General features: G+C 45.0%; 49 protein-coding genes and 1 tRNA gene. 15 read left to right on the top strand and 35 right to left on the bottom strand.

The window, feature by feature from the left end:
- Positions 1–8: 8 nt before the first annotated feature.
- From IQ270_RS07600 to IQ270_RS07505, 21 genes are all read right to left on the bottom strand, one after another.
- Positions 9–950, bottom strand: a complete 942-nt coding sequence (locus tag IQ270_RS07600) for a Fic family protein (RefSeq protein ID WP_193972626.1) — start codon at positions 948–950, stop codon at positions 9–11.
- A 23-nt stretch (positions 951–973) separates the two neighbouring features.
- Entirely contained in the window at positions 974–1,225 is a 252-nt protein-coding gene (locus tag IQ270_RS07595) for a type II toxin-antitoxin system Phd/YefM family antitoxin (RefSeq protein ID WP_193972629.1), read from the bottom strand.
- 318 nt (positions 1,226–1,543) lie between these two features.
- Positions 1,544–1,759, bottom strand: a complete 216-nt coding sequence (locus IQ270_RS07590) for a YgiT-type zinc finger protein (protein ID WP_193972625.1) — start codon at positions 1,757–1,759, stop codon at positions 1,544–1,546.
- A 2-nt stretch (positions 1,760–1,761) separates the two neighbouring features.
- Entirely contained in the window at positions 1,762–2,028 is a 267-nt protein-coding gene (locus IQ270_RS07585) for a DUF4258 domain-containing protein (protein ID WP_228056146.1), read from the bottom strand.
- Between the two features lie 108 nt (positions 2,029–2,136).
- Positions 2,137–2,391, bottom strand: a complete 255-nt coding sequence (locus IQ270_RS07580) for a hypothetical protein (RefSeq protein WP_193972623.1) — start codon at positions 2,389–2,391, stop codon at positions 2,137–2,139.
- A gap of 152 nt (positions 2,392–2,543) precedes the next feature.
- Positions 2,544–2,786 carry a hypothetical protein gene (locus IQ270_RS07575; protein WP_193972622.1) on the bottom strand — a complete coding sequence of 81 codons (243 nt, stop codon included), beginning with the start codon at positions 2,784–2,786 and terminating at the stop codon, positions 2,544–2,546.
- 47 nt (positions 2,787–2,833) lie between these two features.
- Positions 2,834–2,962: a hypothetical protein gene (locus IQ270_RS31835; protein ID WP_255532384.1), complete on the bottom strand. Its 129-nt coding sequence runs from the start codon at positions 2,960–2,962 to the stop codon at positions 2,834–2,836.
- 274 nt (positions 2,963–3,236) lie between these two features.
- On the bottom strand, positions 3,237–3,992 hold the full coding sequence (locus tag IQ270_RS07570; RefSeq protein ID WP_193972621.1) for an SDR family oxidoreductase: 756 nt from the start codon (positions 3,990–3,992) through the stop codon (positions 3,237–3,239).
- A 426-nt stretch (positions 3,993–4,418) separates the two neighbouring features.
- Positions 4,419–5,969, bottom strand: a complete 1,551-nt coding sequence (locus IQ270_RS07565) for an ATP-binding protein (protein WP_193972620.1) — start codon at positions 5,967–5,969, stop codon at positions 4,419–4,421.
- Between the two features lie 331 nt (positions 5,970–6,300).
- On the bottom strand, positions 6,301–6,621 hold the full coding sequence (locus tag IQ270_RS07560) for a hypothetical protein (RefSeq protein ID WP_193972619.1): 321 nt from the start codon (positions 6,619–6,621) through the stop codon (positions 6,301–6,303).
- 308 nt (positions 6,622–6,929) lie between these two features.
- Positions 6,930–7,262, bottom strand: coding sequence for a DUF5615 family PIN-like protein (locus tag IQ270_RS07555; protein ID WP_193972618.1), 333 nt, complete (start codon positions 7,260–7,262; stop codon positions 6,930–6,932).
- Entirely contained in the window at positions 7,259–7,489 is a 231-nt protein-coding gene (locus IQ270_RS07550; protein ID WP_006634608.1) for a DUF433 domain-containing protein, read from the bottom strand. Before IQ270_RS07550 ends, IQ270_RS07555 begins: the two co-directional genes overlap by 4 nt.
- On the bottom strand, positions 7,486–7,827 hold the full coding sequence (locus IQ270_RS07545; protein WP_193972617.1) for a type II toxin-antitoxin system VapB family antitoxin: 342 nt from the start codon (positions 7,825–7,827) through the stop codon (positions 7,486–7,488). Before IQ270_RS07545 ends, IQ270_RS07550 begins: the two co-directional genes overlap by 4 nt.
- Before the next feature lie 59 nt (positions 7,828–7,886).
- Positions 7,887–8,258 (bottom strand): type II toxin-antitoxin system HigA family antitoxin, encoded by a 372-nt coding sequence (locus tag IQ270_RS07540; protein ID WP_193972616.1) that lies wholly within the window; start codon positions 8,256–8,258, stop codon positions 7,887–7,889.
- A 21-nt stretch (positions 8,259–8,279) separates the two neighbouring features.
- Positions 8,280–8,657 carry a hypothetical protein gene (locus IQ270_RS07535; RefSeq protein ID WP_193972615.1) on the bottom strand — a complete coding sequence of 126 codons (378 nt, stop codon included), beginning with the start codon at positions 8,655–8,657 and terminating at the stop codon, positions 8,280–8,282.
- Positions 8,650–9,480, bottom strand: a complete 831-nt coding sequence (locus IQ270_RS07530; protein ID WP_228056143.1) for a hypothetical protein — start codon at positions 9,478–9,480, stop codon at positions 8,650–8,652. The genes IQ270_RS07535 and IQ270_RS07530 overlap by 8 nt, the downstream gene beginning before the upstream one ends.
- A 92-nt stretch (positions 9,481–9,572) precedes the next feature.
- Positions 9,573–10,034: a deaminase domain-containing protein gene (locus IQ270_RS07525; RefSeq protein ID WP_096829654.1), complete on the bottom strand. Its 462-nt coding sequence runs from the start codon at positions 10,032–10,034 to the stop codon at positions 9,573–9,575.
- Between the two features lie 202 nt (positions 10,035–10,236).
- Entirely contained in the window at positions 10,237–10,824 is a 588-nt protein-coding gene (locus IQ270_RS07520) for a Uma2 family endonuclease (RefSeq protein WP_193972614.1), read from the bottom strand.
- Positions 10,825–11,232: 408 nt separating this feature from the next.
- Entirely contained in the window at positions 11,233–11,463 is a 231-nt protein-coding gene (locus tag IQ270_RS07515) for a DUF433 domain-containing protein (protein ID WP_193972628.1), read from the bottom strand.
- A gap of 724 nt (positions 11,464–12,187) precedes the next feature.
- Complete coding sequence (locus tag IQ270_RS07510) at positions 12,188–13,456, bottom strand: pitrilysin family protein (RefSeq protein WP_193972627.1); 1,269 nt, start codon at positions 13,454–13,456, stop codon at positions 12,188–12,190.
- A 426-nt stretch (positions 13,457–13,882) separates the two neighbouring features.
- Positions 13,883–15,157, bottom strand: a complete 1,275-nt coding sequence (locus IQ270_RS07505; protein ID WP_193972613.1) for a pitrilysin family protein — start codon at positions 15,155–15,157, stop codon at positions 13,883–13,885.
- Between the two features lie 306 nt (positions 15,158–15,463).
- Here IQ270_RS07505 and IQ270_RS07500 point away from each other — a divergent pair, with 306 nt between their 5' ends.
- Positions 15,464–16,492 (top strand): hemerythrin domain-containing protein, encoded by a 1,029-nt coding sequence (locus tag IQ270_RS07500; protein WP_193972612.1) that lies wholly within the window; start codon positions 15,464–15,466, stop codon positions 16,490–16,492.
- A gap of 616 nt (positions 16,493–17,108) precedes the next feature.
- On the top strand, positions 17,109–17,939 hold the full coding sequence (locus tag IQ270_RS07495) for a class I SAM-dependent methyltransferase (RefSeq protein ID WP_193972611.1): 831 nt from the start codon (positions 17,109–17,111) through the stop codon (positions 17,937–17,939).
- 167 nt (positions 17,940–18,106) lie between these two features.
- Here the strand turns inward: IQ270_RS07495 and IQ270_RS07490 are convergent, their stop codons facing one another.
- The 7 genes from IQ270_RS07490 to ndhC form a co-directional block, all read right to left on the bottom strand.
- On the bottom strand, positions 18,107–18,646 hold the full coding sequence (locus IQ270_RS07490; RefSeq protein ID WP_339384375.1) for a Uma2 family endonuclease: 540 nt from the start codon (positions 18,644–18,646) through the stop codon (positions 18,107–18,109).
- A 50-nt stretch (positions 18,647–18,696) separates the two neighbouring features.
- Positions 18,697–20,163: a class I SAM-dependent methyltransferase gene (locus IQ270_RS07485; RefSeq protein WP_193972610.1), complete on the bottom strand. Its 1,467-nt coding sequence runs from the start codon at positions 20,161–20,163 to the stop codon at positions 18,697–18,699.
- Positions 20,164–20,186: 23 nt separating this feature from the next.
- On the bottom strand, positions 20,187–20,957 hold the full coding sequence (locus IQ270_RS07480) for a hypothetical protein (RefSeq protein ID WP_193972609.1): 771 nt from the start codon (positions 20,955–20,957) through the stop codon (positions 20,187–20,189).
- 138 nt (positions 20,958–21,095) lie between these two features.
- Positions 21,096–21,650, bottom strand: coding sequence for a hypothetical protein (locus IQ270_RS07475; RefSeq protein WP_193972608.1), 555 nt, complete (start codon positions 21,648–21,650; stop codon positions 21,096–21,098).
- A gap of 57 nt (positions 21,651–21,707) precedes the next feature.
- Positions 21,708–22,211 carry an NAD(P)H-quinone oxidoreductase subunit J gene (locus IQ270_RS07470; RefSeq protein ID WP_193972607.1) on the bottom strand — a complete coding sequence of 168 codons (504 nt, stop codon included), beginning with the start codon at positions 22,209–22,211 and terminating at the stop codon, positions 21,708–21,710.
- Positions 22,204–22,929 carry a photosynthetic/respiratory NAD(P)H-quinone oxidoreductase subunit K gene (gene ndhK, locus IQ270_RS07465; protein ID WP_193972606.1) on the bottom strand — a complete coding sequence of 242 codons (726 nt, stop codon included), beginning with the start codon at positions 22,927–22,929 and terminating at the stop codon, positions 22,204–22,206. The genes IQ270_RS07470 and ndhK overlap by 8 nt, the downstream gene beginning before the upstream one ends.
- The gene (gene ndhC, locus IQ270_RS07460; protein WP_006635500.1) at positions 22,920–23,282 is read right to left on the bottom strand and encodes a photosynthetic/respiratory NAD(P)H-quinone oxidoreductase subunit C; all 363 of its coding nucleotides are present in this window, start codon (positions 23,280–23,282) and stop codon (positions 22,920–22,922) included. The genes ndhK and ndhC overlap by 10 nt, the downstream gene beginning before the upstream one ends.
- Positions 23,283–23,443: 161 nt before the next feature.
- Here ndhC and IQ270_RS07455 point away from each other — a divergent pair, with 161 nt between their 5' ends.
- From IQ270_RS07455 to IQ270_RS07420, 8 genes are all read left to right on the top strand, one after another.
- Positions 23,444–23,779, top strand: coding sequence for a rubredoxin (locus IQ270_RS07455; protein ID WP_193972605.1), 336 nt, complete (start codon positions 23,444–23,446; stop codon positions 23,777–23,779).
- Positions 23,766–24,779, top strand: a complete 1,014-nt coding sequence (locus tag IQ270_RS07450; protein WP_193972604.1) for a photosynthesis system II assembly factor Ycf48 — start codon at positions 23,766–23,768, stop codon at positions 24,777–24,779. The genes IQ270_RS07455 and IQ270_RS07450 overlap by 14 nt, the downstream gene beginning before the upstream one ends.
- A 59-nt stretch (positions 24,780–24,838) precedes the next feature.
- A complete protein-coding gene (gene psbE / locus IQ270_RS07445) occupies positions 24,839–25,087 on the top strand; it encodes a cytochrome b559 subunit alpha (protein ID WP_193972603.1) in 249 nt (82 codons plus the stop codon).
- A 22-nt stretch (positions 25,088–25,109) separates the two neighbouring features.
- On the top strand, positions 25,110–25,247 hold the full coding sequence (psbF, locus tag IQ270_RS07440) for a cytochrome b559 subunit beta (protein ID WP_006635504.1): 138 nt from the start codon (positions 25,110–25,112) through the stop codon (positions 25,245–25,247).
- A 9-nt stretch (positions 25,248–25,256) separates the two neighbouring features.
- A complete protein-coding gene (locus IQ270_RS07435) occupies positions 25,257–25,379 on the top strand; it encodes a photosystem II reaction center protein L (protein WP_106146846.1) in 123 nt (40 codons plus the stop codon).
- A gap of 69 nt (positions 25,380–25,448) precedes the next feature.
- Positions 25,449–25,571 (top strand): photosystem II reaction center protein J, encoded by a 123-nt coding sequence (locus IQ270_RS07430; RefSeq protein WP_006635506.1) that lies wholly within the window; start codon positions 25,449–25,451, stop codon positions 25,569–25,571.
- Between the two features lie 288 nt (positions 25,572–25,859).
- The gene (locus tag IQ270_RS07425) at positions 25,860–26,099 is read left to right on the top strand and encodes a hypothetical protein (protein ID WP_193972602.1); all 240 of its coding nucleotides are present in this window, start codon (positions 25,860–25,862) and stop codon (positions 26,097–26,099) included.
- Positions 26,100–26,209: 110 nt separating this feature from the next.
- Entirely contained in the window at positions 26,210–28,462 is a 2,253-nt protein-coding gene (locus IQ270_RS07420; protein WP_193972601.1) for a transglycosylase domain-containing protein, read from the top strand.
- Between the two features lie 464 nt (positions 28,463–28,926).
- Here IQ270_RS07420 and IQ270_RS07415 read toward each other — a convergent pair whose 3' ends face one another.
- From IQ270_RS07415 to IQ270_RS07395, 5 genes are all read right to left on the bottom strand, one after another.
- Complete coding sequence (locus tag IQ270_RS07415) at positions 28,927–29,517, bottom strand: cytochrome b (protein WP_193972600.1); 591 nt, start codon at positions 29,515–29,517, stop codon at positions 28,927–28,929.
- 98 nt (positions 29,518–29,615) lie between these two features.
- Entirely contained in the window at positions 29,616–30,440 is an 825-nt protein-coding gene (gene cobA, locus IQ270_RS07410; RefSeq protein WP_193972599.1) for a uroporphyrinogen-III C-methyltransferase, read from the bottom strand.
- Positions 30,437–31,168: a sirohydrochlorin chelatase gene (locus IQ270_RS07405; RefSeq protein WP_228056142.1), complete on the bottom strand. Its 732-nt coding sequence runs from the start codon at positions 31,166–31,168 to the stop codon at positions 30,437–30,439. The genes cobA and IQ270_RS07405 overlap by 4 nt, the downstream gene beginning before the upstream one ends.
- Before the next feature lie 143 nt (positions 31,169–31,311).
- On the bottom strand, positions 31,312–31,995 hold the full coding sequence (locus IQ270_RS07400) for a manganese catalase family protein (RefSeq protein WP_193972597.1): 684 nt from the start codon (positions 31,993–31,995) through the stop codon (positions 31,312–31,314).
- Positions 31,996–32,188: 193 nt separating this feature from the next.
- On the bottom strand, positions 32,189–33,724 hold the full coding sequence (locus tag IQ270_RS07395) for a serine/threonine-protein kinase (RefSeq protein ID WP_193972596.1): 1,536 nt from the start codon (positions 33,722–33,724) through the stop codon (positions 32,189–32,191).
- Positions 33,725–34,211: 487 nt separating this feature from the next.
- Here IQ270_RS07395 and IQ270_RS07390 point away from each other — a divergent pair.
- The 3 genes from IQ270_RS07390 to IQ270_RS07380 all read left to right on the top strand — a co-directional run bounded on the left by IQ270_RS07390 (position 34,212) and on the right by IQ270_RS07380 (position 39,849).
- A tRNA-His gene (locus IQ270_RS07390) sits at positions 34,212–34,284 on the top strand.
- A gap of 347 nt (positions 34,285–34,631) precedes the next feature.
- Entirely contained in the window at positions 34,632–38,936 is a 4,305-nt protein-coding gene (locus IQ270_RS07385; RefSeq protein ID WP_193972595.1) for an AAA domain-containing protein, read from the top strand.
- Positions 38,914–39,849, top strand: coding sequence for a hypothetical protein (locus tag IQ270_RS07380; RefSeq protein ID WP_193972594.1), 936 nt, complete (start codon positions 38,914–38,916; stop codon positions 39,847–39,849). The genes IQ270_RS07385 and IQ270_RS07380 overlap by 23 nt, the downstream gene beginning before the upstream one ends.
- On the opposite strand, the gene IQ270_RS07375 is transcribed toward IQ270_RS07380, so the two are convergent.
- Both IQ270_RS07375 and IQ270_RS07370 read right to left on the bottom strand, forming a co-directional pair.
- Positions 39,757–41,064, bottom strand: coding sequence for a DUF3747 domain-containing protein (locus IQ270_RS07375; protein WP_193972593.1), 1,308 nt, complete (start codon positions 41,062–41,064; stop codon positions 39,757–39,759). The two genes, IQ270_RS07380 and IQ270_RS07375, sit on opposite strands and share 93 nt — an antisense overlap.
- A 582-nt stretch (positions 41,065–41,646) precedes the next feature.
- Positions 41,647–42,639, bottom strand: coding sequence for a ribose-phosphate pyrophosphokinase (locus IQ270_RS07370; RefSeq protein ID WP_193972592.1), 993 nt, complete (start codon positions 42,637–42,639; stop codon positions 41,647–41,649).
- 486 nt (positions 42,640–43,125) lie between these two features.
- Here IQ270_RS07370 and IQ270_RS07365 point away from each other — a divergent pair, with 486 nt between their 5' ends.
- Positions 43,126–43,584 carry a GatB/YqeY domain-containing protein gene (locus IQ270_RS07365; RefSeq protein WP_193972591.1) on the top strand — a complete coding sequence of 153 codons (459 nt, stop codon included), beginning with the start codon at positions 43,126–43,128 and terminating at the stop codon, positions 43,582–43,584.
- Between the two features lie 393 nt (positions 43,585–43,977).
- Positions 43,978–45,189 (top strand): serine/threonine-protein kinase (locus tag IQ270_RS07360; RefSeq protein ID WP_193972590.1); only part of this gene is annotated, 1,212 nt, incomplete at its 3' end.

Raw genomic sequence — 45,189 nt, 5'->3', positions numbered from 1 at the left:
CCCATTACCTATGCCCCATCCCCTAAACCACCACTGCGATCGAGAAAATCAGTAATCTCCTGATAAAAAGCCTGTCCCTTTCCCCTGCTGCTACTTGCAGTCACCAATAATCTTAAAACTTCCACAAGCGAACTAATCGTAGCATCAAAAATCAATGTAAACAACTGGCTTAAATCATCTTGGTTTTGTTGCCCGTAGGCTAAAGCATTAATATAATCATTGCGGATTTGGTTGTCAATCACCACAATCGGATAGCCTGCACGGATTAAGAGTAAATTCATTAATAATCTGGCGGTGCGACCATTCCCATCCCGAAAAGGATGAATCGAAACAAACCGATAATGAGCGATACTTACATATTCAACTGGATGGAGCCTTAAAGCAGATTCCGAGTTGAGCCAGATCGCAAAATCCCCCATTAATTGAGATAGTAAATAATGGGGAGGATAACGATAGTTAGTTCCTGCCGCCATCACATCCAGAGTGCGATAACTACCCGCTTCCTCCGGGTTAATTTTGCGGAGAATAAGATTGTGAATTTGCTTAATTTCCCATTCATTAATCTCCGTATCTTTTTGGGCTAAATTTTCAATATAATCGATCGCCTCCTTATGTCCAATAACTTCTAAATGTTCGTCAAGGGTTTTGCCCCCCACAGTAATCCCCTTCGTTAAAACTAATTCTGTTTCACTTTGGGTTAAAGTATTACCCTCAATGGCATTTGAGTTATAAGTAAAGCGAACATCATAGAGCTTTTTGAGTTCGGCGACAAGCGTGGAATCGAACGGTCTAAACCCATCTAGCCAAGCTTTTAGTTTATCGATTCGTTCTAATTTAAGCCGATAATTCATGATTAAATAGTTGTCGATCGAAGAGGTTAATGAAAATTCCTTTTGTTTACCTAAAATAATTACTTTTTGAATAAATTTCTCGTATAGTTGAGTCTCCATCTTTGAAAATACTCCCCCATTCCCTAAACTTGATGAATAGAAACCCCTTCGCCTCGATCGAATTCCCCTAAGCTTTGACGAATACCTGCAAGAGTTTCAAGAAGTTCTAACCGATTAAGTAGTTTTTCATAACTTTCCGCATCCTGAAGCACAGCAACCGCTTTACCATTAATGGTAATTACGATTGGTGTTTTATCTGTTTCAAACTGATGAAGCAACTCAGGAGCTTCCTGTTGAAATTGGTTCAGGGGGCGGCTACGGGAGAGGTTAAGCATGGTTTTCACTTTTTTTGAGTGTTGTTAACAATTTAGCAAAAATTATTTTTTATTGCCTAACTTATAAAAGCACCTCAATCCCCAACTCCTCACAAAATCGCCGAATCACTCGATCGCTCTCCGACCTTGTGCGATCGCAGCGTATCTATTGATTCTACCAATTTTCTGATTTGTCAAACTCGCGATCGAGCTTCCGAACCATCTCCAAGGTGAGACAGCGTTTGCGAGATAACGTTCGCGATCGCCGGACGTAGATAACCTTTGCTACTAACCGACCATATTAGAACGTTCCGGTGCAGCGCGATTGTTATATAGCTACTACGATAACTGACCAACTAACGTCGCAGTCTCTCGATCTAAACCGACTAAGGCTTCCTGGATCAAATCAACTTCGCGGGCTTCAAATAGAACCTCGCCACATTGATTGCAAACCCACGCTGGAATGTTGTCCCATGACACACGATAACCATTTCGATCGATCGTGAATGGGGCGGTTCCGCGTCGCATTTTATTTCTACAGCACAAGCATTCCATTCTTACAGTCTCCCTCTAAAATCCGGTGTCCATTGGCTGGGATCGGGCAGATATGCCGTAATGATAGCTAAATATTCGTCTTTCGGGGCACACACCACATGAATTGCTCGGTCATCTCGCCCAAGCCCTAACATGAGACAACTATGCCCCCTTGCATCCTCTGGGTAATCTTCGATCGCTTCGCCTGTCCTAACCACCGCTTCAACCTCAGTAGTTGCAATCATTCGATCTGGGTGGGACATTTGCCGGATCGTATGAGGTAGAAACAATAAGCGCTTACTTGCCGCTTCTCGTACCTGCTCTAAGATGTCATCAGCCAATTTCTATCTACCCAATTATTTAGAATTGATTTAGTTATTCATACCAATTTAGCTCAGTTACAAGCTCTCAGTAATCTCCTGATAAAAAGCCTGTCCCTTCTGTTCTTGTTGTTTTGTTGCCAGAAGATTCATTAAAACATTGGCAGCCTCAGAGCAATTGTAAGGCGACCAGACCGGATACTCTCGATCGGCAACAAAAAAGTTTGTTGCATCTTCTTCTTTGACCAGTTCTGTTGCCAGAAACTGCATCAACCGCAGCTTGTCAATTTTTGAAAGTTCCTGTATTTTGGACTTGAGTTCAGTCAATGGCATTTGAAAATCTCCTCGTTTGAGGTTTGGCGAAAAGATTGGATCTACTAGCTTGTTGCATGGGTGCGATCGCAGCGTATCTATTGATTCTACCAATTTTCTGATTTGTCAAGCTCTCGATCGAGCTTCCGAATCATCTCCAATCCAAGGTGACTCTATTCCGTCCGTTCCACTGTGTTGTTAGCTGGCTGGCTACTAGGCGATGTTTCTAATTTCTGCCGAATTGCTGCCTGAATTTTTGCGTCAAAATCGGGATCGCTTGGGCTTGCAATGATTGATTTCGGACGCTGACTGAACCTGTCTAAATATGCCTGACAAGCAGCTCGATCTTGGCGATTTTCCAGAAAGTACCGTCTCAATTCGGCATCGCTCATAGCCTCAAAATTCACTTGGCTCATCAGAATACCTCCCCATTCGGTACTATTTCAAACTCAAGGTCTTCACCCTATCCAGCTAGAACGTATACATTTCGAGTACGACGATCGATACAAACCAGATGAATCGGTTGCAACATGATGAACGTCAACTGATAGGTGACGCGATATAAACTCTCTAACTGAGCAGTAGTTGGCATTTCGGTCACTCACTCCACCTACTGCCTATTTTAACTGTTCCGAGTTCAAATGAACTCATCAGTTTACTTTACTGTTGTTGGAATGGCGTTCTATTGTGGTTAAGCGGGGGTTTGTGCTACTCATAAGGCCCAAAGGAGAATCTTCGCCGGAATCCTTAATTCTCGATCGAGCTTCCGAATCATCTCCAAAGTCAGGTAGCGTTTGCGAGATAACGACCCCATTTTAGCTTGGGGAATTGTCTTAAGCAGCCTAAAAAACCTCATGTTCTCAAGGTTACTGAAGACCACCATTACTATAAATCAGTTGTCTGTTGATCCATCCGCCTTCTTTGGAACACAGAAATCTGACTAGATTAGCGCAATCCTGTGGCATACCGACACGATCCAACAGAGTGATGGATTGCATATCAGTTTTGAGTGCTTCGGACATCCAGCCAGTATCAGTCGCACCTGGATTTATCACGTTCGCAGTGATTCCCAGCGACCTAAATTCCTGTGCCGAAGCGAGTACAATCCGATCCATAGCACCCTTGCTGGCACCATAGGGGAGATTTCCTGCCGTATGGTCACTGGTGATCGCAACAATACGACCAGATCCAGTTTCCCCTCGAAATCTCTCACCAAACTCTTTGATCAATAGCCAAGTAGCACGGGCATTGACCGCAAAGTGTAAGTCAAAGCTCTCAACTGATGTGGATAGAATATCACTATCAACTGAATGGCAATGAGCAATAACCATTACCGTAACGTTTCCCAGGTCATGCTCAACAATATCGAATATGCGCGAAGCAGAATCAGTCAAGGATAAATCAACCTCGATCGCTGTCGATCGCACACCGAATTGCTCAAGTTTGTTGCAAAGTGACTGAACCTCTTTCGGATTGCTGCCCCAAGGCATTGATGTATCGTATGGCTGCCAATAGGTTAGAGCGACATCCCAGCCTGATTTTGCTAATTCTTTGGCAATTGATGATCCGATGCCAATAGTCCGACTTGCACCAGTTATAAGAACTATTGGTCGCTGGGTCATACATTTCTCCACAAGTAAGAATGTTGACACTCCTCGACTATCAGGTACGAGGATTCTTGGGCTGAATCGTGCCTCTACCAACAATGTCAGTTTTGGTCTTACAGTTTCATGTCTAGTCCGACTACACCTTTTACAGCAAGCACTCTTACGGACTACTCCCCAAGCGTAAATTCGCGTGTGTCCCACGCTATTTGATTTTTATTTGCTCTTACCGTGTGGATTTGGTTTTTACCATTGACGGTTAAAGATTTTGAGATCACGGAGTAGGACGTTCAACCTGTTTCCTCACGTTCTCACGGTCAGCAACCTGCTAATACTATAGCAGAAAGCCGTCAAGCTTATGACGAGGTTGTAAACCCAATTTTTTGATAAGTCGATCGCACATCCTACGCGATCGCCAAAATCGAAACACTCATCAGAACTTCCTCACGCACGAATCACCGTAATCGTTCTTCCCATTGGACTAACCTGAATTTCAGTTTTCAACCGTTCTTCCAACTCCAGTGCATTCTCACGGCGATCGAATATCACCAACCACCCAGAATCTTGTCCCAATCGAGCCAAATACCCATCCAACTGTGACAACCCTTTACTCAAAGGATCGACTTTCCGAGTCCGCCAAACTTTCAGTTCAATGCCTAATGTGACTTCACCATAACGCAAACATAAATCCATCCTGTCTCGTCCGATCGCATATTCCCTCTCCAACGTTCCCCCACCATTAATCACCCGATGTAGAAACGCCATCAGTACCAAATGCGGCGCAATTTCGGGATAAGACGCACTTTTGAGTAAGGGTTCGCCATGTTGCAGCCAAAAGCCGAGAAACGCTTGCAGGAGTGCTTCGGTCATCAGTTCACCGCGAGGATTCAACCAACTCGGACTGATCGTCGGTAAACTATCTTGCGGGCCTTGCGCCAAAACTCGTGGCAACACTTCTCGATAAATCGGATTGGCGATGACTAAACCCCCGGCTGGATCGCGTTTGAGCAAGCCCAAATCGACGAGGTATTGGCGATCGTCATTAGAAGATTCTGGCAATTCTTGTCCGGCTAGTATCGGCTCGATAATTGCTTTGACTCGGTTTTCTCTGAGTCGTTCAGCCAAGCTATCTAAATGCGTATCTTGCCGTTTGATGATAATTTCTTTAGCTTCTAAAATATGTTCTGGTGTAATTTCTATAGATTCATCTGTTACTAATTCTTCGACGATTTCTTTGGCTAAAGCATTCAGTAACCAAGGTTGTCCTTGTGTTAATTCAAAAGCTAACGCTACGGCTTCAGGTGTAAAAACTTGTCCGGTATCTTGGGTATGTTGCCCGTAGAGTTCTGCGACTTCTGAGGCATTAAAATTTCTGAGCGTAATCGATCGCACTTTAATATTAAACGGACTGGATGTATTCAGGCGATCGCTGCCACCCGCAGCCACTTTGTAATCGCGAACATCCCGCAAACCGATTAAGCCCACCGATTGCGGAAACGCACGAGGACGAGAGGGATAACCATTGCGTAGCTGACGCAAAACCGATAGCAATACTTCATTTTGGAGCGAATCAATTTCATCGATGAAGATTGCTAAAGGGCGAGGTGAAGTTTGTGCCCATTGCCGCAAGGTTTCTTCAATTCCTTGTCCCACCTCCATTTCTTGTTTTGGTGGTGGCTGGAGCTCCGGTGGCAAATAGACTCGCGCCTCACTGCGCCAAGAACTTAAGATTGCTGCTTGGGCTTGTTGTGGATTGTCATTAAAGGGCGAACCTAACTCTACTGAAACAACGATCGCAGTGTACTGTCCGCTGTCAGTGAGTTGCTTGGCTAAAGCCAGCATGGCGGTAGTTTTTCCTACTTGTCGGGGTGCGTGGATGACAAAATAGCTTTGCTGAGCAATCAGTCGCTCTAAATTCGGGAGGCGTCGGGTTGCCGGCAACATATAGTGAATGTCATCGCGGCAAGGGCCTGCGGTGTTGAACCAACGTGGCATAGGTCAACTGGGGCGAATGGGGGGTGCTCTCAGTTTACTTTACTGTTGTTGGAATGAGGTTCTATTGTTGTTAAGCGGGGTTTGTACCGACTCATCGGGTGGAAATGAGAATCTTAGGCGGAATTATTAATTATCGATCGAGCTTCCGAATCATCTCCAAAATCAGGCAGCGTTTGCGAGATAACGTTCCGCTTCACCCGCCACTATTAAACTTAAACATTAACAGATAACCTTTCGGTGGTCGGGTGGAACAGGCTTGTTAGACCTCGCCGAGACTCTAGAAATTCTTCAATGGTCAATTCAATGTTGCTAGCTTATTATTATTGCTTGATTATTCAACTTTGAGTTTTGCCAAGATTTTTAAACTTTCAAGATAATTTTTCATATGTTCAGCACTCTGTGTGGGAACACAGCCATCATTGTACAAATAAATTCTATCTGTATTTGGATCGCCCTCGAAAGAAAGCTTCGCCGCTGTTACTGAACCTATACCTTTCAATTCAACACAAATAGGATAGTCTTCATACTTGATATTTTCTCTTGTTTTGAAGCCAATCGGCTTGTATTCTCTGTTAAGCACTACGTATCGTCCGTCAGATTGCTTGTCTAAACAGTAAGGAAGAAATACTGCCCTGAAGTCGTTGAGTGCCATAAGCAATTCCCTGATTTTGAAGTCCCTACGGATAACCTTGAAGCAACTTTTCTATGCCCGATGACAGAGGTCTAACTTATAATTATGTCGCACTTGCGGTACAATACTGAATATAATCGCATAATACCGCAGCTCAAGGATGTATGTCAACCCCTTCTTACTCCCCATCGGAATCTTTTTTCCTCGATCGAGTTCGCCGCACAATTCAACTTAAACACTTAAGCCATCACACAGAAAAAAGCTATTTTTATTATATTTGAGATTAGAGAGCATTTAGAATCGATCGCACACTTTCGGCGATCGGCGCATTATGATAAAGCAAGCAGCGATAAAGTCTCATCTTCATAAAATAACTCGATCGCGTTGAACTCCCGACGCAGCAAATTTTCAACTTGCAATGTCGAACAGTTTCCAAGGCGAAGCCAAATAACTTTCGGTGGATTCCCAAATACCAAACTCAGATCGTGCATATCCGCGTCTTTCGAGACAATCATCAAATTATTATCTTTTGCATAATCCCAAACTATTGGGTCGATCGTTGCTTTCATGCCCACATCTCTAACGTGAAGCGAATTAGGGAAAACATCGCTCAAACGATTCGGCAACTTGGGCGACAAGTTTTCATCAAAAAGTAATTTCATGCGGATAAGGTAGCGGTCATAAACCGACGCTCGCGGTCAGCAGCATAAGCTATACAAGCTTTTAAATCTTCTCGTGTCAAATCGGGAAAATCGTCGAGAATTTCTGCTTCGGTCATCTCGGAAGCCAGGTACTCAAGCACTTCATAAACCGTAATTCGCAAGCCGCGTACACAAGGCTTACCACCGCGTTTATTTGCTTCGATCGTGATGTGGTTTCGGTAGTTCATAAGAAACACTCGGTAATACTATTTTTCTGTGAAGCTACATAGAATGTATCCTTACCCCATGCGTCTTTGCGAATGTCGTCTAGGGTGATATTTTTTTCTTCCCAGATTCCGGCTACCTCAAAAAAGAATTGTTCTCGATCGGAGTCATCATCCGTTCTCATGCGATCGAGGTCGCCGTCCCAGGCGGGTTTACCCCGTAGCGCCCGGAGGTTCTGTTGGTTTTTCATTTGGATCAACAGGTTCAGAGCCAGTTCGACAACTTCTTGTTGTGCTGTGAGTCCAGTCGCCTGGAGCGCATTAGTGAGGAGGGAGTTATCGATTTCGATCGTGGTTTTCATAGGTGTTTTTGGGGTGAGTCTTATCGATCGCGCTTTCATCCAATTATAATCGTTGCAAGCTAATATGCCAATGCGTAAGGTTGAATGAGAACTTGTGCTGAAATACCTAACTTTTGATTTAACTGCCGGATTATTTCAAGGGTGAGTGGAGCTTTACGATTGAGAATTTCGATCGCTCGATCGTGACTACCGATTACGGCTTCTAGATGCTGTTGAGTTAGACCTCGACTTTCTAGATAATAAAGAATTGCTTCGATCGGGTCAGGCATCACGATCGGCTCATGTTTGTTTTCGTAGGCTTCAACTAAGGTGACTAATATTTCTAATCGATCGAATTCTGGAGTTCCTTGAGGAGCTTCAAACAAATGCTCTATTTCTTTCAGCGATGCTTTGTAATCTTCTTGGCTTCTAATGGGTTGTAGGCTGTACATAATTACCAATGACTTATTAGATTAGTAAGACTCAAATCTGCTGCTATCGTAGTAAAAAACTAGAAAAGTACCTCGATCGGACATAACTCCAAGAACAATGTCTAATTTCTCTAAAAAATAAGGACTGCCCGATTCGTCATCACTACTAACTATGGGTTCCTCCAATAACCTCACCACAATAGCTGGCTGATTTTGATGTGGGAGCTTTCTATTGTTTAAGTTTTTCTTCCACTTTACAATTTGCCCTACTTCAAAACTTTCCTTTTTCAAGAAGTTTTCACACGCATCCCTAAGCTGAGCAAGATGCTCTTCTCCATAGCTTTTTTCTTCTTCATTTGCAGAGCTTTTGTCACGTAAGCTATTAACAAGTTCAGCTATGATATCTTGCTGATTACTCATACTTTATAACCTCAGAATCAATGTTTTTATTTTCGCTTAAAAGCAACTGATTATTAATTTGAACTTCCTCCTCATCACAGGACGTAAAGGGCTTGCTGTTAAATAACGTACCAATTGTAGGATGCGTTTTTTGAATAGCAGCCCCAATTAAAGACCATACTAAAGAACTTGTCTCCTCCAATCTGCTTAAAGGAGAACTCTTGTCATCAATCTCCACATTATTTAGTGAGTATACAGACACTGGAGGAAGTAAGTACCAGCATGATGGGACAACATCTAATAACCACCAATCGAAGAGTTCACGTCTTCCATAAGAGCCTGGGAAAATAGCATAGCCCTCTAAGCAGTCATCTAAAATATTCAGCAGAGCTTGCAGAGAACGATCTGGCTCAAGTGTTTCAATCGCATTTCTGTAGACATCTAAAGCTTCTGATAGAACTTGAAAACTAGATACATTCTGCGCGGACAGGAAAGAGTTAAAGTCTTCTAATATAACATTCTCTATGTTTTGAATACCACTGCTAAGTTGCCTGTTCGGATTAAAAATTTCTGTGAGAGTCTTAAGTAGCCAATGTGTTAAACGCTTGATGGCTGCTTCTGGTATGGGACTATCAGGCTGGTAGTATTTAACAGTAGGTTCTACAACAACAGCTAAAGTCAAAGCCATCCAAACATAACGCAATTGACTTAGAAGACGATTACTACCTTGAAATGAGTCCAAAATCTCGCCTAAAGCATCTTCAAGCAGCACAGATCCATCTGGCTCTGATTGATAAAGCTCTTCATAACGATGATGCGACACCGAAACTATAGCCTTCTGCAATGACGTAGGCATATTGTACAGTAAAGACTGCCGATTTCTAGTTACTTGCTTGTATATAGAACCGCTCCCTTGAAAGATCATGATTTAACTGGTTAGGACTCTCGTGGATATGGATAATCCCAAAAAACATCAATGTTTATGTTGGGAAACTTTTCTTTGAACTGTTTCAGGACATTGTTGCAGCTTTCACAGGGCTGCAACTCACTATAGAGATAGAGATTACCCTTTACCCCTCGATCGTAGGACAATTCAAGCCTATCTGCAATCGCTGAAAGAACTTTGTACTCAGCGTCTGTATCCATAGAGCGACCAGTCCGCGAATCTACTGACGGTTCAAACTGCCCTCCTTCAGATTTGGGTAGCGGTCGAGGAATTGGACTTTTGCTTCCCCCTTTAGAAGTTGCTCCAACACAGAAAGCTATATTGTTAGACAGATATACATCCGCAATAGCAACATTACTTGTACCTATCGGTCTTTTGAGGTATTTCGACCGAATATCAGCAGCTCTAGCTTGTAAGTCCTCCTTTTTAGCTTGTAAGTCCTCCTTGTTCAAGATATCAAATCCTGTGGGGTATCTCTATTCTAAATGTATCAAGACATCAGATAATTAGACCTACTTCCTCCATATATCCTCATAATTTTACCAGATAGACGGACAACTGGCAAGTGATTTTCCTATTTTCCGTCGATATATGGACACTTTCCGTCTATTTCATCATGGAACCCAAACCTAAAAAATTGCTAGACTATCATCACTAAACCGCATCAGGCGATCGCTCGAAAACAATTTCTTCATAGAATTGCTCGATCGCCAAACTCAATCCAATACTTTGAAGCTCGACGCGATCCCCCGCTCGATAGCTCAGAATCAACCAATCCCCCGCATCATTTTTATGATAAATATCGATCGCCATCTCATCAGAACTCACCAGCACATAATCAATTAAATTCGGATTGCGGCGATATTTGTCAAACTTCTTGCCGCGATCGTAAGCCTCGGTACTATCCGATAAAACCTCAACAATCAAACAGGGATAGGTAATATATTGAGGGCTAGAATTGTCTCGCGGATCGCAAGTAACACTGAGATCGGGATAGGTATAGTTGCGAGTATTGAGGATATTAACCTTTAAATCCGAATTAAAAACTCTACATTGATTTCCTCGCAAGTGAGATTTAATCAATAATAAGAAATTGATAGCGATCGCACTATGATTTTGCGTCCCCCCACTCATCGCATATACGCGACCATCGATTAGCTCGTGCTTTTCTAATTGTTGCTCCTCCCAAGCAAAATACTCTTCAGGCGTAAAGTACCGCTCCTGCTCTCTAGATGCAATCATAACAATCTCCTAATTTAAAAGTAGTAATACCAACACGCTTACCGGACGTAAATCACCTTGGCTTAATGATGTATGTCAACCCCTTCTTACTCCCCATCGGCATCTCCTTTCCTCGATCGAATTCGCCACACGATTCGATTCAAACACTTATGCCGTCGCACTGAAACAAGCTATCTTTATTATATTTGAGATTAGAGCCGATCGCACACCCTCGGCGATCGCCAAAATCGAGAGACTCATTATAACTTCATCACGCACGAATAACTGTAACGGTTTGCCCCATTGGAGTAAAATGAATTTCAGTATTTAACCGTTCTTCCAACTCCAGTGCATTGTCACGCCGATTTTGGAAAATATCGCTCAAACGATTCGGCAACTTGGGCGAAAAATTTTAATCAAAAAGTAATTTCATGCAGATAAGGGATCGGTCATAAACCGACGCTCGCGGTCAGCAGCATAAGCAATACAGGCTTTTAAATCTTCTCGCCTCAGATCGGGAAAATCATCAAGAATTTCTGCTTCCGTCATCTCCGAAGCCAGGTACTCAAGCACTTCATAAACCGTAATTCGCAAGCCGCGTACACAAGGCTTACCACCGCGTTTATTTGCTTCGATCGTGATGTGGTTTCGGTAGTTCATAGTTGGAATTATCGTCATTATACTTCTTGAAAAATAATTTTATGCTTAGTGAATCGGTGGAAAAAAACATAACTATATGAATCAAAATAAATGAGGGTAAAACCCGAATCTCTCCTGCATTCTGTCTCCTGAGTCCTGCCCGATCCCAACTACAAATATTTACGCCTTTCTACTTAGGGCTTGCTGATTTAACCAAAAACCTAGATAACTCAATGGATGGAGAGGGAACACAAGTGAAGGAGGTGCAAAAAATGGGGAGCATCTCTGTCGGAAAGCAGCCCAGCTAGAAATTGAAGGCCCGAGACTGCGAGACAGGAGGAAAGAGGAAGAAAGAAGGAGTCAAAAGAAGTGTTTTTACTCTGATGAGATGCTCTCAAAAAATCAGCTTTTACACCATCAAAAGTTAATCACTTTCAAAAATTACTGACTATTCTTACCTCCTCTAATTCTGACTTCTGACTCCTGACCCTGCGAATTTCTCCTGTGGTACAAGCCCGCGGATTTATCCGTGGAATCAATCGGGAGCATGGAAAATCTCAAATCCTCAAGCCCCCGAATTTATCCGTGGGGTCAATCTCAAATCTCAAATCTCAAATCGAATGACTCCTGAATCAAGGCATTAATGAAAAGACTTTTTCAACAAGCCCTACTATAGTGATGGCTCTAAAACTAATGCCGCTGTTGAACGAACGAAATGAAAGAAAAGTTCGATCGCCCAAGTTTCTCAACAAACAGCCGGGACACCCAATTCTGTAATCGCTGCTTCCGGGCCCACCAGAGAAACATACGGTTCGATGAAGTATTTCTTAGCAGCTTCCTGAGCTTCAGAACTTGTCACTTGTGCAATTTTTTCTTGAAATTCCTGGTCAAATTTAATTCCCAATCCCAAAATTTCGTACCAGCCGACAACTTGAGCAATTTGGGAATTAGTTTGTTTTCCTAAAGCATATTGACCGAGCATTTTATTCTTGCAAGCTTGCAATTCTTCCTCGCTGAGTTCGATGTTGGCGAGTCGATCGACCTCAGTACGTAATCCTTCAAAAGCCGTTACCGTATTTTCCGGCGCTGTACCCATGTACGCGACAAACTGAGCCATGTCCAGGCGCGTCGCGTAAAGGGCGGAAACATCGTAAGCCAAGCCCCGCTTTTCCCGCAATTCTACAAACAACCGGCTCGACAAACCGTTACCCAAATAAGTATTCAGCAATTTAATCGCTGCGTAGTCGGGATTTTTCACAGAGGGTGCGAGGTAGCCCAGCATAATCACTGACTGCTGTGTTTCTTGGGTCTTAAGAACAGATTGAGGCGAGGGTGACAGGGGGGGGAAGCTTAAAGTTGGTATGGGCGTTAAAGGCGCTTTCCAGTCTTTAAAAGTGCGATCGATCAGGGCGATCGCATCTTCTGTCGATATTCTGCCGGCTACAGAAATAACTACATTGTCGGGACGAAAATAAGTTTTGTGGAACTGTTCGAGATCGTTTCTGGTAAGGTTTGACATCGTAGCTTCCGTGCCCAAGGTAGAGAAAGCATAGGGATGTTCCTTGTACATCGCGTGTCGCAATTGCTTAAAGGCGATCGCAAAAGGCTGTTCTTGCTGCGATCGAATTGCTGATATGGCAATGCGGCGTTCTAGTTCGACTTCAGCTTCCGGGAAAGTTGGCGATCGCATCAATTCCGCAGCCAACTCCAAAATATTCTGAAAATCCGCAGCAACCGTCTTCAAACTTACTAAAAAATAATCGGTAGTCGAGTCGGTACTCAACCTCGCTCCGACAGATTCTACACGTTCGGCAATTTCCAGCGAAGACAGGCGATCGGTGCCTTTAGTCATTACCGCCGACAGCAAGTGACACAATCCTGCTTTTTCCGGCTGTACGCAGCGGCTACCGGCGCGCAGGAATATTCTAGCTGCAATAATATCTGCTGCTGGATTTTCTGCTGCTAAGACAACGATACCGTTGTCTAAAATCGTGCGCTGGACTTCATTTTTCATCATTAATTTAGTTGATAATTGGGAATTGGGAATGGGGAATTGGCAATGGGTAACTGATAAATACTCGCTCGCCTTTTTTATATTTTCCCTTGGTATTTTGTATGCTGTCAGACCGAGTAGAGCTTGACGCACGATATCTCAATGTAACAAAATTTATCGGCTCCGGGTGCGGGCCAGTCGCGGAGAGGTCTAATACACACAACATCTAAATATAACAACATCTATCCTCTCCGGGTGTGTCGCAAGCACCGAAAATTCCCGACCAACACCGACTATCTATCCGGTAGAAAAAATATTTTTTTGATTTATTTAAGCGTCACTCAACCCGTGCGGTGTGCTGCACCCTGCAAACTCACTCTTGTGGGGTGGCTTTGAGTCGCGCCCGAATGTGCAATGTTTATTTACCCCAACCGCTGATTCACTCGCTTAAAGCGATCCGACTGGTTTGAGTACCACTACCGCATAGCGCCCGGGAGAGAGATATTGTTGAGCTAGGCGCTGGAGGTCTACTGGCTTAAATGCTTTAATCCTGGTGGGATAGCTGAGCGCTAATTCGGCAGTGGCGATCGTACTGTAATATCCGTAAAGACCCGCTAGCTGTCCCGGCGTTTCGATCGAAAAAGCAAAGTCATTGCACAGCAAACGCTTACAGCGCATCAGTTCTGCTTCCGAAACCAGCTCAGATTGCAATTCCCAAAGCCGATCGCAAATCCGAGATTCCACCTGTTCGACATCATCGGCTTCCAAGACTGCACTAATAGTAAACAAACTCGATTCCCGCTGCAGCGAGAAAGAGCTTTCGATCCCCTGTACTAACTGTAATTCTTCCCGCAGTTCCCTGACCAAACGCGAACTCCGCCCGTCTGCGAGCAACACCGAGAGCAAATCCAAGCCGCAAGCACTTTGCAACTGTTCAACTCCCGGCCCTGTCCAGGCCATCATCAGCCGCGCTTGTTCCAATCGGGGGAGACGGAGTTCCTGACGGCGAATTTCTACTAGTGGCGGTTCCGCCTCTGCTACCAATTTGGGACAATCCCACCTGTCAGAAAACCGATCGAATGCTTTACCCGTAATATCTCTAGCTTCTTCTTCATCAATTCCCCCGATTATAGCCACAGTCATATTTTCCGGCTGATAGTGCGATCTGTGGAAACAGCGCATTTCGTGGGGAGTTCGCGACATCAGCAACTCTTCGGTTCCTAGTACCGATCGTCTGTAGGGATGCCGCTGGTAAACTGTTTCCATCATTGCTTGGAAACCCAGCCAATCGGGATTGTCTTGAGCTTGGCGGATTTCTTCTAGTACCACATCTCGCTCGCGATCGAATTCCCCATCGGGAATCGAAGCCCGCAACAGCAATTCTGCCAGCGGTTGTGCAGTTTCTGCTAAAGAATCAGCCGCAGCGTTGACAAAAAAATGCGCGTAGTCGTGACTTGTAGCTGCATTGGCGACACCGCCGCGATTTTCGATTACCCGGTCAAATTCTCCAGGGGCGATCGAATCAGTCCCTTTAAATATCATGTGTTCTAAAAAATGAGCCATTCCCGACCAAGAATCCGGCTCCAGCGTAGCGCCAGCCTTCACCCACACGTCTAGTGCAACCACCGGTGTGGCCTCCAGGCGCTGGTGAATGACTGTTAACCCATTGTGCAGCTTCCAGACAGTGGCTGGGAACTCTAAAGCAGCGAGCAGTTGAGACAAGCTAGTTATTCTTAAACTTTAGTTAACTTCGGCTGCAACCATCGTAGCGCTTAATAGCTGTGCGATCGGGATTAATTGATACAAAACTCAGTTTTCACTTGTCAGTTGTCAGTCAGCGGTTGTGATTTAGGAAATAATCTTTGCTTTTTTTCAAGCAGCCTCAAATACATACCATTTTTTTGCTCAAAAGTCAATAGGTTGCGCGGGATATTAACGAATCAGTCGCGAGAAAGAGGAAGCATTCGGAATATTTCAATAAATTAAAAGATGTAAGAACACTAAAGACATTGAGAGGAGACACGAGAGATGGTAGCTACCTTAGAAGATACCAAGCGCCAAGCGATCGCGATGAAATTAGCAGACATGAAAGCCCTGCAAAATCTGCTGATAGCCAACGAACAATTGTTCATCAATTCCTGCAACGACTCCGAACTGTGCGATCGCTTCCGGGATATGCTGGAGGACGATCGCAAAAACTTGGGCGTATTGGAAACCACGATCGTCCAATACGGCATTCAAACTGAACCGAGAGAAACCACCACAAAAATGATCGAAGAAGTTCAGAAACTCATGGAAGGTTCCGAACTCACAATGTTTGAAAAAGTCGGCCAGCACGAACTGCTCAAACACCAACAAACAATGGCCGGTATGTTAATTCACAAAGCCGCTCAAGTAGTCGGAGCCGACATCGAAGCCGCCATTACTCCCCTCAACACAGTTAACTTTGAAAACCGCGCTCACCAAGAACAGCTCAAAGGAGTGCTCGAAATTTTAGGCGTGCGCGAACTCACCGGAAAAGACCCCGACCAAGGCGTTTGGGCTCGCGTACAAGATGCCGTCGCTGCGATGAGCGGCATCATCGGCGGTGCAGTTACCCGCACCAAAGATGAGATGAACATCACCGAAATCATCACAATGGATCACCGCAAAGTCGATACCCTATTTATGGAAATCGAAAAAACAGAAGAGCCACAAAAACTGCAAGAATTCTTCGGTCAATTGTACAAAGACTTAAGCGTTCACGCAGAAGCCGAAGAACAAATTGTTTATCCCGCAGTTCGCAGCTACTACACCGATACCCAAGAACTGTACAACGAGCAAGCAGAAATGAAGCAAATGCTCGCCAAAATCAAGGCAATGAGCCCCAGTTCTTCCGATTTCAAAGCCCAAATCAAACAGCTAAAAACAGCAGTTCAGGATCACGTCAAGCAAGAAGAAAGCGATATGTTCTCTCAAATTCGCAGCAACCTGAGCGAAGCACAAATGGAACAAATGGCAACTCAATTCAAAGCTGCCAAAAGCACCCTCCAGCAAGAAATGGCTAAAATGAGTTAATTTAGCAGCCCGCTAATTTCTACTCTAGCAAAACTAGAGAATAGCTAAACTGCAACCTATCAATCCCGCTACCAAGGTGGCGGGATTACTGTCTTATGTGAACTTATAAATATGACGAAATGAAAAGTATTTTTACTCAAGCCCATTCCACTCAAAAAAACAGTTGGGAGTCAACTAAACGAGTCATACCAAATCCGGGTTTTAATCTCCTTTGTGAACCAGTAGGCCTCCGGCAGACATCGTTTGACTTTTTGGCAGTTTCAACCGCAGAATCGTAAAGCGGGTATGTTACCCGGATTTGCTATGAGTATAAATGAGATACAGCATATTCCAGGTTTATCAAGTACAGTAGCAGCCTTAATTGTCTGGTGTGAATCCGTAAAGTGCCACGCTGGCTATTCTTGAATAGAACTTGCTTCTTTACGGGTGGAGACGCACCTGAAACGGGATCTCCCCCGCAATTGTATGTACCACATATACATGGAATCTGCTGTAAGTATGCGCCAACAAAAAAGAAGTTTAGTAACTGTTATTAGTGACATTAAAGGGGGAAATTTGTCAGAAACTGGTGTAATGTAGTACAAACATCTCGCCTGCGAATTTCTACGGAAAAAATATGAACAACCAACCTAAGCTAGACAAATACAAGCAAGAAATTGCAGATTTGTACACCCGCAGAAGTCAAAGTTATGACAATAGCGACTGGCATTTACAAATTGCTCAGCGTCTGGTAGAATACGGGCGAGTGAGTTTGGGCCACCAGGTTTTAGACATTGCAACGGGAACAGGCCATGTGGCGATCGCAGCAGCTCAAATTGTCGGTGCCCAAGGCCGAGTTATTGGTGTAGATATTTCGCCTGGAATGCTCGATGTAGCTCGAAACAAAGCTCTCGAATTAAATCTCAACAATACAGAATTTTTGCTAGCGGATGCCGAAAATCTCGACTTTCCAGCTAATAGTTGCGGTCGCATTTTTTGCTCCTCAGCCTTCATTTGGATGTCCGACTTGCACGCAGCCCTCACCCACTGGCACACATTTCTCAAACCAGGGGGAATCATCGGCATTCATGCCTTCGCCGACACCGCTTTTGTAGGCGGAGTTGTCACCCAGAAAGTAGCCGAAAAATACGGCATTTCCATCAATATGAGCAAACCCACAGGCACCGTTGAAAAATGCCGCAGTTTACTCGAAAAAGCAGGCTTTAAAAATGTAGAAATTAAAATCGAGCAAGACGGCAGCTATATCAGCTTAGAAAAAGCAAAATCAATGTGGCTCGGAAATTCCCATCCCGCCCCCGGACAATATCCGCCGCCCTTATCAACACTTTCAACCGAACAATTAGCCCAAGCAAAGACTGAATTCGAGGCAGAACTAGAAGCATTACAAACCGAACAAGGAATTTGGAACGACGTCACCATTTTTTACGTATTCGGTCATAAAGAGTAGCCTAAACTATTAATTTTTCTCCTCTCTAACTCTGCGCTCTCTGCGCTCTCTGTGGTTAAAACTCCCCAATCTACAACTTATTCAGCTTACACTAAACCAGCTTAAAAAATCTGGTTAACAGTCAAGTTCAGAGCGGGAAAAGTTTTCGACACAATCCGATCGCCCTCTCAAAAATTGACGATTTGATATTCACCATCAACCAAGTTACACACAGAAATAGTCGGTTGTTTGGGATTGCCAATAAAATTACGTCCGCCTAACGCAGCATAATCCACAATCCAATATTCAGCAATACCCATCTCCTCATAATCAGCATATTTCAAATAGTAATCATCGCGCCAATTTGTTGACACAACCTCGATCGCCAACGGTATCGATGCACCCAAACTGAGGATAGACTGTTTTTTCCACAATGTTTCGTTTACCAGATTTGCACGATTTGGCACCAACAAATCAGGGAAATAACCAGAATCTTTTTCAGGAGGCCTAACTATCGCTTGGTTGGGGATACTGTATGGCAATCCCAGACGTTTGATTTGAATAGCAATTTCGATTGTCAGAAAGCCTGTAACTTCCTCCTGTTCGCCTGCTGGTTGTGCCATCTCAACAATATCTCCATTATGCAATTCGTAGCGTACCGCCGAATTTTCAGGCAGCCACTCCACAAATTCCTCGAAGTTTACGAGTTTGGGTAAAGCTAGAGTCATAGGTTTTCAGAATTACCGATAATAGAAATTATATCTCTATCCATCCGCGTTTATCTGCGTGCATCGGCGGTTACAAACTCCCAATCTGCCAGCAATGCCAGATTCAGACAATTTAAAATACTGGATTTAATCGGGCGCTTTTCATCCCAAAATACGATCGACGAATAAAACTTAATTGCAGCAGGTGAATTCAAAAGTTCAAAAGTTTGACGTGCAACTCCCTCGTCGTCAAAACTGAGAAAGTAAACAGTATCATCGAAGATTGCAGGTTTATTAGCTATTTCACCGATTAACCTAAAATCCAATTTTTTATAAAGCCCGCAAATCGCAATTTTCCAATGTTTGAAACTATAATCGCCCACGCCAAAAATCGCAAATCGAGGGTTTTTTTGATAAATTTTGCTTTTGCGATTATCTAGATATTGCCCGCAATTCTCTAGATAACGCCAGGTTTGAGGAGCTATAATTTTGATATTTTCGGTTGATTCACCGATGATTTTTTGAGTAACTAGGATATATCGATCGGTATCACTAATTCGATTTTGAGCAACATCCGATCCTTTAAGTAGCGGAAATAGATAAGTTTCCTCAAGCTGGACAGCTTCTCCAAATCCATTGACAAACAAATTATCAATTTTCCGAAACTCCATCACATTCGAGCAGTCATGCTTGACGCCCGATCGCCATTTCATCCCTGAATTCACCGCATATAGATCGCTCAATTTACTGAAAGCATCTATATCCTTAACTAGGAGATTATTGTGATATCCGATTCGGTGACAGTCCGAAGTTTCTAAACTGCTAAATACATCACAAAAGTAGTTTTGCGAATCAGCATCAAATTTGCAGACTAACAAACAAGCATCAACATTTGCATCAAAATATTTTTTAGCATCTATTGTGTAAGTTGCACATTCAGCGAGATTTAATTTTTGAGAATGAAGGTAATTCAATAACTTTCTCGCAGTCGAAGTCTTACAAAGCATCGCGAGATCGGCATCCCGGTTTTGCAGCCACTGCACTGCCTTAATCAGCATCCATTCTGAGATATCAAAGTTACTCTTACCTGTGAGAGCATCTAAGCCTTTGTGATTTTGAAAGTTGTTTTTTTTAGGTAAATTTTCGCTGCCGCCAATAGTTCCTTGTTGCGAGTTTGTCACCCAAGGAAAGTTGCCGAGTACCAGCAGTCGAGCGGTGGATTGATTGATTAATGATTCCCAATCAAATTGAAAGAAATCTCCGTGCCAGATATCGCATCTTCCATCCTGAAATAATTGTTTATTTAGTCTGATTTGTGTTAAGTAATTTTGATTGATTTCAACCCCGATAATCTTGGCTGCGGATGGAAACGAACGTGCAGCAGCTTCAATAAAATTACCGACACCGCACGTCGGCTCAATGATGGTACTTGGATTAACATTAAGTTCTACTAATTTTCTACACACCATCTCGGCTAATGCTGGAGGTGTCTGAAAATCGCCGTATTCTAGTTTTGTTTTGCGATCGTTGGAACTCATCGGTTAGATTGATAAACTCTTAATTACAACTTATTATTGAAGAAATAACTTAGTTCCCACCACATTTCGCCATTACTCCAAAACAAAAAATCACCGGGATAGCTAAAGCTAATATCTAAACTCGCAGCAATATATTCCTTATAAACGGGATAGGATTTATATTCCAAGGATTTTATTTTAGTTATGAGTATCGTATCGATAAAACAAAGTCTACTAATAAGTTCTATGTAAAACTCTTCTGTTTTTCCCCAATCATCTAATTCCTCTATACCTGAAGTTCCTAAAGATGTTTGAACGAAATAAACTAAATCATTATAATTTTCTAATAAACTTAAATCATTATAATCTTCTAATAAACTTATTCCATCATTATCCGGATTTATAATTATCAAAATCTCAATTTCTTCTCGTAGCTCTTTTATGATATCCTCTTGTTGAGCTATTTTTGCAAGCAGCCGATTAATTTCCTCATCCGGAGTTGTAATTATCAAACTCTCAATTTCTTGCTGAAGAAGTGCAACTCTACTTTTCTCGTCCTTAAGCTGTAGCTCTAAACTTATTTTGGCTTTTTCTAGCTCTCTGGCATTCTCTTCTAGTTGCTTAACTTTTGTTTCTAATTGACGTGAATTGGAGTTTAATGAATTTAACTCATAAAGCTTTCTTTCTAATTGGGTTTTTTCTTGCTCTAGCTGGTTATTATCTATCTCTAAAGGTTGAACTCGGTCTAATTCTCGTCTTATTTCTGACTCTAAAGAGTTTTGGCTAGCTCGGAGTTGTAGATTATCTTGCGTCAATCTAGTATTATTATCTTTAACTTGATTTAACTCTCTTCTCAGAACGTCTATTTCTTGCTGTAAATCCGTATTTGTTTTAATGAGAGATTGATTTAGGGCTATGAGTTCATTAAGCTGTCTAGTAACCTCTTGAACTTTCTAGATTAAAAATTCCCACGTTATAAACTCTATATCTTGACTGCTGAGAGAACCGCCCAATTCTTGAATAAGAACTTTTTTATGACCTTCTAGTTCTTCAACTTTTTGTTCAAAGTAAATATTTTCAATACGAAGATTTGTTGAAATTTTCCTTACTTCATCTCTTTCGCTCTCAACGCTTGCTAACTGTTGTTGTAGCTTGTGAACCGTCTGCTTCAAAGAATTGTTCTCAGTAGTAGCTGCCTTAAGTTCTGCCTCTTTTTGCTTAAATCTTGCCAGGATTTGAACTATAAAGGCGGTAAATAGGTTATTTGCTTGTTGTAACTGCTTCTTTATTTGCCTCAGCTCAACTTTCTGCGCTTCGGGCCTGTTATCCTCTGGTTTGTTCTTACCCCTGCGAAGTTGCAGGTAAATTATTACGATACTTAGTAAAGCTATTAAACCAGCAGTTTCGTAAACCATACTAATACTTTTTTGAAAATAGCGTTTTTGGACACGGTTCCCAGGCAGAGCCGAGGAACCAGTTAATGAAAAAACAGAGGGCGGGTTTTGCATAAAACTTGACTGCAAAAGTCAAATTTCATGCTCTAAACCCGCCCTCGCAAAACTCCCTTAATAAGCGTCTTGCAGTTCGTAAAAATCAGGGGAAATGTAATCTTTCCGCAACGGCCAGCCTACCCAATCTTCGTTCATCAAAATCCGTTTCAGATTCGGATGTCCTTCGTAGACAATGCCGTACATATCGTAGGATTCCCGCTCTTGGAAATCCACTGCTTTCCAAATCCAGTAGACTGATGGCACTCTGGGATCTTCGCGGGGAATAAATACTTTGACGCGGACTTCTTCGGGATGGGAAGCATTATCTGTGAGTTTAGCCAAGTGGTAGACGCTGACTAAATCTTCTCCCGGGCCTTGGTCGTAGGCGCACTGGCACTGCATATAATTGAACCCGTAGGCGTACAGTGCTGTTGACATCGGAATTAAGAAGTCGCGATCGACCTTTAATATCTCCACGCCCAAATTATCAGCCGCTAAAGCTTCGTGTTCAAAGCCATTCTGAGTCAGCCACTGAGAAACCTTCCCGGCTTCAACAATTGAGGTTTCTGTCTCAGCCACGTTCTACCTCCTGTTTTTGTCCTGCAAGCAGGGCGGGCGGTACCGGCATTCCCATTGCTTCGGTCAATTCTTTCGGCGGGGCCATCCGGCCGGGAATTGACAAATATTTGCCGTCCAAAATGTCATCTACCACTTTCATTTTGTGGGGTCTGGTGTAGTAGCGGTGGGTAGGTTGCAAGTTACCGCGTTCTTGCATCGAGTCGTTGGCGATTTTTTTCCGCAGTTTGATGATTGCGTCAATAATCGCTTCTGGACGGGGAGGACAGCCCGGTATGTAAACGTCTACGGGGATTAGTTTGTCAACGCCTCTGACTGCTGTGGGGGAGTCTACGCTGAACATTCCGCCCGTGATCGTACACGCGCCCATCGCGATCACGTATTTGGGTTCGGGCATTTGTTCGTACAGCCGCACCAAGATGGGGGCGTACTTCATGGTAATTGTGCCGGCGGTGATTAGGAGGTCGGCTTGCCGGGGACTCGATCGGGGTACTAAGCCGAATCTGTCGAAGTCGAAGCGCGATCCGATCAAAGCTGCAAATTCGATAAAGCAGCAAGCCGTGCCGTAAAGCAGCGGCCACAGGCTCGAAAGTCTCGCCCAGTTATAGATATCGTCAACCGTGGTTAGGATGACGTTCTCTGATAATTCGGATGTGACTTGCGGGCGCTCTGCCGGATTGACAATTAGCGATTTTTGTGATGTGTCAGAACTTAAGACCATTCCAAGGCTCCTTTGCGCCATGCGTAGACAAGAGCAATAACGAGGATCGTGATAAAAAACAAGGCTTCGATAAAAGCCAACAGTCCTAGCTGGTTGAAAGCAACCGCCCAAGGATAGAGGAAGACGGTCTCTACGTCGAAGATGACGAAGACCAGGGCGAACATATAATATCGGATGTTGAATTGAATCCAGGCTCCGCCGATCGGCTCTACGCCAGATTCGTAGGTAGTGCGTCGGTCGTAGGGACGACTTTTGGGCCGCAGTACCTTAGACGCCGTGAGGGCGAGGATAGGCACTAGGCTCGAAATTAGCAGGAAGCCTAAGAAATACTCGTAACCGCTGAGTGCAAACACGGTGAATAATTACTGCCTCGGTGAAAGGGTTTGTAACTCAATCTTTACATTATATAGATTTTGTGCAGCTAGGATTACAAATTAGTTGAGATTAATCGTCCATCTTCTGCAATAATTTTTAATGTATATTTTAAGATTAGCTTACGTACCCTTTTGGAGCTATGAGCGATCCAGCCAGTGAGACTAAAACCCTCGATCGGCACGAGTGCCGCGCCTGCGGCTACGTCTACGATCCGAAAAAGGGCAATCCTAAAATTGACATTGCTCCGGGGACGGCTTTTGAAGATTTGCCCCAAACTTGGGTCTGTCCCGTTTGCGCGGCGCGCAAGTCGATGTTTCAAAATGTCGGTCAGCAGGATGGGGTTTCGGGATTTAAGGCAAATCAGCGCTACGGTGTCGGTGTCAACGGCATGACCGAAGGTCAAAAAAGTTTGCTGATTTTTGGCGGCTTGGTCGTTGGTTTCTTGTTTTTACTTAGTATGTATGGTTTGCAGTAAGACGATTGTGAGATTTTGGCAACGAATTGTAATGTTATTGGCGGCTGCGCTCATCTGTACGAGTTGCAGCACGGTCGGTTCTGTGAGTTACAACCCTTGGCAGGTCATTTCTTTGCCGACATCGGCTAACTTGCAGGATATTGCCTTTACGGGCAATCCTCAGCACGGCTGGGTGGTCGGTTCAGAGACGACTCTGTTTGAAACGTCCGACGGCGGCACTAATTGGAAACCGATCGCTCTGGATATTGATGAGCCGCGGTCGCGTTTTTCGTCGGTCAGTTTTTCGGGTTCTGAAGGATGGATTGTCGGCCAGCCTTCGGTTTTGCTCCACACGGACGATGAGGGAAAATCTTGGACGCGGATTGCTTTGAGCTCTCAGTTACCGGGTTCTCCGAATACGATCGCAGCTTTGGGCCCGAATTCGGCCGAGATGACGACGGATGTGGGGGCGATTTACCGGACTTCTGACGGCGGCAAAAATTGGAAAGCTGTCGTTCAGGATTCCTTTGGGGTAGTTCGCAATATCAACCGTTCTGAAGACGGGAAATATGTTGCGGTATCCTCGAAGGGCAATTTCTACTCCGTGTGGAAACCCGGACAAGAAGCTTGGGAACCTCACAACCGCAACAGTTCTCGCCGCCTGCAAAATATGGGCTTTACCAAGGACGGGCGTTTGTGGATGCTCGCCCGTGGTGGTCAGATTCAGTTTAGCGACCCGTCCAATGCTGAAGGTTGGGGAAAACCGTTTTTTCCCGATCGCCAGGCGAGTTGGGGTTTGCTAGACATGGCTTACCGGACTGATAATGAAATTTGGGTGGCCGGCGGCGGCGGCAATTTGCTGTGCAGTTTAGATGGCGGGAAAACTTGGCAAAAAGACCGCGAAGTTGAGGATGTTCCCGCTAATTTTTACAAAATTGTGTTCATGGGCCCAGATCGCGGATTTGCGATCGGGGCGAACGGCACTCTACTTAAATATCAAGGTTCAGCGCAAGCTGCTTGATAATAGTAGAATAGTAAGAGAGATTGTCAGTCGATTTGTTGTTGAAAGGAGGATTCTACATGGCCGGTACAACTGGAGAACGTCCGTTTGGGGACATTATTACAAGCATCCGTTATTGGGTAATTCACAGCATCACCATTCCGGCTTTGTTTGTGGCTGGATGGCTGTTTGTGCAAACGGGTTTGGCTTACGATGCTTTCGGCACTCCTCGCCCCAACCAGTATTTCACAGAGCAGCGGGAAGAAGTGCCGATTATCTCGGATCGCTTTGAAGCCAAGAAACAAGTAGATCAGTTCATTGGCAAGTAATTTAAAACAAGGAGTTGGAAAAATGACTAGCAGAACGCCAAACAACGAGCCAATTTCGTATCCGATTTTTACGGTACGCTGGTTGGCCGTTCATACTTTAGGTGTCCCAACAATTTTCTTTTTGGGCGCGATCGCAGCAATGCAATTTATTCAACGATAGGAGTTTACAATGCCTGAGCGCGTTCCCAATCCCAACGAACAGCCTGTTGAGTTAAATCGGACTTCCCTTTATTTGGGTTTGTTAATGATTTTTACCCTGGGTATTTTGTTCTCCAGTTATTTCTTTAACTAACTGGTGTCTGAGTTTGCTTTCGAGAGTTCGATCTAATTTGTTTTGCTGTGAATTACTGAGGTGATGGCTATGTTTAGTGAAAGTGGCAGAATTCCTTTGTGGCTGGTAGCTACTGTCGCAGGCCTAGGTGTTCTGAGCATTGTGAGCCTTTTCTTCTACGGTGCTTATGCAGGTTTGGGTTCTTCGATGTAAGGAGAATCTGGCGTATTTGATAATTAAAGCCTCCCTTTTTTAAGGGGGGTTTTAATTATAAAAGAAGGAAGAAGGATGTTCGGCAACGGATTCGCTCGCGCGAGATGTAACGGATGTAACGGATGTAACGGATGGAAGTCGTCAAGCGTGAAGTCGGAAGAAGGAAAAGGGAAAAAAGATGAGGGAAGAAGGGATTTGAATTGCATCAATTTTGATCAAGGTGGTCAACCGCAGATTTAAGGCAGATAAACACAGATGCAACGCAGATAATTTCAAGATGATTTGGGAATGAGTGCAATTGCTCGTCTAATCAACCGGGCGCGAGTTGACGAATCACCCCAAAGTCGATCGCCACTAGCCCACCTCACCCCAAAAGCCATACAAGCCCTCGACTCCTGTCGTCAGTATCTCAAAATTTTAGACCCAACCACCGGCTTTTCGGGCAACGCTCTGATTCAATCTCCCAGATTCATCTGGAAGAGTAAATCTAAAATTATTCAATTTAAAATTATTCAGTCTAAAATCTAAAATCTAAAATCTAAAATAGCTAAAAGTGTGGGGCCGATCCTGAAAATAGCCAAAACTTGCGAGTAGAATGGTGCAAGAGCCGATCGCTCGATCGTAGTCCATAGCGAAATATGACCCCACCGCAGCCGCCCCGCAAACCTCAAACCGTCTTGGGTGCGATTACCCAAGCAGTCCAGACAATTGCCAAGGTTAATTTTAACCAGCTAGCGCTGAAACCGAATGCCAAAGTACCCGAACTGTGGGTACAAGATGCGGGTGCAGCTAAAGCTGAGGTTTATCCGCTATTGGGCGATCGATATTTGTTAGGTCGATCGTCCAAATCTTCAGATATTGTAGTTCGCAATCCCGTTGTCAGTCACGTACACCTATCCCTGTCGCGGGATACCAGGCGGCGGACTCCTTTTGTCATCAAAGATGAAGACTCAACCAACGGCATTTACTCCGGCAAAAGGCGAGTAAAAAGTATGTCCCTGCGTCACGGAGACGTGTTCACTTTAGGCCCGCCGGAACTCGCCGCCGCCGTCAGAATTCAGTACGTATATCCGCCGCCTTGGTACTTGGAACTGGTACGTTACAGCTTTTACGGAGTCAGCGGAATCACCGCTTTGATTGCCGTGTTGGTAGGCATGGAATCGACAAAATTTCAAGTGCGGCCTCTGCCGAGAAGTATCAACGGCCCGGTGATTGTTTACGCCCGCGACGGGCAAACTCCGCTGCGCCCTCCTCAGAATAACGCTCACTTAGAATTAAAGCGATTGCAAGATTTTTCGCCTTATTTATCCCAGGCGGTACTTGCTTCGGAAGACAGCCGCTACAATTGGCATTTGGGCGTAGATCCGATCGGGGTTTTGCGGGCGCTGTTGACCAATGTTCGTGGCGGAGGAATTCGCGAAGGCGGCAGCACAGTGACGCAGCAGTTAGCGAGGAGTTTGTTTCGAGATTATGTCGGAACTCAAGATTCGGGCGGACGCAAATTCCGGGAAGCAGTAGTTGCTTTGAAACTGGAAAATTTTTACAGCAAAGATGATTTGTTGCTGACTTATTTGAATCGCGTCTTTTTGGGAATTGACCTCTACGGTTTTGAGGATGCGTCTCGATTTTATTTTGCCAAGTCGGCGAAGGATTTGACTTTATCGGAGGCGGCGACTTTGGCGGGGATTTTGCCTGGGCCAAACAGTTTCAATCCGATTCAAAATTATCAGTTGGCGGTGCAGTACCGCGATCGGGTGATTGAACGGATGCGGGCAATGGGCTCGATTTCTCAGGAAGAAGCCGATCGCGCGAGGCGATCGCGAATTGATATCAATCCCAAAGCTCGCCAATATTTGCAAAGTACGATCGCTCCTTATTTCTACAGTTATGTATTTGACGAATTGGAGTTTTTGCTGGGAGAGCAGTTAGCCAGAGAAGGCAATTTTATTGTAGAAACAGGCTTGAATCCGGCGCTGCAAAAAGTAGCTGAAGCTTCACTCAAAAATGCCGTAGAAAATGCCGGAGCGAGTGCAGGTTTTTCTCAAGGAGCCGTGGTAACTCTCAATAGTGCAACCGGGGAAGTATTAGCATTAGTTGGGGGCGTAAGTTATTTGGAAAGTCAGTTTAATCGGGCTACCCAAGCTTTGAGACAGCCCGGTTCTACATTTAAGATTTTCACCTATACAGCCGCCCTCGAACGCGGAATACCGCCCACCAAAACTTATTCTTGCGAGCCGCTTTCCTGGGGCGGACAAAGTTACAGCGGCTGCGAAAGAACCAGCGGCAGTGCTGATATGTATCGGGGTTTAGCACAGTCGGAAAATGCAATTGCTTTGAGATTAGCACAAGATGTCGGTTTAGACAATGTATTGGGAATGGCTAGACGTTTAGGAATTACATCTGAACTGCGTTCTAACCCTGGTTTGGTGTTAGGTGAAAGTGAAGTTAACGTGTTGCAATTAACGGGTGCGTTCGGGGTTTTGGCGAACCGGGGTTTGGGCAACCGCCCCCACGTAATCAAGCGGATTATTGACAGCAGCGATTGCAAAGATCGAAATGATTTTAACAGTTGTCGGGTGATTTATGACTATCAAAAAGATAGCATTGCCAATCGCCAGTTAGTTCCTGAAGGCGTAGCGGATACGATGACTGATATGCTGCAAGGTGTGGTGCGGGGAGGTACGGGGAGCAGTGCTGCTTTGGGTTTGGGAGAAGCTGGAAAAACAGGCACGACTAATGATAATAGAGATTTGTGGTTTGTCGGTTATATTCCGAGTCAGCAACTGGTGACAGGGGTTTGGTTGGGAAATGATGATAATTCTCCGACTGCCGGAGGTAGTGCAAATGCTGCTCAGTTGTGGGGGGAATATATGCGGCAGGTTGCGCGTTAAATTAGTTGTCAGTTGTTAGTTGTTAGTTATACCAAATCCGGGTTTTGGATACTCTTGATGAACCAGTCGGCGCAGGCAGACTTTGTTTGACTTTATGGCGGTTTCAACCGCCGAATCATAAAGGAGGTATGTTACCAAGATGTCGATATATAGCGGTTCTCAAGCGTGGTGAGGTATGCCCAGTTTGGCCACGGAGGCCTATGCCCTATCCCGGATAGTACCTCATATGAGAGATTGAAAGGCTATACTTAAACACCTCGTACAGTCCTCTCTTCTGTAAGTTGCCAGATAAAAGGAGGCAGAGCCTCCGGATCTGCATTACCAGGCTCTTCCTGGTAACGAGCAGTCACTTAGGATTGCTATAACAACTAACAACTAACAACTGAGGGCCCGCACGCACCATCCACCGCCCCTAACAACTAACAACTAACAACTAACAACTAACAACTGACTAATGAAAGAGGTTAACTCAGGGATGCTTTTTTTAGGGCTTGGGTAGTTCGCCTCCAGAGCGATCGCACATATTTTCGTTGGTCGATCGCGTGGAGTACAATAAAGGCTAGGAAAGTATAAGCCATCCAGAAATGGATATTTCTTGCCAAATCTACAACCGCTGCATTTTTAGGAAAGATATCGGGTAAAGTTGCAACCCAAAAAAAAGGCACATTCCCGCTTTTGTAGGAATTAGAGAGGAAAAATCCGCTCAGGGGAACCGCTACCATAAACAAATAAATTGCCGCGTGCAGTAGAAAGGTGCGAATCCACTCACTGGTAAACTTCGGAAGGCGGCGCGTATACTTGCGCCACCACACCCGCTGCAAAATGAAAATCCGCCAAGTTAGCAGGGCCATTGTCAGCGCTCCAATCGATTTGTGCAAGCTGTAAGCGTTGCCTTGCAATGGTGTACTGTCTGGCATTTTTACCATCAAAAATCCCCCAACAAGCAGCAGCAAATAACAGGTTGCCATCACCGCGTGCATTGACCATAATTGCTTGAAAGCTGAATTTGCTCTAGGTTGGGGCTTTGTTGTTTGGGGAACTAATTCGGAACTCATCAAATACCTCCTAGACGCAGTTGCAACTTCATAAACTGGGCTGTTGATTCCTAGATTTGTGGTGGGGGGAGAGCAAATATTTCGTAGAAACCGGGTTTCTAGCCTCCGATGCCTAAGTCCGGAGTTTGATAAACAGGCCGACAGCCAGACAAGAGCGAGTGCAAATTGACGACATTTCCGATTACCGCGATCGCCGGTGCTGCAAATCCAGTCGCCTCAACTTGCTCTACAATTGTACCCAAAGTTCCGATCAATTCTTCTTGTTCGGGCCGCGTTCCCCAGCGCACTAATGCTACCGGGGTTTGGGTACTCAATTCGGCTGCTGTTAGCTGGTCGATAATGTGAGGCAAATTGTGGATTCCCATGTATACTACAATGGTTTCGGAGCCGCGGGCGATCGCCTGCCAATTTACTTCCGGCCGATATTTTCCCGCTGATTCGTGACCGGTGACAAAGGTGACAGATGAACTGTACGATCGGTGTGTCAGAGGAATTCCCGCATAGGCAGGCGCTGCAATCCCAGAAGTTACACCGGGAACCACTTCTACAGACACTCCAGCTTTTACCAACTCTTCCATTTCTTCGCCGCCTCGCCCGAAGATAAACGGATCGCCACCTTTGAGACGGACAACTATGGCATTATTTTGAGCTTTTTCGATCAATAACTGAGTTGTTTCGTCCTGCATTAACGAGTGGCGGCCTTTCCGTTTTCCAGCATCAATTCGTTCTGCTTGCGGGTTGATTGCTACCAAAATTTGAGGGCCGACTAAAGCGTCGTAAATCACCACATCCGCACACTCTAACAAAGCTTTTCCCTTCAAGGTCATCAAACCCGGATCTCCGGGCCCCGCACCTACTAAATACACTTTGCCTAAAGACATTTTTCTGGCTTCCTTTACCTCTGCTGTGCCTCTGCGGTTCATTTTTGAATTGAATTCCCAATTAAATCTGCTAATTCTACACTTGCGCCTAGAGGGTTTGCCAGATTAATTTCTGCCGCCGGAAATTGCTGCTTTAGCTGTGCGACATTTTTGGCGATCGCATCTGTAATGCCTCCATTAAATAAGAAGTATGGCACAATTCCTATTTGCTGCTGTCCACCGCGAACCAAATTCTCAATTTGTGTTTCCAAACTCGGCTTTACCGACCAATAAGCCGTCTCGACACCGAGTTTGCTGGCGATTTTCTCAACTGTCGAGTTACCTCCGGGACGGCGACTGCCGTGAGATAGTAAAATCCATTTTGGCAATAGCAAATTGGGAAGAAAAGCCACTTCTTGCATCTGACTTTTTAGCAATTTTGTTAAGCCCGCTTCTTGGCAACCTAAATGCGGGCGCAATTCAATTTTTAGTTGGGAACCAAAAGTTTTTTGGGCAGTTTCTACCTCTGCCGGTATGTCTTCGGCGACGTGAACTCCCGGCAATAAAAATACGGGCAGGATTTGCAATTGTGTCAGCCCCAGGGACAGGGTACGTTCGCCAAAACTGCAAATTTGTGCGTGCAGCGGGGCGGGGCCGAGTTCTAGGGTAGCGGTTGCTACTGCGGGGAAGTCGGCTAATTTTTGAGACAGCAGTTGACCGAGGTTTTCCAAAGCCCGTTGGGGTCTGGGGTCCCGGCTGCCGTGAGATACTAATAAATAGGTCGATCGCAATTTCAATAGGGATTTGATGTTAATGTTCGATCGGGATGTTGAATAATTCTAACATCTGGGAGCCGAAACTCCTAAAAAAACATAATGCCGATATCCCCGACTTCTCTAAGAAATCGGGGATATTAAGTTGCTCAATCTTGCAATTAACCTTGGGGAGCGGGATCTGCGATATACTTGAAAGTAGGTTCAGAGTTCAAAGCAGTGGCTCCGTCTTTGCCATCGCTAGACAAGTTAAAGAACAAATCTACTGTTGAATCTGGCTTAATATTTCCGAACATCGGATCGGTAAGTTTGCCCATAGCTTGCAGAGCATTCATAAACATCTGAGTGTGAGAAATTTCGCGAGTCAGCAGAAAGTGCAGCGTCTTTTTGGTTCCTGCATCCGGCGCTAATTTAATCAATTCTTCGTAAGTTTGGCGAGCTCCTGCTTCCGCAGCAATGTTGGCGCGCAAATCGCGCACGACATCGCCGCCTTCGTTGATATAAGCAGCACTCCAAGCTTGACCTTGGCTGTCCAACAAGTGCGGGCCTACACCTCTGATAGCAAACAAAGTGCTTTTGTAAGCTTCTGTTTGGTCAACGTTTTTGGTATGAGCTTCGATCAGTTTGCCAACCATTTCTAAGTGGCTGAATTCTTCGATCGCAATATCTTGGAGCATATCTTTGATCTCTGCATTTTCACAGTGAAAAGACTGCACCCAGTATTGCAAAGCTGCTGTCAGTTCTCCGGTTGCTCCGCCAAACTGTTCGAGGAGCAATTGAGCAAAGCGGGGGTTGGCTTCGTCTACTGTCACCGCAGACATTAATTGTTTTTTGTGAAAAAACATGGATCGGTACCTCTGTATACTTCTGTTGTTAAAGTCGTGTGATTGCCGACTTATTCTGTGTTCGCCTTCTGAACCTATTGTGCGATAAGCGATCGCGCTGAACCTCGGTCGCTAGATACAGATAGCGGGACAAATTTCTCTGCTTTCAGGTAGAGTTTAAATTAAAATTTTTAATTACTTATCAGACCGAAAATTACAATTTAGCAGCAGCATTATTGTCGCACTCGCTTAATTTTGCTGACAGGGCATCGAGGTGCCGCAGCCACCGAAGACCGCCAACCCAACTGCGAGAGGGAAGGTGTCCGATTGGTGCTTGACGAGTAAATTTAATTTGTCGTGAAGCAGTAGCAGAGTTGTATGTAGGCCAGTTTACCCGATCGCAAAATCTGATATAATCTCCCTTGACGCTTTCGTAAATCTGCTTTTGGACGCTGAAGCCAAACCGAGCTTGACTGTAGTACAGCCAAAGTCGATCGACTGTTTGCAAATCCGGGCAAGCTAGCTGGTAAATTTGGCTGATTTCTAGCTGAGTTTCCGGTTCCAGCGAGAGAGACTCACACATCACTGTCCAAGTTTCGCGATCGGCTTCTTTCCACTTTTTGTTTGACAAAAAATCCCGCAGTTTGGTATAATCAACTCCCACCGCAGAAATGATTGTCGGTTCGAGATTTGAAGTAACAGATAAGGAAGAACTTGCAGCAGAATTGTTTGTCAAACAAAAAGCAGGATTTGTCGGAGAAATCGGAACATCAGGAGTTGGTGAGGCGTTGAAATTAGACGAATTATCGGGATTATTGAGAGTCGGAGCGATCGGCTTTTCGATCGCAACAAAATTTGGCTGGCGACTATCTAAAGCTGCATTGATATCTGCCAAAACTTCCTCAGCCAAAGGGTACCGCTGACTGAGATGAGTTTGCAGCAATCTATCTAAAACTTGACCTAATTTGCTGCTGATAATCGTGCCTTTTGGGAGAAAGTCGCGCCACCACCAGCACTCGCTGTGGCAGTCGTACATATCCAAAGGGGGAACTTGCGTCATCAGGCGAATGCAAGTAACACCTAAACTGTAAAGGTCGCTAGCAGGAAATACTTTGCCGCGCATTTGTTCGGGAGCTACGTAATCTTTACTGCCGATGAGCGTTGCCGAACGCAGTAAAGCTGAATCAGTCAGCAGTTTGGCAATCCCGAAATCGATCAATACGAATTTGTTGTCCGACTGGCGGCGGATAATATTTTCTGGTTTGATGTCGCGGTGAATAACACGTTTGTTGTGGATAAATTGGAGCACGGGCAATAAGTCTTGCAGCAGTTGCCAAATTTTATTTTCATTGTATACACCTTCCGATAATTCTTGTTTGAGATTCCTCCCTTCTATAAATTCTTGAACTAAATAAATATGCTTTTTTTGCTCAAAAAAAGCTAACAATTTGGGAATTTGCGAATGTTTTAAATCGTCTAAACGCACTGCTTCTAGGTGAAATAATTCAATGGCTTTTTTGATATTTTCTGGGTCTGGATCGTAAAAATGAAATTGCTTGACTGCACAGCGGGGTTGGGATGGGATGTCTTCATCAATTGCTAAGAAAGTTTTGCCAAATCCACCTCTACCTAATAGTTGAATCGGGCGATATCGCTGTCTTAGCAACAGGTTTGAGCCGCAGTTCAAGCACAGTTCTGCGGTGCTGGGGTTTTCGGGATTTTGACATTCTGGATTGAGACAGTAAGTCATATTGATTTTGGATTTGAGATTTTAGATTGCCTAGAAGACTTTTTTTAACGAACCGCGAAGACGCAAAGGGCGCAAAGGAAGAGGGAAGAGAGGGAGGGTTGACAAGTGATATCAATTCCGGTTGCACTCATACATGACTGTTGACTGTTTACGGGCGCGTCGAAAAACTGAATGGTTGAGTGTTGACTGTTGACTAGATTTTATGATTCCGATGCAACCAGAAACGATATGATGCAGTCCGAGATGTGTGTCTATTTTAATGTGCTGGGTCGAATCGGGACGCTGCTGGGGCGGGGGATATTTGCCGTTGGCGGAGCCCTCGCAGAGGATCGCCGAAACGGAAAATTGTGCTAAACTCTTGCTGTGCCTGGGATTTGAGGCACAGTATATCTGTCCGGTTCGGGGACTCTGAAAAAAAAAATCAAATTTTTTTGGCTTTACCTCTAGACATTTGCTGAAATACAGTGCTATACTTACAAAAGTTATGGCGAGTGTAGCCAAGTGGTTAAGGCAGTGGTTTGTGGTACCACCATTCGTGGGTTCAATTCCCATCATTCGCCCTTTTGATTCTAGACTTTTTGATGAGATCGCTGTAGGGTGTGCGCTGCACGCTTGAATCTTTTTTGGGATTTAGCGGTTGTGTCGGCATCATTTGTGTCCGCTTAACGTTAAAAGTAGTGCCGGTCTGCTCTTTGACGATTAGGCTCGATCCCCCCTAGCCCCCTTAATAAGGGGGGGACAAGAGCGTCATCAAAGTCCCCCTTATTAAGGGGGATGCGAGGGGGATCGAGACTAAGCGAAAAGCGAGATTTATCACGGGTTTCAGGCTCGTTGTTGACACCAATGTGTCGGCACAAGTTGCGATGTGCTAATCTAAAATCTCCAATCAAAAATCAGAAATCAAAATATGCGATCTTTAGTAGCAGAAGATTGGGGATATAAGTTTAGTGGCGATCGCACAATTAATAAGTTTATTCGGGATATAGAAGGAGAAGCTGCTTTAGCGAAATATTGCGATTGGGAATGCAGAGATCGTGCCCAACTTCTGATCTCGGAGATAGCTGGCGAATCTCACAGTCTTTTCTACGTGCGCCGCCAAAAGGTAAATGAAAGATTTTCTGAAGAAGAAATCTGGGAGTTGATTCTTGCTACGGATGGAGATAATTTTGAATTACCTCAATTGTTGCAAAAAACCGATCGCACTTTGCGATTGTTAGCAACTGTACGCACTGAAGACGGAATCGGCGGCCTAAAACTGCTGGATGCTGGTTTGGTGGCGCTTCCCAGAGGCAGAAAAGATGGCTATGTTTTGCCGGTTCAGTTGCGACTTTTGCCTAAAAGTCGCTCGCCAATTCCTGCAAAGTCGATCGCCCGCGTCCAACAAATACCGTTTTGGGACGACAGACACATACCGACTACCGAACAATTAAAAGTTTGGCACACTTTCTTAAATGTTGAAAAACGCATCGCCGAAGCGCGTCAATTTTGCGTAGTTTTCAGAGTTCACAATTACGGTTCAAACTTCAAAACCGTCACTTTTGAAATCGATCGCAATTCGGCAACTCTTGACGGCTACGAGGAAAATCCCTTAGAATTGGGCGACTTTCGCGACAGACTGAAAAAAGCCAAAAATGAAGAAATTATCTTGTTTGATTCGCCGCCCGGAAGCAGAAGTTCGCGCGATGGGGAGACTTTGGGAAGGATCGCTGAAATTGACTTCGATCTCGGTAAATTGCGAATTGAGATAGATTTTGATTTAGCAATTCGCTTGGCGGGCGACAGATATCAACTACCCAAACAAGGCTTTTTGTATTTTGAGGCTGCGGGCGATATCAGCCAGATAGAACGCAAGAAAAAAGCTTTAAAAATGCTGACTGACGGGCGCGCTCAAAATCCCTATTTGAGCGATTTTTTATTCGACTCTTCCCAGGCGAGAATTCCCGATAAATTGATTAAGTTGGATCGCAAAGATTTGTTGAATCGCAATGCAAATGATGACCAGTTCGCCGCCGTAGAAATGGTGCTTTCGGCGCGGGATTTGATTTTGATTCAAGGCCCGCCGGGAACAGGAAAAACGACGGTGATTGCGGAGATTTGCTATCAGATTGCTCGTCAGGGCGGGAAAACGCTGATTGCTTCGCAAGCAAATTTGGCGGTTGATAATGCTTTGAGTCGGTTGGTTCACAATCCGGCGATTCGGGCTTTGCGGAAAGGAAAAGCTCATAAGGTGCAGGAAGAGGGCCAGCCTTTTTTGGAGGAAAATGCGATCGGCACTTGGCTGCAAAATACGGCGGCTGATTGCGAACAAAAGCTCTTGCAGCGCCAGATTAATGTCACATCTTTGCGACAGTTGCTGGCTCAATCGCAGCGATTTGCTGCCTACTTTGTCGCCGAACAAGCTTTTTTCAAGCAACTCAAACATCTGCACGAAACCCGGGCAAATCTTGAGGAAAAGTTGAGCGAAGTTACAGCCGATTATCAAAAAAAAGTAACGGAAAAAAGCGAAGCTGAATCAGTTTTTGCTGGGCTAAATAATCTCCTGGCTGCGCCGGAAGTTGAGTGGGAATCTTCGGAAGTTGCCGAGTTTATGCCGAAACTCAAACCTTATTCTGAAGGTAATGTTTTAGTAGAAAATTTTATGGCAAATGTGCGGATTTGCGTCAATCACGCTATTCAAATTGGCTGGGATCGCCCTATGTGCGGCGCGTTTGGAATTGCGGTTTGGTTGCGGGAAACTGTAGCAGCGCAAATATTGGAATTTAAGACTGCTTTCGATCGCGCTGAGGAGGTTTGTCAGGCTATGTCAGCGGTTGCGGAGTCTTTGCGGGTGTCGCGGCAGTTGTCGGATGCGGTGAATCAGCTACAGTTGGGCGATCTGCAAAATCAGACGCATCGCCACAATCTCGAACAGAAAATTAAGAATTTGGAACTGCGAAAAGCCGAAATTGCCGCCGTTGTCGTCAGCGTTGCAGAGTGGATTGAGACAGCAGATGCAACACTTGATACAGTTGTGAAATCTTGCTGCGAAACCGGCGCGATGCTGACTGATGAAATGGTAGAATTACCCCCAGGGCTGTTGAAAATTGCTCGATCGCTCAAATTGCCGATCGTGCCGCCCAAATGCAAAGTAAATTTGCCCGATTTGGAAAGGTTGCAAAAGGCGATATCCCACGAAGCCAATGGCGGTTTTAAGGACATACAGGGGCAGCAATTCCGGTTTAGCGAGTTTTTGCACCTAAATTTGAATCAAACGCCGCTCGTGCTCGTTGCGGGCGATCGGGCGCAGTGGCAGCAACTAGCCAAAGAGTTCGCCAGCTACAACCAAGTCAGCCCGAGTCAGCGCAAATTTATCATCGAAAAAGCTGTCACTTTCTTAGGATCAATTCAACAATTTTACAGTGAATCCTTGCAGCCAAATCAAATTCAGGCAACTTGCGATCGTCTAGTCAAAGAATTGCTGCACAGCATCCTCGCCAACGCCCGCCAGTGCATACTTCCCCTCAAAACCGAAACCGAACAACAACTGATCAAACAGCAACAGTTATTAGATAAAATCGGTCAAACCTTAAATCAGCAGCAAATATCCGCCGTCCAAATTCAGGTAGAAACAGCGCAGCAAGAGGCGAACTTAAAAATTAGCGAAGTTACTAATTTGTTGCAAGCAATTGTCGCCCAGCCAAACCTACCGGAAAAGTTGCAAATTTTAGCCGAACAATATCTCGCCCAAAAATCCAATATTTGGGAGAATCCGCAGCATTTTGTCAAGCAAGTTGAGGCTGGGAAAATCAGCGCAATTCAGCTTGAAAAATCTATTGCTGACTTAGATCCTTTCGGAGTTTTGGAGAATATCAAAAGTTGTATTGACGAGCATTTATCCCCCCTGCAAATCGCCGCCGCAAGTTTGGAGCAGCAACTCGCACAACTCCAAACAGAATTGAGCGAAATTACCGCTCAACTGCAACAACAGCAACCAACAGCAGAGTTAATTGTTGAGAGAAATTGGTGGGAGTCAGAATGGCAAACTATCCCGGAAAAATACAAACCAGAAGTTCCAACTACCGGATTGTTTGCTGTGGAATTTTTACGCAAAATTAAGCGTCTCTTTACTAATTGGCAGCGGGAATTAGAACGAGAAGAAATCGCCCTAAACCGTTCCCAAAACTTAGTAAAAGATTGGATTGCAAAACTCCGCAATCCATCGGAAAAAGACCGCAGCGATTTAAAACAAATTTATATTGACAATGCCAACGTCATCGGCATTACCTGCGTGCAAGCTGCGAGTTTTGATTTTAGCAAAAACTTTCCCAGCTTTGATGCAGTCATAGTTGACGAAGTTAGTAAATGCACTCCGCCAGAGTTATTAATTCCGGCTTTGAAAGGCAGAAAATTAGTATTGGTGGGCGATCACAGGCAGTTGCCGCCGATGTTCGATCGAAGTACGATCGACGATATCGCCGAAGATATCGGTTGTACTGGAGACGAACTTAGCTTTATCAAAGAATCGCTGTTTAAAGTATTGTTTGAAAGTGCCAGCGACGGCATCAAGAAAATGCTGACAACTCAATACCGAATGCACCCGCAAATCATGGGCGCAATCAATCAGTTTTACCAGCAAAAACTCAACTGCGGCATTCAGGAAGCCGACACGAGACGCGCTCACAATCTAGAAGGTAAAATCATTCAAAAAAACAATCATATCCTGTGGGTAAAAACGCCAGTGGGACAAGGGTTTGAGGAGGAAAAACAGGGTACTTCGAGGCTGAATGTCAAGGAGATTGATGCGATCGAGCTTTTGTGCGAACAGATGGAAACCGCTTGGCGGCCTAAAATATTAGAGGGTGAACCGCCGAAGGAAATCGGAATCATTACTTTTTACGGCGCACAATTGAACGCAATTAAAGACAGAATAGAAGCCGAAAAATTTCCTTCTTTGAGCATTCGCACTGGTACGGTTGACATATTTCAAGGCATGGAAAGACCTGTGATTATTGTCAGCACGGTGTGCAATAATATTAGGGGCGATATTGGATTTGCTAAGGAACCAGAACGGGTCAACGTGGCATTTTCTCGCGCTCAAGAATTGCTGGTAGTTGTCGGCTGTCACGATTTATTTACCCAACAAACAGGTACGGTGGGAAAAATGTATCAGGAAGTTTCAAAAACGGTGCGTCACTGCGGAGGTTTTGTAGATGTTTCTAGTGTCCTCAACTAAACCAATTGACTCGAATTTAACTTCGCTAGCCGCACAAATTGAGCAACAAAATCCGAGTTTGTCGGTGTTGGGGGCGCGTCAATTGAGCTTTGCTATCCGCCAAACTCCGCTGGAGGTGACGGTTAGCGAACCGCGCGAGTTTAATGTGTTGGAGGAGTTTATTTTGCGGGCTGGTGTTGAGTTCGAGCCGGCGCCAACTTTGCAGGAATTGGCGGATTTGCTGGGGTTGGATCTGGTTTTTGTGAAGACTGCGGCGGCGAATTTGGTTGGTTTGGAGGTTTTGGAGGTGGCGGATAATGGTAAAATTGCGTTAGCGAAGCCCTCGAAGAGGATCGCCCCTTCAGGTCAAGATTTTTGCGAAAAAGGTATGGTTAGCCGATCGCACATTCAATCAATTTACGCGATTTCCGATCCTTTAAATCAAACTCTTACATTCAACTTCGATCCTCTACCCGCAGCATCTGTCAACTTACCAGATTTAGTAGATTTTGGATCGCTGGACTTTAAAATTACCGACCTTGCGGATTTAAGCCTAGCAGAAATCCAGCCCTTAATCCAAGCATCCGGTTTAGGAATTCATGTCCCAGAAAACGGCAAAACAGTCACAAAATGCGATGTAGTTGGCGACGATTTAGATATTTGGCAAACAGTATCAGTTTTTATGTTATTAGATGCGATCGAAGATCGAACGACTATTCAAGTCCGACAGGGAAAACAAATATTAGAAACAGCCTCAAAGTTCCTCAACGAACTCGCATCCCAGCAAAAACTTTCCTTAAATAACTTGTGCAAATTAACCGAACAAATCGCACAGCCAGAGTCAGAAACAATCGCAGTTAAAAAAACTCCCAAAAAGCCACCTACAGCAGCAGGGAGAAAGCAGAAGGAAGCCGGAAAAAAGCAGAAGCAATAAAATTGGTATGATTTTCGGTAATTTACCGAACACCGTATTATTAGCAGAATCATCGGGAGTAAAACGATTGCCAATTTCGTTAACAGAGGAAGCCACACCACAATAACCCGACATTTGATTGATAATCGCAGCAGCCCAATGATTCTGAATGTCTGAAAAAGTTTTAGGCGGCTCTTTCGCCAATAAATTTGGCTGCATTCCCCTGGCCAACAAACCAAATTCCGCCGCTCTTCGCAGCACCGCCATCAATTCAGCGCGAGTCACAGGCTGCGTAGGTTTAAAAGTTCCATCTGTGTAACCGCTGACGATCTTATTGTCTCGTGCAAATAGAATTTTTCCTGCACTCCAGCGCGAGCTATCAACATCGCTGTAGGGACGGGTAGAAACAATGCTAGGAAATGTGATATTAGCACCTTGTATTCCTTTCAACGATTCCAATACTAAAGATACCAATTGCTCTCTGGTAACAGCTATTTGCGGTCGAAAAGTGTTGTCTTGAGCAAAACCCGCTACAAATCCCAGCGCCACAGCTTCTTTAATTTCGGAAGCGTAGATATCGGTTGCAATATCTGTGAATGTATTGCCGCCAGTATTGCCGCCAGTATTGCCGCCAGTATTGCCGCCGTTATTTCCGCCGTTATTTCCGCCGTTATTTCCAGTTTCTCCCGGCGCGGTTTGACTGGTTGTGAAATAAAAATGACCCAATACTTTGCCTTGATAAGCTCTTTTACTAAATCGCCAGCCCGGATCGAGAGTGATTTTCATAAATCCGTTAACATCGCCGTTTGTGCGACCGATAATTATCGGTTTAGCGTTGGGATCGAAGGGAGTTCCCATTAGTAGAATATTGCCGTCAATTTTTTCCAGACTCAGGCTATATTTTAATGCTAAATCGGTGCCGCCCATGCGAATAGAAAAGCCGTTGCTGTCTGTGGCGCGGCCACAAATGCCGGTGAAATCAAAATTAACTAATAAGGGATCGACTCTGACGGGATTGGAGCCGTTTTCGCTCCAGCATTGCCGTCTGTCTGTTACCTGCTCTACAATTAGCAATTGGTAGCCGCCGAAGGGGCGGGGTTGGGCGATCGCAACTACTCGCTCTTGGTTAATTTCGGTTTCGTCAAAAGTAAATGCTTTTGCTGGAGCGATCGCCAGAAGTGTTAAAATTGCTGAACCTGCCAGTGCGGCTGCTGTTCGTACCAGTGAATTTTTCATGGTTTTTCCCTATTTACCCCTTGTTTTGACCGGACATATTTAAATTTAAAAAGGTCGCGGTCTTCAAACAACAAGATAGAATTTTACCATCTCTTGTTCCGATCGTGCTAATTGCGATCGAACTTAGATTTTTTACCCGCAGCGGGTTTGTTTAAGCGGTCTGCAACGCCTGAAAGCTATTGGTGAAGCGATCGCATACAGGTTATTGATAGTTATCAACTATAGCACAATACCGTTGGGTTAAGGCTAAAACTCAACAAATCTATGTAGGTTGAACTTTCCCCAGAAGTGAACAGTTAAGCCCGATTCCTCCTGCGCCCCCTTTTTTAAGGAAGATTTAGGGGGATATCTCATAAAAAAAAATAGTATCAAAGTCTTTTTTTTTCAGGCAAATGCGAGGTGGAGCTACTATACAACCCATTTGACATCTTTGAGTTTTTGGGTTGGGTGACGAGAAATATAGAGAGAAACCCAGTTTCTGAGATTTACGCAGAATAGATATCAAATGGGTTCTCTAAAAAACAGTGCGTAACACTTGGTTGACGCACCCTCAAACAAACATTCAAAAAGAGCCTTTTCTGTCTAGCGGAACATACTGCTAACAGAACTATCTTCGTGAATCCGCCAAATAGTTTCGCCCAGCAAATTCGCCACCGAAAGCACAGTCAACTGCGGGAAACGGTGTTCTTCTGGTACAGGAATTGTATTCGTAACAATTACCTCTTCCAAGACTCCGCCAGACAAACGCTCGATCGCCGGATGCGAAAACACCGCATGAGTAGCGCAAGCATAAACCTGTCTCGCACCCTCGCGGCGCAACAATCTGGCACCCTCAGAAATCGTACCCGCAGTATCGATCATGTCGTCCACCAACACAGCAGTTTTGCCATCGACATCACCGATCAAGTTCATCACTTCTGCGACGTTGTGAGCTTGACGGCGCTTGTCAATAATTGCCAGGGGAGCATCGCCAAGCTTTTTGGCAAAAGCTCTGGCCCTAGCGACTCCGCCAACATCCGGCGAAACCACAACAATATCTGTCAATTGCTTGCTCGCCAGATAATCCAAAAGCACGGGCGAACCGTAAACATGATCGAAAGGAATGTCAAAATAACCTTGAATCTGAGCCGAGTGTAAATCCATCGCCAAAATGCGACCAGCCCCTGCTTCAGTAATCAAATTAGCCACTAATTTTGCAGTAATCGATTCTCTGCCGGCCGTTTTGCGGTCTGCCCTAGCATAGCCGTAGTAGGGAATGACGGCAGTAACTTGTCTTGCAGAAGCGCGGCGACAAGCATCAATCATGATTAATAATTCCATGAGGCGATCGTTCACCGGACAGCAAGTTGGCTGAATCAAGTAAACATCGCAACCCCGAATCGATTCTTGAATTTGAACGTAGAGTTCCCCATCCGCGAACCGCTTGCGAACCATCGGCCCCAAATCGATCCCCAGATAGCGAGCCACTTCTTGGGCGAGGGGGATATTAGCAGAACCGGAAAACAGTCGCAGACGGTCGTGGGCAGAAATCTGCGGCTCGGGAAGCGGAAGCGGTAAAGTAGCAGAACGGATCACAGCAGGCCTCTTGCAGGACGTTTATTCCACCGCTATCTTACCATCGGGAACTCGAAATATTCAGTCACTATTTTGATAGATTTAAGTTTCGGGCCGATCGGCCCGGTTGAGTGCCGGCGAACTGAATAAGAGTTGCAGAAGTATAGACAAGATTGCCTCAGTCTTTTTAATCAAATTTTCCGAGCCCGTCCTAACTATTTTTGCAAGAAGTCTTATGTCCCAGAAACCGGGTTTTTAGCAAGTTCTGTACGGACAGAAGTACGATCGCACGCCCCCTGCGTCTAAAAACTCTGGCGACAGCCAATTTTGGACTCTGACTCCATGGAGTGCAGCAGCCCAAAATTCGGTCAAAGGCCGAAGGCATCCGGGTTCAAGGCGATAAAAAGGCGATCGGCAGACAATAAACTTGAAAAATACCGTAAAAAAAGTTAAGAATCGGAAGCATACTCCTGATTGTTGATATTGGGCAAAGCAAGGTAGAAATCGATGAGCTTAAGAGAACGGATTGACGCAGAAATCAAAGCAGCCATGAAGTCCAAGGACAAAGTTCGCTTGGAAACAGTTCGGGGCATCAAGAAATTTATTCTCGAAAAAGAAGTCAGCCTGCGTCCCTCCGGACAAGAGACGCTGACAGAAGCTCAAGAATTGGAAATTTTGATGCAAATAGCCAAACAGCGCCGGGATTCGATCGAACAATACCGCAAAGGAGGCCGCGAAGATTTAGCGGCACAAGAAGAGGCGGAGTTGGCAATTGTTGAAGAGTATTTGCCGCCGCAAATGTCAGACGAAGAGGTGAGTCAAGTCGTTGACGAAGTAATTGCCTCGGTGGGCGCTACTTCGGCAAAAGAGATGGGCAAGGTGATGGGCAAGGCAATGCAGCAGCTTAAGGGCAAAGCAGACGGTAACAGAATTCAAGACATGGTGAAAGCAAAGCTTAGTCCTTAGTCCTTAGTCCTTTGCTCGTTACCAGGCTCTGCCTGGTAATGCAGATATGGAGGCTCTGCCTCCTTCGAGGAAGGCAACTTACAAGAGAGAGGACTGTAAGAGGTGTTTAAGTTATTAAGTTTTCGATCCTTAGTTCAGCAGTCAGCAGTCAGAAAGAAGAATGTAGGGGGTTATCCCCGCTGCGTTAAGCGAAGCTATCCCGAGCATGAATCGCCCCTCATTAAAATTTGCAAAAAAAACTGATTTATCAAATTTGCGTAAAAAAATGTAAAATGCTAACTTTGGTCGGGACTGGGAACTACAGACAGTGAAGTATGCTCAAGAGCATTATATACCTAGCATTATTAGGTCTGTGAGCGCTCGCCTATTTTTTAACAATTTCTACTTAAACTTATGCAGCCACCTATTGCTATTGGAACTGTCCTACAAAACCGTTACCGCTTGGTGAGTATTTTAGGTCAAGGGGGATTTGGCCGCACTTATTTAGTAGAAGACGAGGGGCGGTTTAAAGAACGCTGCGCCCTAAAGGAATTGATTCCTGTGCAAAGCGGGCCTTACGTTTTGGAAAAATCGAAAGAATTGTTTCAAAGAGAGGCGGCAATACTTTACCAAATTGCACACCCGCAAATTCCGCAGTTTCGGGCAATATTTGAAGAAAATCAACGTTTGTTTTTGGTGCAGGATTACGTGGAAGGGATGACTTACCGCGAACTGTTGCTCGATCGCACTTCCACAGGCCGCACCTTCAGTGAAGCCGAAGTCTTGGTATTTATCCGACAAATACTGCCGGTACTGGCTCACATCCACGCCCGTGGCATCATCCACCGCGACATCTCCCCTGAAAATATCATCCGCCGCGAAAATGACAAGTTGCCGGTGCTGATTGACTTTGGAGTGGTGAAAGAACTCGCTACCAAAGTCCAGTCTCCCGAAGGAACACCCCACGCAACAACTGTCGGTAAAATCGGCTACGCGCCGATGGAACAGTTGCAAAGCGGGCGGGCAACTGCCAGCAGCGACCTCTACGCTCTAGCTGTAACGACGATCGTGCTGCTGACGGGCAAAGAACCGCAGGAATTGCTGGATCAAAGAACGCTGCAGTGGAATTGGCAGCAACAAGCCCAGGCGAGCCCGGGCTTGGCGGCGGTACTAAATCGAATGTTAAATCGCTCTCCGGGCGATCGATATCAATCTGTCAGCGAAGTCGCCAAAGCACTCGACGGCCTAACGAATCCTCAGTCCAACCAGCCAACTGTACCGCCGGCACCAGCAGTAGTGCCGACAAACCCTTCGTTAATAGCAACAGTAGCCGTGGGTCGATCGCCCGAACCCGAACCCCTCGCCGGAAGTCCCCAGCCGCCAAACCGGATCGACCCGCTAATTGAGCCGGCTGGCGACTCTTTTTGGGAAAATCCCATCGCTGCGATCGGATTGCTAACAGGCTTAGTAATCTTGACGGGCTTCGGTTCCTGGGCATTAGTAGGCTCATTTCTCAACAAACCGACACCCAAACCGACTCCGACGCCACCACAAGTCATCAGCCCGACGCCGACACTAACTCCGATACCAAACCCACTACCGTTACCAACCCCAACCCTAGAACCG

The sequence above is a fragment of the Microcoleus sp. LEGE 07076 genome (assembly GCF_015207455.1).
GTDB lineage: Bacteria > Cyanobacteriota > Cyanobacteriia > Cyanobacteriales > Microcoleaceae > Microcoleus.
The sequence above is the reverse complement of the archived record's forward strand: the minus strand, read 5'-3'. Positions and strand labels throughout refer to the sequence as shown.

Coding starts and splice junctions, on each gene's coding strand:
- IQ270_RS07595 (WP_193972629.1), bottom strand. CDS start 1,225: ATGCTTAACCTCTCCCGTAGCCGCCCCCTGAACCAATTTCAACAGGAA.
- psbF (WP_006635504.1), top strand. CDS start 25,110: ATGACTAGCAGAACGCCAAACAACGAGCCAATTTCGTATCCGATTTTT.
- IQ270_RS07425 (WP_193972602.1), top strand. CDS start 25,860: ATGAGTGCAATTGCTCGTCTAATCAACCGGGCGCGAGTTGACGAATCA.
- IQ270_RS07400 (WP_193972597.1), bottom strand. CDS start 31,995: ATGTTTTTTCACAAAAAACAATTAATGTCTGCGGTGACAGTAGACGAA.
- IQ270_RS07520 (WP_193972614.1), bottom strand. CDS start 10,824: ATGATTGCATCTAGAGAGCAGGAGCGGTACTTTACGCCTGAAGAGTAT.
- IQ270_RS07475 (WP_193972608.1), bottom strand. CDS start 21,650: ATGCAAAACCCGCCCTCTGTTTTTTCATTAACTGGTTCCTCGGCTCTG.
- IQ270_RS07510 (WP_193972627.1), bottom strand. CDS start 13,456: ATGAAAAATGAAGTCCAGCGCACGATTTTAGACAACGGTATCGTTGTC.
- IQ270_RS07395 (WP_193972596.1), bottom strand. CDS start 33,724: ATGACTTACTGTCTCAATCCAGAATGTCAAAATCCCGAAAACCCCAGC.
- IQ270_RS07560 (WP_193972619.1), bottom strand. CDS start 6,621: ATGGCACTCAACGACTTCAGGGCAGTATTTCTTCCTTACTGTTTAGAC.
- IQ270_RS07485 (WP_193972610.1), bottom strand. CDS start 20,163: ATGAGTTCCAACGATCGCAAAACAAAACTAGAATACGGCGATTTTCAG.
- IQ270_RS07380 (WP_193972594.1), top strand. CDS start 38,914: ATGTTTCTAGTGTCCTCAACTAAACCAATTGACTCGAATTTAACTTCG.
- IQ270_RS31835 (WP_255532384.1), bottom strand. CDS start 2,962: ATGCCAACTACTGCTCAGTTAGAGAGTTTATATCGCGTCACCTATCAG.
- IQ270_RS07450 (WP_193972604.1), top strand. CDS start 23,766: ATGGTTTGCAGTAAGACGATTGTGAGATTTTGGCAACGAATTGTAATG.
- IQ270_RS07435 (WP_106146846.1), top strand. CDS start 25,257: ATGCCTGAGCGCGTTCCCAATCCCAACGAACAGCCTGTTGAGTTAAAT.
- IQ270_RS07415 (WP_193972600.1), bottom strand. CDS start 29,517: ATGAGTTCCGAATTAGTTCCCCAAACAACAAAGCCCCAACCTAGAGCA.
- IQ270_RS07420 (WP_193972601.1), top strand. CDS start 26,210: ATGACCCCACCGCAGCCGCCCCGCAAACCTCAAACCGTCTTGGGTGCG.
- IQ270_RS07500 (WP_193972612.1), top strand. CDS start 15,464: ATGGTAGCTACCTTAGAAGATACCAAGCGCCAAGCGATCGCGATGAAA.
- IQ270_RS07515 (WP_193972628.1), bottom strand. CDS start 11,463: ATGAACTACCGAAACCACATCACGATCGAAGCAAATAAACGCGGTGGT.
- IQ270_RS07565 (WP_193972620.1), bottom strand. CDS start 5,969: ATGCCACGTTGGTTCAACACCGCAGGCCCTTGCCGCGATGACATTCAC.
- IQ270_RS07575 (WP_193972622.1), bottom strand. CDS start 2,786: ATGAGCCAAGTGAATTTTGAGGCTATGAGCGATGCCGAATTGAGACGG.
- IQ270_RS07375 (WP_193972593.1), bottom strand. CDS start 41,064: ATGAAAAATTCACTGGTACGAACAGCAGCCGCACTGGCAGGTTCAGCA.
- IQ270_RS07550 (WP_006634608.1), bottom strand. CDS start 7,489: ATGAACTACCGAAACCACATCACGATCGAAGCAAATAAACGCGGTGGT.
- psbE (WP_193972603.1), top strand. CDS start 24,839: ATGGCCGGTACAACTGGAGAACGTCCGTTTGGGGACATTATTACAAGC.
- IQ270_RS07600 (WP_193972626.1), bottom strand. CDS start 950: ATGGAGACTCAACTATACGAGAAATTTATTCAAAAAGTAATTATTTTA.
- IQ270_RS07365 (WP_193972591.1), top strand. CDS start 43,126: ATGAGCTTAAGAGAACGGATTGACGCAGAAATCAAAGCAGCCATGAAG.
- IQ270_RS07580 (WP_193972623.1), bottom strand. CDS start 2,391: ATGCCATTGACTGAACTCAAGTCCAAAATACAGGAACTTTCAAAAATT.
- ndhK (WP_193972606.1), bottom strand. CDS start 22,929: ATGGTCTTAAGTTCTGACACATCACAAAAATCGCTAATTGTCAATCCG.
- IQ270_RS07535 (WP_193972615.1), bottom strand. CDS start 8,657: ATGAGTAATCAGCAAGATATCATAGCTGAACTTGTTAATAGCTTACGT.
- IQ270_RS07555 (WP_193972618.1), bottom strand. CDS start 7,262: ATGAAATTACTTTTTGATGAAAACTTGTCGCCCAAGTTGCCGAATCGT.
- IQ270_RS07545 (WP_193972617.1), bottom strand. CDS start 7,827: ATGAAAACCACGATCGAAATCGATAACTCCCTCCTCACTAATGCGCTC.
- cobA (WP_193972599.1), bottom strand. CDS start 30,440: ATGAACCGCAGAGGCACAGCAGAGGTAAAGGAAGCCAGAAAAATGTCT.
- IQ270_RS07540 (WP_193972616.1), bottom strand. CDS start 8,258: ATGTACAGCCTACAACCCATTAGAAGCCAAGAAGATTACAAAGCATCG.
- IQ270_RS07590 (WP_193972625.1), bottom strand. CDS start 1,759: ATGGAATGCTTGTGCTGTAGAAATAAAATGCGACGCGGAACCGCCCCA.
- IQ270_RS07570 (WP_193972621.1), bottom strand. CDS start 3,992: ATGACCCAGCGACCAATAGTTCTTATAACTGGTGCAAGTCGGACTATT.
- IQ270_RS07495 (WP_193972611.1), top strand. CDS start 17,109: ATGAACAACCAACCTAAGCTAGACAAATACAAGCAAGAAATTGCAGAT.
- IQ270_RS07455 (WP_193972605.1), top strand. CDS start 23,444: ATGAGCGATCCAGCCAGTGAGACTAAAACCCTCGATCGGCACGAGTGC.
- IQ270_RS07490 (WP_339384375.1), bottom strand. CDS start 18,646: ATGACTCTAGCTTTACCCAAACTCGTAAACTTCGAGGAATTTGTGGAG.
- IQ270_RS07430 (WP_006635506.1), top strand. CDS start 25,449: ATGTTTAGTGAAAGTGGCAGAATTCCTTTGTGGCTGGTAGCTACTGTC.
- IQ270_RS07385 (WP_193972595.1), top strand. CDS start 34,632: ATGCGATCTTTAGTAGCAGAAGATTGGGGATATAAGTTTAGTGGCGAT.